A 56,631-nucleotide genomic window follows, 5' to 3' on the forward strand; every position below is an offset into this window, starting at 1 on the left:
TGATCGTGGAGTTGCAGCCGCTGGCCGACCAGATCACCTTGCTGGCGTAGCGAGTGGTCAATCTCATAGGCTTGCCGTTCAATGGCTATCGTCTCAAACCCTTTCTCGCGCAGACCCTGCAACAGGGTGTCAATTTTCAGCTTCTGCGCCGATAACGTCCTCCCCTGGGATTGCCACATCTCTACGCTATCCGTGTTGTTCAGATTTTGGGCGGTAAAGAGCTCCCACGCACTGGCCTCACTCAACTGACGGGCCATATTCATGGTTGGGATCAGGGCCAGAGTGTTGGTCTGAGCGCTTTGGGTTAAAACGCGCAGGTTATACCAACCTACAAAGATACTCACCAGCGTCAGCAATGCCATCAGGGCAAACGCCATCCACAATCTTTTGGCCAGAGTGAAAATCATCCTTGGTGCACCACATTACCTGAATCGGTGGATTAATAGACATCAGCGGCTAAGAAATACCCTTCGCCATGCTGCGTAACTAACAGGTTGGCGCTGAGTTTATGACGCAAACGGCGGATCAATACGTCCACGGTGCGCAAATCGGGGTTTTCTACCCGCCGGGCGGAGAGCATACGCAACAGTCGTTCACGGCTGAGGATCTCGCCAGGATTAGTGACAAAGGCCACCAGCATTTCGTATTCCGCGCGGGTGAGTTTGATAGGTCGGTCGTCTTGATCCAACGTGTGGCGTGAGATATTCAGACAATATCCGGCAAAACGATAGCAGTTATCCTGAGAGAGAGCGTTGGCCTGACGGGCCAGATCGATACGCCAGAGCAGATTTTTTACCCGAACCACGAGTTCACGCAGCTCCAGCGGTTTGATGACATAATCATCGGCGCCCATCTCCAGCCCGACAATTCGATCAATAGGATCGCTGCGCCCGGTTACCAGAATAATCCCCACCGTTGAGCGTTCGCGCAGGGCTCGGGTAAGCATTAAGCCGTTTTCATCGGGCAGGTTAATATCCAGCAAAATGAGATCAACAGGCTGGTTTTCCATAATTTCCCGTAGTCCGTCGCCGCTTGCCGTGACCGACACGAGATACCCTTCCTGGATGAAGTAGCTTTGCAAACGTGCCTGCGTTACAGGCTCATCTTCAACAATGACAATATGGTGTGACATCCCTGCCTTCCCGATCTTCCTGTTCATATCCATTCATATGCTGTCATAAGCCATTCATCCTGACGAGTGCCGTTATTCATATTTGCTTATTAAGATCACAGTTGCCAAATTATATTTTTACAGGAGTTATTATGAGACGACTATGGAGTGCGCTGCGTCGGCCAAGTGCGCGTTGGTCGGTGTTAGCGCTGGTGCTGATGGGGATTGTGATCGGTATTGCCTTGATTGTGTTACCTCACTTCGGGATCAAGGCCACCAGCAGCACTGAGTTTTGCGTCAGTTGCCACAGTATGACGCCGGTGTATGAAGAATATAAAAAGTCGGCGCATTTCCAGAATGCTTCTGGCGTACGTGCCGAGTGTCATGACTGCCATGTCCCGTCAGATTTACCGGGAATGTTGAAGCGGAAACTGGAAGCGAGTAATGAGGTGTATCAGACCGTTATTGGTCACTCCATCGATACCCCTGAGAAATTCAACGCTAAACGCGCAGAACTTGCCGAGCGCGAATGGGCGCGGATGAAAGAGAACAATTCAGCTACCTGCCGTTCCTGCCATAACTACGACGCGATGGATCATGCGAAGCAGCATCCGGAAGCCGCACGTCAAATGGCCGCCGCAGCGAAAGATAATCAGACCTGTATCGACTGCCATAAAGGCATTGCCCACCAGCTGCCGGATATGAGCAGCGGCTCGCGTAAACAGTTCGAAGAACTACGCGCCAGCGCCAGAGATGATAAAGACATCCTTTATTCTATAGATATAAAGCCGCTTTATGCAGCAAAGGATGATAAAGAAGCGACGGGTTCACTGCTGCCAGCCTCTGAAGTGAAAGTGCTTAAACGTGACGGCGACTGGTTGCAGGTGGCTATCATCGGTTGGACGGAAAGCGCTGGAACTCAACGGGTTCTGACCGAGTTGCCCGGCAAACGGATTTTTGTCGCTTCCATTCGTGGCGATATCCAGCAGCAGGCGAAAATGCTGGAGAAAACCACCGTTGCTGACACCAAAACCGAGTGGAGTAAGATGCAGGCCACCGCATGGTTGAAGAAGGGCGATATGGTCGACGACATCAAACCAATCTGGGCCTATGGCGATACGCTGTACAGCAGCGCCTGTAAACAGTGCCACGGCGCGTCGGCAACCACCCATTACGACGCCAACGGTTGGATCGGCCAAATCAACGGCATGATTGGTTTTACCAGCCTGGATAAACGGGAAGAACGCACCATGCTGAAATATCTGCAAATGCATGCGTCGGATACCGCAGGGAAGTCTCACAGCGATAAGGAAGGAAAATAATGAAAAATAAAGACATTTTTCAGGCATCACGTCGACGTTTTCTTACCCAGCTTGGTGGCTTAACGCTGGCCGGAATGCTGGGGCCATCGCTGTTAACTCCACGCCGTGTTAACGCAGCGCAGGCTGTTACGTCGAAAGAAGGTATCCTGACCGGTTCGCGGTTTGGCGCCATTCGCGCGACGGTGAAAGACGGGCGCTTTGTGGCGGTGAAACCGTTCGAACTGGATAAGTACCCGACGAAAATTATCGCCGGGCTGCCGGATCACGTCCACAATCCGGCGCGTATTCGCTACCCAATGGTACGAGTCGACTGGCTGCGTAAGCGCCATCTGAGTGACACCACTCAGCGCGGCGATAACCGTTTTGTCCGCGTCACTTGGGATGAAGCCCTGGACATGTTCTATGAAGAACTGGAACGGGTGCAAAAAACCTATGGCCCCAGTGCGTTACTGACCGCCAGCGGCGGGCAATCATCCGGTAAATTTCATAGCGCCGGGGGAATGCTGTCGAAAGCCATCGCACTACATGGCAATAAAGTGAGTACTGGCGGTGACTATTCCACCGGGGCAGCGCAGGTGATCCTGCCGCGGGTGGTGGGATCAATGGAAGTTTACGAACAGCAAACATCCTGGCCGTTAGTGTTGCAAAACAGTAAAATCATCGTCATGTGGGGCACCGATTTGGTGAAGAATCAGCAGGTTAATTTCCGCTGCCCGTCTCACGATGTTTATGAATATTACGAGCAACTGAAAGAAAAGGTGGCGGCGGGCGAAATCGAAGTTATCAGCATCGACCCGGTGGTCAGTTCAACGCATGAATATCTGGGGCGTGAGCACGTTAAACATATTATTGTTAACCCGCAAACCGATGTCCCGCTACAACTGGCGATGGCCCATACCCTGTACAGCGAAAATCTGTACGACAAACAATTCATTGCTGATTATTGCGTCGGTTTCGAGCAATTTTTGCCGTATTTGCTGGGTGAGAAAGATGGCCAGCCGAAGGATGCCGTCTGGGCAGAAAAGCTGTGTGGCATTGACGCCGAAACGATCCGCATGCTGGCGCGGAAAATGGCGGGCACAAGAACGCAAATTATGGCTGGCTGGTGCGCCCAACGTATGCAGCACGGCGAGCAGTGGTCATGGATGATTGTGGTGCTGGCGGCAATGCTCGGGCAGATTGGCCTGCCTGGTGGCGGTTTTGGTTTTAGTTGGCACAGCAGCGGCTCAGGCGTGCCAGGCCGTAAAGGGATTATCCTGAGCGGTTTTCCCGGTGCCACGAAAATTCCGCCAGTTCATAACAACAACGATTACAAAGGTTACAGCAGCACCATCCCAACGGCTCGTTATATCGACGCCATTCTGGAACCGGGGAAAGAGATCAACTGGGACGGCAAAACAGTTAAGTTGCCGCCGCTGAAAATGTGTGTTTTCGCCGGGACCAATCCGTTCCACCGCCATCAGCAGATCAACCGCATTATCGAAGGCTGGCGCAAGCTGGAGACAGTGATTTCCATTGATAACCAGTGGACCTCCAGTTGCCGCTTTTCCGACATTGTATTACCCGCAACCACACAGTTTGAGCGTAACGATCTCGACCAGTTTGGTGACTATGCCAGCCATGGGCTTATCACCACTAAACAGGTGGTGCAGCCGCAATTTGAGGCGCGCAACGACTTTGATATTTTCCGCGAGTTATGCCGCCGCTTTGACCGTGAGGAAGCCTTTACTGAGGGGCTGGATGAGATGGGCTGGCTCAAGCGCATCTGGCAGGACGCGCTCCAGCAGGCCAAAGGACTCGGCATCCATTTACCGACCTTTGATGAGTTGTGGAACAGTAAAGAATACGTGGTCTATGACCATCCGCAGATGTTCGTGCGTCATCAGGCGTTCCGAGAAGATCCTGACCTCGAACCGCTGGGGACGCCGAGCGGGTTGATTGAGATCTACTCGCAAACCATCGCCGACATGCACTATGACGATTGTCAGGGGCATCCAATGTGGTTTGAGAAAATTGAACGTTCCCACGGTGGACCAGGTTCGCAGAAGTATCCACTGCATCTGCAATCGGTGCATCCCGATTATCGCGTCCACTCGCAACTGTGTGAATCTGAAACACTGCGTCAGCATTACAGCGTAGCGGGTAAAGAGCCGGTATATATCAGCCCGCAGGATGCCCGTGCGCGCGGGATTGCTAACGGTGATGTGGTGCGTGTCTTTAACGATCGGGGGCAGGTTCTGGTGGGCGCGGTGGTTTCTGATCTCTATGCGCCTGGCGTGGTGCGGATCCATGAAGGTGCCTGGTATGATCCGGATAAAGGCGGTGAGCTCAATGCGCTGTGTAAATACGGTAACCCCAATGTGCTAACGCCCGACATCGGGACTTCGCAACTGGCGCAGGCGACCAGCTCACACACGACCATCGTGGAAATTGAAAAATTCACCGGTCCAATAGAGAAGGTAACGGCGTTTAGCGGTCCGATTGAGATGGTGGCGCAGTGCGAATATATTCCGGCGTCGCAGGTGAAATCATGACTTCACTAACGGTGGAACAGAATGCTTGTGTCTATGCCTGGCTGGCGCAGTTGTTCTCCCGTGAACTGGACGATGAACAACTGACGCAAATCGCCAGTGCACAGATGGCTGAATGGTTTTCTTTGCTGAAACGCGAGCCGCCGCTGACTGCGGCGGTGAATGAGCTGGAGAAAAGTATTGCTGCATTGACAGTACGTGACGACGCCCGTCTGGAACTGGCCGCCGACTTTTGCGGCCTGTTTTTGATGACTGACAGGCAGGCGGCACTGCCGTATGCATCGGCGTATCAGCAGGACCCACAGGTGATCAAAGGCTTACTGGCTGAGGCTGGGATGGACACCAGTGGCAATTTCAACGAACCGGCAGATCATCTGGCGATTTTTCTTGAGTTGTTAAGTCATCTGCATTTTGCCCGGGGAGAGGGGATTGTACCTGCACAGGAAGTTGACAATCTGCGGCAAAAAACACTGACGTCGCTGCGGCAATGGTTACCAGAGTTTGCTGCGCGTTGCCATCAGTATGACAGTTTTGGTTTTTACGCGGCACTAAGCCAGTTATTGCTTGCGATAACCAATAGAGATAATGCCGATTGGTAGGTCTGATAAGACGCGTTAAGCGCCGCATCAGGCATTATGGCACAGCCGCCGGATGCGGCGTGAACGCCTTATCCGGCCTACGGGAACGGTGATCTTTGTAGGCCTGATAAGACGCGTCAAGCGTCGCATCAGGCATTATGGAACAGCCGCCGGATGCAGCGTGAACGTCTTCTCCGGCCTACGGGAACGGTGATTTTTGTAGGCCTGATAAGACGCGTCAAGCGTCCCATCAGGCATTATGGCACAGCCGCCGGATGCGGCGTAAACGCCTTATCCGGCCTACGGGAACGGTGATCTTTGTAGGCCTGATAAGACGCGTCAAGCGTCGCATCAGGCATTATGGCAGAGCCGCCGGATTCAGCGTGAACGCCTTATCCGGCCTACGGAAAGGGTGATTTTTGTAGGCCTGATAAGACGCGTTAAGCGTCGCATCAGGCATTATGGCAGCGCCGCCGAATGCGGCGTGAATGTCTTCTCCGGCCTACGGAAAGGGTGATTTTTGTAGGCCTGATAAGACGCGTTAAGCGTCGCATCAGGCATTATGGCAGCGCCGCCGGATGCGGCGTGAATGTCTTCTCCGGCCTACGGAAAGGGTGATTTTTGTAGGCCTGATAAGACGCGTTAAGCGTCGCATCAGGCATTATGGCAGCGCCGCCGAATACGGCGTGAACGCCTTCTCCGGCCTACGGAAAGGGTGATTTTTGTAGGCCTGATAAGACGCGTCAAGCGTCGCATCAGGCATTATGGCAGCGCTGCCGGATGCGGCGTGAACGCCTTATCCGGCCTACGGGAACGGTGATCTTTGTAGACCGGCTAAGATGCGTCATCGCATCCGGCAGCCACACTCACGGGTGAGCCACAAACCGGGAAAGCCGCTGGCGTAACAGACGGTTTTCCTGTTTCAGATGTGCAATATCATCCATTAACGTCAGCGCCACCGCGATCCCAGGCCAGTCCAGCGCCAGTTCTTGACGCAGACGTACCGCGCGTTGCACCACAATGGCGGCATGGTCATCAAATACCCAGGTTGTTTCCTGGATCTCTCTCGGTTCAACCACCCCCAAACCGACAATTTCATTCAACTCCTCTTCAGAAATGCCGGTATGCAGGCAAAATTCGGTAATGGTAAAAGTCACCGTAACATGAGCCATTATGCTTTCCCCCAATCTTTACGTGGATCAAAAGACGACTGGGCGTCTGCCAGTTGTTGCCACAGCGCGGCAGTATTTTCATCCGGTTTCGGCGGCATGACGATTTTCAGTACCGCATACAAGTCACCAGTCTGTTTTTTGCTTACCAGACCTTTGCCTTTAATGCGCAATCGTTGCCCGGCCTGACTGCCTGGCGGAATGGTCAACAAAATGCTTTCTTTCAGGGTTGGTACAGTGACTTTGCTACCCAGAGCCGCTTCCCACGGGCTAACCGGCACCACAATTTCCAGATCCTGACCGACAATATCAAACAACGGATGCGGGGCTATATGAATCACCAGCCACAGGTCGCCATTTGGACCACCGTTTTCGCCTGGCGTCCCCTGGCCTTTCAGGCGGATACGTTGGCCATTGCCGACGCCCGCCGGGATCTTCACATTCAGCGTTTTCGGGATTTCCTGTTCGATCATGCCAAAGGCGTTATAAACCGGCAGGTTATAGCTGATGGTACGTTTGTGCTCAGTAAGCGTTTCTTCCAGGAATACCGCAACTTCAATTTCAATATCGTGGCCACGTGTGGCGGGGCGTTGACGGCTCTGGCGGGCATGTTGACCGAAAATTGACGAGAAGATATCGTCAAAATCTTCGGCATTGAAACTCTGACCGTCGCCATGCTGGAACTGGCGGTTGAATTGCGGATCGTTGCGATGCTGCCACATCTGATCATATTCAGCGCGACGCTGTTCATCACTTAGCACTTCCCAGGCTTCAGCAACCTCTTTGAAGCGGGCTTCGGCATCGGGCTCTTTGCTGACATCAGGATGGTATTTGCGGGCCAGTCGACGATAGGCGGTCTTGATTGTCTTGAGATCGTCCGTCGGTTTCACGCCCATGATGGCGTAATAATCCTTTAATTCCATAGCGTTATCTCGCGTAAATCAATACAGACAAAGGGAAACCCCTGACAAGGTATCAGAGTTAAGTGTAGGGGAAATCAGAAAAAATCGTAGGCCAGTGATAAAAACATAACTAAAAATGATATTTTCAGCCTGAATTTTGGCAGGTAAAAGAGGGGACGTTTAACCTTCATAGATGCCCCATGACGACGTTGTCAGGGGGCTGAAAATGGTGAATTATCCGGCTTTTACCGCAGTGACCATCACTTCAACCAGAATCTCCGGGCGGGCCATCTCAGCCTGCACGGCAGCACGTGCCGGGCTATATCCTTCTGGCAGCCAGTTAACCCATACGTCGTTGAAATCGGCAAAATCGCGGCTGATATCTTTCAGCCATACCTGAGCGGACAAGAGATGAAATTTATCACTACCAGCTTCAGCAAGTAATGTGTCGATTTTCTCCAGTACTTCGCGCGTTTGTTGCGCGATGTCAGGCGTATTGCTCTTCGGTGTCTGGCCGGAGAGAAATACAAGATTGCCATATTCCACACTGGCGGCAAGACGAGGTTGTGGGTCATTACGTTTGATATTCAAGCTGATTGGCTCCATGTCAGTCCATCAAGGGAAATTGTAGGATCTTCGCCCGACAGCAGCGCGCCTAACACCACGGCACTACCCGCCGCCAGCGTAAAGCCCAGACTGCCCTGACCAAGATTCATCCACAGATTTTGATACTTCGCCCGTCCTAATAGTGGCGGACCCGCAGGGGTGGATGGACGCATACCTGTCCATAATTCAGCATCATCGATACCTTGCAGTTGCGGAAAACTGTTAGCTACGATCTGCTTTAAGGCATTGATTCGTTCAGGGCGCAATTCATTTCCGTCATAGCCAATATCGACCATGGCGGCGATACGCAACCGCTCACCGAGGCGGGCATAGACAATTTTATGACCATAGTCGGTGACACTGATTTGCGGTGCGATCCCCATTTCTTGTGGGAAGGGGAGCGTCAGACTGTAACCTTTCAGACCGCAGAGCGGTACGTGAGTCCCGGTTTCGGCAAGTAAATGCTTACTGCCATTACCCGCGGCAACGACATAATCATCAGCAACCAGTGTTCCTGTGCTGGTGGTGATGGAATCAATGCGCTCGCCTTTTTTATTCAACTGCAAAACTTCACAATCGGTTTGTAGCGAAAAATTTGCGCTGGCATTAAGTTTGGCAAGTAATGCCTGGCAGAACTTATAGCAGTCCGCCGTTTCATCGCCGGGGGAGTAAATACCGCCACACAATGAATGACCAATATGTTTTAGTGCTGGTTCAAGATGAACGCACTCTTCGCGTGATAAAGCCTGTTGAAATTGCGGATTAATACCTTTTGCTGCTTTGGCTAAATCTTGCGGGCGGCGATGAATAATCAGTTTGCCAGAACGGCGCCAGTGAAAATCATCAAGATTATCTTCCAGCAGCCACTCTTCCATGACCTGACGGCTTAACAGTGATAAGCGTAAAATATGGTCGCCATTGAGTTTATTTGTCCGGCTATTGCAGGCCAGTAAAAATTCCAGCAACCAGCGCCACTGGCTAAATGACATGCGCAAACGCATATTGAGGGGGGAGTCGCTTTTCCCCATCCATTTAATTCCCTGCATCGGTACGCCTTTATCCGCCAGAGGAGCAACGTAGCGATAACTGAGTTGCCCACCATTAGCGAAACTGGTGGCGACGCCTGCCTGGCTGTTGCGTTCTAACAATTGCACCTGATGGCACTGTTTTACCAGCACCCATGCTGTTGCCAGACCAATTACCCCGCCGCCAATAATTACAATGCGTTTTTTCATCACCTGAGATATCCACCGCTAATAAATGCGTTGGGGTTATGTCAAAGCATTTAGACCTGAGGGGCAATTGACTTTTTATTTTCAGGGTATAACTCAAGGTTAATGGCTCGCAGCTGGAGACGTAATTGCTGACAGAGGAAATCGACAAATTTTTGTGTAATGGGGCTAAGTGAAACGTCGGCGCGGCGTAGCAAGCAAAGGTCAATTTTCATTGGCGGGGCGATGGGGTGAATCGTCTCTGCCGGGAGGTTATGACGGGCAGAGAAAATATCGGTAATACTGCATCCCATTCCGCGTTTTACAAATTCCGTGGCCATGTAATAGGTCTGGACATTCAGGCGCGTCGTCAAAAAATCACGTCGTTTAGCTATTGCATCGGAAAGGGAATGAGGGCCGGGAGAAATCCAGCGTTGTTGGTCAATCTTGTCTATTTCTACTGCGCCCTGGCGATAGTCCCGGTCGATATAAACCAGCGGAACTTCGGCGATCAGCGTCGTCATAATTTCCCCCTGTTGAATCGGCTGTAGCGTCAGGGCCAGATCAATCTCACGCAGATCAAGTTTTTTAACCAGCGTTTCAGTGTGCTCTGTCGTCAGTGTCATGACCAGATTCGCATTCTGCTGGTAAAACGCCGTGACTATTTCCGGCACCAGACTTAATCCCAGGCTTGGCAGGCATCCCAGGGCTATTCTGGCTCGCGGATCTCGCGTCAGGTTATCGGCCAGCAGTCGCAGGTTGTCGAGTTCGTGATAAATCGACTGCGCTTTTTCAAAAAGTGTGATCGCTTCGCTGGTTGGAAGAAGCTTGCCACGAACTCGCTGAAAGAGCTGAAAACCGAGTTTTTGCTCAGCGTTTTTTAACGCTTTACTGGCGGCCGGCTGGGAAATATTCAGCGATTCCGCTGCCCGTGAAAGTGTCCCGCATGTCATCACAGCATAGAAGATTTCCAGGTGGCGCAGTTTCATTAAGAGTTAACCCAAAGTTATAGACGATAGATAAAAAGTCATTTCATGGTAACACTAAGTTAACATAAATTTAATGCGTAACGCCTGTTCTGGTAACAATGCGTTATTTGCCCACCTAAAGGGGTTAATTACGAACTCAGAATAATACCTGTAGTACCCGGACAAACCCTCAGTGCATTTTGCTAACAATAATAACGAGGGGGGATATTTTCTGAGCTGTCCAAATATATCGGCTGATATTGAAAGTCGATTCGATGGGGTTAAGGAGTTATATGAGTGACTCAATGCTCGCTGGTGGTTCACTAACCAGACAAAATATCACCAAAAAGAATGTCATTATTGGCTTGTTATTGATTGCATTTTTACTGATAGCGTTCTGGTGCCAGGGGCGTCCAGGTAATGAACTCGGACTGCTTGGTTTTACACCACTGGTGGCGTTAGCGGTGCTCTCGTTGATAGGCGTCGATATTGTTCTGGCGGTTATTTCATCGATTATTATTGCGATGATAATGACTTCCACCGGCTTACCTGAAATGGGTGCCATGCTGGCAAAATCGACGGGATCGTTTATCGCCACTGTTGGTTTGATCATTATGCTTGGCGCAGGCGTAGGTGAAGTGGCAACACGTACCGGAGCCGCCGTTGAACTGGTCAAATTTGTGGTGCATCGTATCGGGCTTTCCAGCCAGACACGGGTCAAATTTGGTATCGTCGTCTCATCCATTCTCATCTGTGGCGCGCTGGGTACTATGGCAGGCGGCAACGCCATTATTGTTGCGGTGATTATTCCCGTGGCGGCGGCAGTACGGCTGACACCGCCTACAGTGGCTGCACTGATGATGACGGCGGGGTCAGTGGGATTGTTTACCGGGCCATTTACTCCCAGTACCGTGACGATTTTACAACTCGGCGGCCTGACTTATCCGCAATACCTGATGTACGTCGGGCTGCCAATGAGCGCCGTGACGTTATTTGCTGGCTGGATAATGGCCGGGCGAATTCAGAAGATGACGGAAGGAAAATTACACTACGAAGTGGATCTCTCAGAGAAAACTCAGGAAGACGAGGATCCTGCCCGCGATCGTCGTCGCAAACTCAGCGCCCTGGCATTTGCTGCAACCATTATTGTGATGGCGGTTATTGGCGTAGTGATAAAAGCAGGTTTTAGTTTTGCCATTATCGTTATGCTGTTGGTGGCGTTGATCACCGGGCTGGTGGGCGGATTAAGCCCAACCGGGATCCTGCAAGCGCTGTATAAAGGCTGTGGCAGACTGGTGTGGATGTTTCTGCTCTACTGGCTGTATAACCCGATTCTGGAACTTATGGATAGCCTGCAGGCGTATCAGGGGTTGCTCGAATACACACAACCACTGTTAACCGGGATATCTCCGGCATGGCTTTGCTTCTGTATTTTTGCCTTTAACATTATCGGTCATGTGCCAGGTGCTGCTGTTGCTCAGATGACCTTCACGCATAAAATATTTGGTCCGATGTTGATGGCTGCGGGAGTGCCGCCACAGGGTACAACGGCAGTATTATTAGCCTCATCGCAAGTGGACTGGTTTGGGCCTTTCCCGTCATCGGATATGTTCGGTCAAATGGGGCTGGCACAATCAACTCACCTGAAATATATGCTTTATAACGGTTGGGCTATTGTCATTGCCAATATCATTCTTTTTGCCTTGCTGTTTCAGATATTAGTTTAACGATACAAACCAGGCGATAGCGCGACTACTGTCCGTTATCGCCTGACGGTTTCCCGCCTCGTCATCTGCTAAATTGCGAACCTGTTCCCGGAAAAATGCCATATTTCTGTCACACTCTTAATTGATTGATAACTAAAGAGGTGATGGGAATGAAAAAAACGCTAATCGCTGCGGCCGTGGCTGGGATGGTTTTACTCTCTTCGAATGCTCAGGCACAGACCGTGCCGGAAGGCTATCAGCTACAGCAAGTGCTACTCATGAGCCGTCATAACTTACGTGCGCCTCTGGCAAATAATGGCAGTGTGCTTGAGCAGTCGACGCCGAATAAATGGCCGGAGTGGGATGTTCCCGGTGGACAACTCACGACCAAAGGCGGCGTGCTGGAAGTGTATATGGGCCATTACATGCGTGAGTGGCTGGCAGAGCAGGGAATAGTGAAAACGGGTGAATGCCCGCCGCCGGACACCGTTTATGCCTATGCCAATAGTCTGCAACGAACCGTTGCGACCGCACAGTTCTTTATTACCGGCGCATTCCCGGGGTGTGATATTCCTGTGCATCACCAGGAAAAAATGGGCACTATGGACCCAACCTTTAACCCGGTGATCACCGATGATTCCGCCGCATTCAGTGAGCAGGCGGTAGCGGCAATGGAAAAAGAGCTCGGCAAACTTCAGCTTACCGACAGCTACCAGTTACTGGAAAAAATCGTTAACTATAAAGATTCACCAGCCTGCAAAGAGAAACAGCAGTGTTCGCTGGTGGACGGTAAAAATACCTTTAGCGCGAAGTATCAGGAAGAACCAGGCGTTTCCGGGCCGCTAAAAGTGGGCAACTCGCTGGTGGACGCGTTCACCCTGCAATACTACGAAGGTTTCCCGATGGATCAGGTGGCCTGGGGGGAAATCAAATCAGATCAACAATGGAAAGTGTTGTCGAAACTGAAAAACGGTTACCAGGATAGCCTGTTTACTTCACCGGAAGTGGCGCGTAATGTCGCGAAACCGCTGGTCAGTTATATCGACAAAGCCCTGGTTACCGATCGTGCCAGTGCGCCGAAAATCACAGTGCTGGTTGGGCACGACTCAAACATTGCCTCTCTGTTAACGGCGCTGGATTTCAAACCGTATCAGTTGCATGACCAGAACGAACGCACGCCGATTGGCGGCAAAATCGTTTTCCAGCGTTGGCATGACAGCAAAGCTAATCGCGATTTGATGAAAATTGAATATGTGTACCAGAGTTCGGAACAGTTGCGTAATGCCGATGCGTTAACGTTGCAGGCACCTGCGCAGCGTGTGACGCTGGAATTAACCGGCTGCCCGATAGATGCCAACGGTTTTTGCCCGATGGATAAGTTTGATAACGTGTTGAATGAAGCGGTGAAATAACAGAAAGCTCCCCCCGCGAGAAGCGGGGGAATATGAGACTGATGACAAACGTGAGATTGCCTGATGCGCTACGCTTATCAGGCCTACCCGAGAATTGCACTATATCGAATTTGCACGATCATGTAGGCCGGATAAGGCGTTCACGCCGCATCCGGCATGAACAAAGCGCACTTTGTCAACAATTTGAAAGCTCCCCCGCGAGAAGCGGGGGAATATGAGATTGATGACAAACGTGAGATTGCCTGATGCGCTACGCTTATCAGGCCTACCCGAGAATTGCACTATATCGAATTTGCACGATCATGTAGGCTGGATAAGGCGTTCACGCCGCATCCGGCATGAACAAAGCGCACGTTGTCAACAATTTGAAAGCTCCCCCGCGAGAAGCGGGGGAGTCGCTGATTAAACGTTTTTACGTTCGATGGTCTGTTCGCCCCAAAAAAGCGAATCTTTATCGGTTTTAGCAAAGGCTTTGACTAACACTTCATCGCTACCTTCTTCCCAAATTTTTTCCGCCATTTTTTCGTCATACCCGGCGACTTCGAAAATGGCCTCGGCTATTTCCGGCGACGTATTGCGCAGAGATGCCCATTCACCCACGTGATGAGCTTTCGCTTCTTGAGTTGGCATGCGTATCCTCCTGTTGAAGATTAGCCGTTGAGTTTAACTGCCAGACCAGCGACGTATTCCCCCTGATAACGTGCGATAGACAACTCTTCCTGGCTGGGTTGGCGTGAACCGTCACCGCCTGCAATGGTGGTTGCGCCGTACGGCGTTCCGCCGCGAACCTGCGAGACGTCAAAAAGTTCCTGCGCTGCGTAGCCAATAGGGACAATCACCATGCCGTGGTGCGCAAGTGTCGTCCAGGTGGATGTGATGGTTTGTTCCTGACCGCCGCCGGTGCCAGTAGAGCTAAAGACGCTCGCCAGTTTTCCGTACAATGCGCCAGAAGCCCACAGGCCGCCCGTCTGGTCGAGGAAGGTACGCATTTGCCCGGACATATTGCCGAAGCGGGTTGGCGTACCAAAAATAATGGCGTCGTAATCGGCCAGTTCTTGCGGAGTTGCAACGGGTGCAGTTTGCGTTTTACCGCCTGCTTTTTCGAATAATTGCGGCTGCATGGTTTCCGGTACACGCTTAACAACAACTTCTGCGCCATCGACTTTGCTTGCGCCTTCAGCGACTGCGCGCGCCATCGTTTCGATATGTCCGTACATGGAATAATAAAGCACCAGAACTTTAGCCATTTCTAACCACTCCTCGTGTTATCTCTATTCCGTAGCGATTCGCTACCACTCTTTTAAAGATAAGACGTCCTTTTCAGAGTGCAAATTTCACAACCACTTATTTGATTTATAACAACTTTCACAAGCGCGTAAATTTGTCGCAAAATGATACATTTTTATCCCATAGCGTTTTTTTAATCATAAGAGAGGCTTATGGATAATTATTGGAAATGATATCTATTCTCGCTCAGAACCTGTTGCAGGATATTACCAAACGCGGGTCCACCCGCGTCAGTTCACTAAGCTTAGTCCCACGTAGCGAAAATATGGCACCGCCATACGCCGCGTTAATTCTATGCAATGCAATATGATGTCTACATCAAGACGGAGGTCAGTAATGGCAAACCATCGAGGCGGTTCAGGTAATTTTGCAGAAGACCGCGAAAGAGCATCAGAAGCAGGTAAAAAAGGTGGACAGCACAGCGGGGGTAATTTCAAGAATGACCCGCAGCGCGCATCTGAAGCAGGTAAAAAAGGTGGCAAGAGCAGTCACGGCAAAAGCGACAACTAGCCGGGCTAATCAATGACGAATGCATTTTTGTCTCTAGCTCGTCAAAAAGCCATCACCGCCGGTTACCCGGCGGTTGATACTGATGACAAACGTAAGCTTGCCTGATGCGCGATGCTTATCAGGCCTACCAGAAGATTGCAATATATTGAATTTGCACTGTTTTGTAGGCCGGATAAGGCGTTTACGCCGCATCCGGCATGAACAATGCGTACGTTGTCAACAATCTGCACCGCCGGGTAATCCCGGCGGTTTTCTGTTCATGGCTCCTGATGAACAACTTCTGGCGGAGGAACGTCAACCAACTTTCTGCTTAACAACGCATTGAGTAAAATCGCGCCAAAAGTTGCTGTACCGATCCCTCCCAACGTAAAACCGCCCAGCGTGAGAGCAAAATCACCCGCGCCCAGCACTAACGTTACCGCGACCATTATCAAATTGCCGTTCTGGCTTAAATCCACACGGTTTTGTACCCAGATCCGCGCGCCTGCGACGGCAATCAGCCCGAACACAACAATTGATGCACCACCAATCACCGCTGCAGGAATGGTATGAATCAGCGCGCCAAATTTCGGCGAAAAGCCCAACAGCATGGCGATGACGGCAGCAGCAACAAACACCAGCGTTGAGTAGACTTTCGTCACGGCCATCACACCGATATTTTCAGCATAGGTGGTCACGCCGCTACCGCCGACAGAGCCGGAAAGCATCGTTGCCAGCCCATCACCGACGAATGCCCGCCCCATATACGGGTCCATATTGCGTCCGGTCATCCCGGCGACTGCCTTGAGATGACCTAAGTTTTCCGCCACCAGAATCACCGCCACGGGCGCAATCAGCATCATTGCCTGACCATTAAAAGCAGGAGTGGAAAAATGTGGCAAACCGAACCAGGCAGCATGGCTGACGAGAGTAAAATCGACGGCTTTTCCCAGCCCTAAAACGTTGGTCATCACGCCATACAGCAGACAAGCGACAATTAATCCTACGAGAATCAGCAACCGCTGGACCATGCCTCGGGTAAATACGGCCACCAGCCCAATACACAGCACCGTCATTACCGCCATCCAGCTATCAAAGCCCGAAGCCGATACACTTTTTACCGCGATAGGCGCTAAGTTCAGGCCAATCGCCATCACCACCGCACCCGTCACTACGGGCGGCATCAGGCGTTCAATCCAGCGCGTACCGATCTTCATCACCACCAGGCCAATGACGGTATAAACCAGCCCACAGGCGATAATCCCGCCCAGCGCAATGCTGATATTCGGGTTAATGCCCTGGCCGTTAAAGCCCGTTGCAGCAATCACCACACCAACAAAAGCCGCGCTGGAACCGAGATAACTGGGAACGCGTCCTCCGGTAATAAAGAAAAACAGTAACGTGCCGATCCCCGACATTAAAATGGAAAGATTGGGATCCAGCCCCATCAGGATAGGCATTAACACCGTCGCGCCAAACATCGCCACCGCGTGTTGAACGCCCATTACTGCCGTCTGAGCAAACGGCAATCGTTCATCCGGCGCGACCACGCCGCTCTCTGTAGAGGTCGATTTTAACTGCCAGTGAGGAAAACCGAACATTGCCATCAGCTGTCTCCTTAAGGAGGTTAACAAGCAGGGCGCATCAGCGCGTGATAACTGCGATCGAACCACACCAGCCCGTAGGGGGTGGCGTGACGATGAATCGCCTCGATGGCGCAAAACAGAATGTCGTGGGTGCCGACGCTCACCACCTGGCTGATACGGCAGTCAAACGAAACCAGCGCCTCTTCCAGTTGCGGGCATCCGGTCACACCCGTCTGCCAGCGGGCGGCGGCAAAGCGGTGTTCCATGGGCGTTTTGCCGCCAAAAAGGTTGGAAAGCGGCTCCTGCCCGGCGCTCAGTGTATTTACACACAGCGTTCGATTTTCATTGAATACCGGCCAGACGGACGCCCCACGATTCAGGCACACCAGTAATGTGGGCGGCGTATCGGTCACGCTGCAGACCGCGCTGGCGGTGAACCCGGCGCGCCCGGCTGGACCGTCCGTGGTGATGATATTGACTGCCGCGCCCATACAGGACATCGCATCGCGAAAAGTTTGTTGATCGACAATGTTCATAGTTTGCTCCTTACAACAGCCCGCAGGCTTCTTCAAAGGACAGACGTGGCAGGCGCGCAAAAAGTTTGCTGCTATCGCCATAGCCGATATTAATCAGCAGATTGCTCTTCAGCGTGCTGCCTGCAAAAAAGGCGTCGTCCACGTGTTGACGGTCGAAACCCGACATCGGGCCGGTATCCAGCCCCAGCGCACGGCAGGCAACGATCAGATAGGCCGCCTGCATGGAGCTGTTGCGAAACGCTGTTTCTTCGGCAAGTTGCGGGCTGGAAGTAAACCAACTGCGGGCATCGCCGTGAGGAAACAGTTGCGGTAACCGTTCATAAAATTCACTGTCCCAGGCGACGATAGCGGTGACGGGCGCGGTCAGGGTTTTTTGCAGATTGCCGCTGGAAAGCGCCGGGCGCAGACGTTCTTTTCCTTCTGCCGTGCGGATAAACACGATCCGTGCCGCAGAACAGTTAGCTGATGTCGGCCCCCATTTCATCAGCGCATAAATCTCCCGTAGCGTCTCATCGCTGACGGGTGTCTCCCGCCAGCCGTTGTGAGTGCGGGCATCGGTGAACAGGGTGCTAAGCGCACCTGGGCTAACGGCTTCGTTCATAGCAATTCCTTACAGGGCGGCTTCACGGTGATGTAACAGGCTAGCAAGCCCGTTGAGTAACAGAGCATTAAACGTTTCGGGATCGGTCACGTTGCAGGCGTGTCCGCCATAGCGTATCACTATTTTCTGGCTATCGGGCAGGGCGGCATGAAGTTCACTGGAACATGCTGATGGCACCAGCAGATCATCACTGGCACAGATGATTTGCACCGGGCAGCGGATGCGATCCGCATGGTGACTAAAGTCAGTGCGTTTGAGGGCGTTAAGTCGACGCAGTAAATTATTTTTGCCCTGAAAATGCGCCAGTGCCAGCGCGTCTTCTGCCTCCAGGCGAGGTGCGCGGGCCGCCATCCAGTCGGCGGGATAGAGGAACAACGGCTGCGCTTCCACCCATGCCTGTGCGCCGCCGCTATACAGTAATCGTTCGCGAACCTGAAAACAGCGGCGCGTATGGGCGTTTATTCGTAGCCAGCCGTTAACGCTGACCAGCACAGTTACCGACGTGGGATAATCCAGCGCCAGCTGCATTCCCACCAGCGCACCGAGCGCATGGCCGACCACCGCGTAACGCTCAATCCCTGCGGCTACCAGTGCCTGATGCAATTCTGCTGCCATCTGGGCGATACTGTAATCTTCTGCCAGCGTGTCGGGATTATTGCCGGTACCGCGCTGGTCGTAACAGATTACCTGATACTCCTGCTCCAGCACCGCCAGTTGCGGTAACCAGTAACTGCCGCTACCGCCAAGACCCGAAATCAACAACACTACGGGCGCATCAGCATAAGGGGGAGGTGAGAGTGAAAGTTTCATCGCGGCCTCACTTGGCGATATGCGCAATTGTGGCGATTTCCACCAGCGCGTCAGGTTTTACCAGTCCGCACTGAATGCAGAATCGCGCCGGTTTATCACCCGGAAAAAACTCGGCGTAGATTTCGTTAATCGCGGCGTAATTTTTCCAGTCGGTAATAAATATGCTGTTGAAGGTCACGTCCGCCATCGTGCCACCCGCCGTCTCGATCACCTTGCGGATGGTTTCCAGAACGTGGCGGGTTTGCGCCTTTGGGTCATCGGCAAACAGCACATTATTATGTTGATCAAAAGCCAGCGTACCGGAGACGTACACCACGCCATCAGCCAGCGTGCCGGGAACGAAGGGGGCCAGCGGTGCGCTGCTGCCAGCGGGAATAATTACGGATTTTGGCATCGTTAAACTCCTTAAGCGATACGAGCAAAGGACGTGGGAGAAAGCGCGTCGCAGAACGTTTCGACGTCGCTGACCCAGCCAAAAAAGGTTTCGATATTGAACAATGCGGCTTTCTGCGCAAATTCTGGCCCCGCCTGGTGTGTTGCGTCTTCCAGCACCACGCCGAAATACTCCAGAAAAAAGCCGTCGCGTAGCGTCGATTCGACGCAGACGTTGGTAGCGATGCCGGTGAAAACCAGATGGCGTATTCCGCGGCTGCGCAAAATGCTGTCCAGCGGCGTATTGAAGAATCCGCTGTAGCGCGGCTTCGGCAGCACGATATCGCCAGGCTGCGGCACCAGTTCATCCACCAGTTGATAATCCCAGGAGCCTTTCGCCAGCAATTTCCCTTGCAGCTGCGGCTGCTTACGCATGGTTTTCAGGGCGTTCGATTTATGAAAATTCGGTGAGCCGGGGCCGCCAGCCTCGACATACTGTTCATCCCAGCCATTTTGAAACCAGATGATCAACATCCCTGCCGCTCGCGCTGCGGTCACGGCGGTTTGAATGTTGGCAATGACCGGGCGAGTGGTTGAGACATCAAACCCGGCGAGATCTAAATAGCCGCCTGGCGTGGCATAGGCGTTTTGCATATCCACCACGATCAGCGCACTTTGCTGCGGATCGAAGGTAATGGCTTCCGGTCGAGCGGTTAAGGTTGTCATCATGCCACCTCCTGTGTAAGCGCAGGGAGATGGGCGCGGCACTGCATCAGTGGTTGAATGCGCTCGCCGAAGGTTTCGATTCCCGACAGAAAATCATCGAAGGTCAACAGCACGCCTTCGGTACCAGGCACGCTTGCGACTTCATCTAACATGCGCGCGACACTGGCGTAAGAACCGACTAACGTCCCCATATTGATGTTTACCGCCGAAGTGGGATCGGCCATCTGACGGACGTTGGTGTCAGTACCGGAGCGGGTATCTTTCTGACTTTGTTCGGTTAGCCAGCTTAACGCCTCTTCATCTGCGCCCGCTTTGTAGTGTTCCCATTTGGCGCGAGCGGCATCGTCGGTTTCATCGGCAATCACCATAAACAACACATAAGAGCCAACGTCGCGCCCGGTTTGCTCTGCGGCCTGTTTCATCCGCGCAGCGGTCGGGGCGAAAGCCGTGGGGGTATTTACGCCTTTGCCGAAACAGAAGTTGAAATCGGCATACTGAGCGGAGAACGCCATGCCAGCGTCGCTTTGCCCGGCGCAGATCACTTTCATGGGGACACTCGGTTGCGGACTGACGCGACAATCATTCATGGTGAAAAAATCGCCTTTAAAATCGCTTTTCCCCGTGCCCCACAGGTCGCGCAGCACCTGAACATATTCGGTGAGATAGTCGTAACGACGGGAGAAATAGTCATCGCCAGGCCAGATACCCATCTGCTCATACTCGGGCTTTTGCCAGCCAGTCACGAGGTTGACGCCAAAACGCCCGCCAGAGATGGAGTCGATGGTTGCGGCCATACGGGCGACGATTGCCGGAGGTAACGTTAAGGTGGCAGCAGTGGCGTAAATCTGAATGCGCGAGGTCACGGCCGCCAACCCCGCCATCAAGGTGAACGACTCAAGGTTGTGATCCCAGAACTCAGTTTTGCCGCCAAAACCACGCAGTTTGATCATCGACAGGGCGAAATCGAAATGGTAGTGCTCCGCTTTTTGCACAATGGCTTTATTCAGTTCAAAGGTCGGCATGTACTGCGGCGCGTGGGTCGAAATGAGCCAGCCGTTGTTGCCAATAGGTACAAATACGCCAATTTTCATCATCAACCTCTCTTCGTCTCGTAAAGTGAAAGTCAGACGGGGCGCTGCATCCTGCATATCCTTTTCAGCCGCGTAATGGCTTGTTTGCAAAGCGGATGCCAGTTTTTAAAAAGTTAATGTTATTAATGTGTTAACATTGCGTTATCTAAAATATCTGGTAAAAAGTGGACTAAACGGTCAAAACAGTTGCACATAAAACATGCATCTGTGCGCGATGAGAGTGCAGAAGGTCGAGGCCGGGCGGGGGTTTTGCTATCCTGTTGCCAATCTACAAGAGGGGAGAGCGCATGACGCAAGGCGCAGTGAAAACAACGGGTAAACGTTCGCGCGCAGTAAGCGCGAAGAAAAAAGCGATTCTTAGCGCGGCACTGGACACTTTTTCGCAATTCGGTTTTCACGGCACACGGCTGGAGCAGATCGCAGAGTTGGCGGGTGTTTCAAAAACCAATCTGCTGTATTACTTTCCGTCAAAAGAGGCGCTGTATATTGCCGTGCTGCGGCAGATTCTCGATATCTGGCTGGCACCGTTAAAAGCGTTTCGTGAAGATTTCGCCCCGCTGGCGGCGATCAAAGAGTACATCCGTCTGAAGCTGGAAGTTTCCCGCGATTATCCGCAGGCTTCGCGCCTGTTCTGTATGGAAATGTTGGCAGGTGCACCGCTGTTAATGGATGAACTGACGGGCGATTTGAAGGCATTAATTGATGAGAAATCGGCGCTGATTGCCGGTTGGGTCAAAAGCGGCAAACTCGCGCCGATTGACCCGCAGCATTTGATTTTTATGATTTGGGCCTCCACTCAACATTACGCCGATTTCGCCCCTCAGGTGGAGGCGGTGACAGGTGCGACGTTGCGCGATGAGGTATTTTTCAATCAAACGGTTGAAAACGTGCAGCGGATTATTATTGAGGGGATTCGACCACGTTAAAGATGCCGGAGGAGGTTGTAACATCCTCCGGCTACCTGTTTAACCGATCGTCATTAAACTGGCGTTACCGCCAGCGGCAGCGGTATTCACACTCAGCGAACGTTCGATATACAGCCGCTCCAGCAGGATATTGCTTTCGCCACGGGCAAAACCCTGCACCGAAACAATTGCGCCATCCCGCGCGGCAACCGCTTCACACAATGCGCGAAGCTGATCCGAATCACCGTGGAAGATCACCGCATCAAACGGTTGAGCGGCTATATTTTCCGCTTTCGCCAGTTGAATACGTTCGCTGACTGCCGATGGCAATGCCTTCACTAACTGACGATGCAGCGCGTCATCCGGCCACAGTACCTGGCTGCCCACCGCCAGCACGGCGGCGAGCTGAGTCAGCGCATCCTGCTCATCATCCGCAATACACAACACGCGCTCACGCGGCAGCAGCGTCCAGGTGTTACGTTCACCCGTCGGCCCTGGCAGCAATCGTTGTGTTCCTGCCTGCGCCAGCTCGCCATATTGCATACATAACGCCTGCAATTCTGGACGATTTGCTGCCCATTCCCGCAGTGCATTTAGCGGCTGAGTCAATGCGGCTTTCAACTGCGCATCGACCGGATACTCTGCATCCTGACGCGCGAGCGTTACTGCCAGCGCACTTTCCGGGCGATTCGCCAGCAGACGGTAGAGATAGAGCGGACCGCCAGCTTTCGGCCCGGTACCGGACAACCCTTCGCCGCCGAACGGCTGCACACCAACCACTGCACCCACCATATTACGGTTAACGTACAGGTTACCGACATGCGCCGAGCCAGTGACCTGGGCGATGGTTTCATCAATGCGCGTATGAACGCCAAGCGTCAGGCCATAACCGGAAGCGTTAATCTGCTCGATCAGCTCCGGCAGCTGGTTACGGTTGTAACGCACCACATGCAGCACCGGACCAAAGACCTCTTTTTGCAATTCGGCAAAGTCATCCAGTTCGATAAGCGTCGGCGCGACAAAGGTGCCGCTTTGCCATTCGCGGGCATCTTCGCTGTTTTCCCGCACCGCCTGGAACACCGGACGGCCTTTGCTACGCATGGTCTGAATATGGCGCTCAATATTGGCTTTCGCTTCGCTATCAATCACCGGACCGATATCGGTGGTCAGGCGACCCGGATTACCCATCCGGCATTCGGCCATTGCGCCGCGCAGCATTTTCAACGTGTGGTCGGCAATCTCATCTTGCAGGCACAGCACACGCAGTGCCGAACAACGCTGACCTGCACTGTCGAACGCCGAGGCCAGTACGTCTATTACTACTTGTTCGGTCAGGGCGGAGGAATCGACAATCATCGCGTTCATGCCGCCGGTTTCAGCGATGAGCGGAATAGGGCGACCCTGAGCGTCCAGGCGGCTGGCGATATTGCGTTGCAGTAACGTAGCGACTTCGGTTGAACCGGTAAACATCACCCCGCGCACGCGATCATCACCCGTCAGTTGCGCGCCCACGGTTTCACCCCGACCTGGCAGCAATTGCACCACGCCTGGCGGTACACCCGCTTCCAGCAAAATGGCGATCCCTTGCGCGGCAATCAGCGGCGTTTGTTCTGCCGGTTTTGCCAGCACGCTGTTACCTGCCGCCAGTGCGGCGGCGATCTGCCCGGTGAAAATAGCCAACGGGAAGTTCCACGGACTGATACACACCACAGTCCCTAATGGACGGTGGGTTTCGTTAGCGAAATCATCCCGCACCTGTCCTGCGTAGTAGTGGAGAAAATCGACCGCTTCGCGCACTTCGGCGATGGCGTTACTGAAGGTTTTTCCGGCTTCACGCACCAGAATACCAATCAGTTGCTGCATCTGGCTTTCCATTAGCACGGCAGCGCGATGCAAAATTGCCGCGCGTTCAGCCGGAGGAGTGGCAAACCAGATTGGCGCGTTATTAACCGCACTTTCCAGCGCCAGTTCTACTTCACGCGGCGTGGCTTCACGCACATAGCCCACAATATCTTTCGGTTCCGCAGGGTTAATAACGGGCGACATCTCACCAGCCGTGACCGGTTGTTCCAGCATTGGCAAGGCCTGCCATTTTTGCAGTGCACTATTGAGCAGGGCAGAAGAGAGCGAGGCCAGACGGTGTTCATTGGCGAGATCCAGCCCTGCCGAGTTGTCGCGCCCCTGACCGTAAAGATCGCGCGGCAGGGGAATTTTCGGATGTGGTAATCCCGTTTGCCCTTCCTGTTGCGCCAGTTTTTCTACAGCAGTGACCGGATCGGCGACCAGTTCATCCAGTGGCAAAGAGGTGTCGGCAATACGGTTAACAAACGAGGTGTTAGCACCGTTTTCCAGCAGGCGGCGCACCAGATACGCCAGCAGCGTTTCATGTGTGCCAACCGGGGCATAAATACGACACGGACGGTTAAGTTTGCCGTCGGCAACTTTCCCGGTGACCTGCTCATACAGTGGCTCGCCCATACCATGCAGGCACTGGAACTCGTACTGACCCGGATAGTAGTTTTGACCTGCCAGTTGATAAATCGCTGCCAGCGTATGGGCGTTGTGCGTCGCGAACTGCGGGTAGATTAGATTCGGTACCGCCAGCAGCTTTTTCGCACAGGCGAGATATGAAACGTCGGTATACACCTTGCGGGTATAAACCGGATAGCCTTCAAGGCCGTCCATCTGCGCACGCTTGATTTCACTATCCCAGTACGCGCCTTTCACCAGGCGAATCATCAGACGGCGACGGCTGCGGGTGGCGAGATCAACCAGGTAATCAATCACCAGTGGGCAGCGTTTTTGATAAGCCTGAATAACAAAACCGATGCCGTTCCAGCCTGCCAGTTCCGGCTCGAAACAGAGTTTTTCCAGCAGATCGAGGGAAATCTCCAGACGATCGGCCTCTTCGGCATCAATGTTAATACCAATATCGTATTGACGCGCCAGCAGGGTGAGTGATTTCAGACGTGGGTACAGCTCTTCCATTACCCGGTCATACTGGGCGCGGCTGTAGCGCGGATGCAGCGCCGACAGCTTGATTGAAATGCCCGGACCTTCATAGATGCCACGACCATTGGATGCTTTACCAATGGCGTGAATCGCCTGCTGATAGGAAACCATATACGCCTGTGCGTCTGCGGCAGTCAGCGCGGCTTCGCCCAGCATATCGTAGGAGTAACGGAAACCTTTTTCTTCCAGCTTGCGGGCATTGGCTAACGCTTCCGCGATGGTCTCACCCGTGACGAACTGCTCGCCCATCAGGCGCATCGCCATATCCACACCTTTGCGGATCAGCGGTTCACCGCTTTTACCGATAATGCGATTCAGCGAGCGGGAGAGGCTGGCTTCGTTATGGGTAGAAACCAGTTTGCCGGTAAACAGCAGCCCCCAGGTGGCGGCATTAACAAACAAAGACGGGCTACGACCAATGTGTGACTGCCAGTTACCGTTGCTGATTTTGTCGCGAATTAACGCATCCCGGGTGGCTTTGTCGGGAATACGCAACAACGCTTCTGCCAGACACATCAGCGCCACGCCTTCCTGCGATGACAGCGAAAACTCCTGCAATAATCCCTGAACCATACCTGCGCGACCACTGGCGTTTTTTTGATTACGCAGTTTATCGGCCAGTTGATACGCCAGTTTGTGCGCCTGTTCGGCAATCGGCTGCGGCAGGCGAGCTTGTTCCAGCAGCATAGAAACCGCTTCAGTTTCCGGGCGGCGATACGCGGCGGTGATAGCGGCGCGGGAAACCGACTGGGGCAAAATTTGCTCGGCAAAGTCGAGGAATGGCTGGTGTGGTTCCTCTGCCGGAGTCGGTGCTTCATCGCTCTCATTGGCCGCGCCAGAAAGCAGCGCAGGTAGCTCCGGCAAGGTATCGCTATTTTCCAGTTGTTCAAGATAAGAAAAAATCGCCTGCTTAATTAACCAGTGCGGTGTGCGATCGATACGTGTCGCGGCTGACTTAATACGCTCACGCGTCGCGTCGTCCAGCTTAACCCCCATGGTGGTGGTTCCCATGCCATTACTCCTGTTGTTCTGAAAAGTGCAACTTAACGTTATCGTGAAATATCTATCATGTTGCAACTTTGTGCAACCGCGTTAAATGTGACTTACGTAGCAAGCTTAAAAATGAATGAAATGTTAATAAAAGAAATCGATATGACAGGGATTAAAAAAGTAACGCAGACTTTTTCTCTGCGGCAGTTAACATTTTTGAAAGGTGCAACCGTAAAAAATGTGAGGAAGTGCAACCTGATGAAAAATAGTATCGCTGGGCAATAAAATTTGATGTAAATGATGTGTTAAATCGATTGTGAATAACCAGCACTTCCGGCAGGATACGGTCGCCCTGGTAAAACATAAACTCTGTTACCCCGTTCCGGTGGCAGATATAACGGCAAGTTTCGACATTGCCGATAATAATTTTTGGAGACTTTAGATGGCTATTAGCACACCGATGTTGGTGACATTTTGTGTCTATATCTTTGGCATGATATTGATTGGGTTTATCGCCTGGCGATCAACGAAAAACTTTGACGATTATATTCTGGGCGGTCGTAGCCTTGGGCCATTCGTGACGGCATTATCGGCGGGTGCGTCGGATATGAGCGGCTGGCTGTTAATGGGGTTGCCGGGCGCGGTTTTTCTTTCCGGGATTTCCGAAAGCTGGATCGCCATTGGTCTGACATTAGGCGCGTGGATTAACTGGAAGCTGGTGGCCGGGCGGTTGCGTGTTCATACCGAATACAATAATAACGCCTTAACTCTGCCGGATTATTTCACCGGGCGCTTTGAAGATAAAAGCCGCATTTTGCGCATTATCTCCGCGCTGGTTATTTTGCTGTTCTTCACCATTTATTGCGCTTCGGGCATTGTGGCAGGCGCGCGTCTGTTTGAAAGTACCTTTGGCATGAGCTACGAAACGGCTCTGTGGGCAGGAGCTGCGGCGACGATCCTTTACACCTTTATTGGCGGTTTCCTCGCGGTGAGCTGGACTGACACTGTACAGGCCAGCCTGATGATTTTTGCCCTGATCCTGACGCCGGTTATCGTCATTATCAGTGTCGGTGGCTTTGGCGACTCGCTGGAAGTGATCAAACAAAAGAGCATCGAAAACGTGGATATGCTCAAAGGGCTGAACTTTGTTGCCATTATCTCGCTGATGGGCTGGGGGCTAGGTTACTTCGGTCAGCCGCACATTCTGGCGCGTTTTATGGCGGCGGATTCTCACCATAGTATTGTCCATGCGCGTCGTATCAGTATGACCTGGATGATCCTCTGCCTGGCAGGGGCGGTGGCTGTTGGCTTCTTTGGGATTGCTTACTTTAACGATCATCCGGCGTTGGCTGGTGCGGTAAATCAGAACGCCGAGCGTGTGTTTATCGAACTGGCGCAAATTCTGTTTAACCCGTGGATTGCCGGGATTCTGCTGTCGGCGATTCTGGCGGCGGTGATGTCAACCTTAAGCTGCCAGTTGCTGGTATGTTCCAGTGCGATTACTGAAGATTTGTACAAAGCGTTTCTGCGTAAACATGCCAGCCAGAAAGAACTGGTGTGGGTAGGGCGTGTGATGGTGCTGGTAGTGGCGCTGGTGGCGATTGCGCTGGCGGCAAACCCGGAAAACCGCGTGCTGGGCTTAGTGAGCTACGCGTGGGCAGGCTTTGGCGCGGCGTTTGGTCCGGTGGTGCTGTTCTCGGTGATGTGGTCACGCATGACGCGCAACGGTGCGCTGGCGGGGATGATCATCGGTGCGCTGACGGTTATCGTCTGGAAGCAGTTCGGCTGGCTGGGTCTGTACGAAATTATTCCGGGCTTTATCTTCGGCAGTATCGGGATTGTGGTGTTCAGTTTGCTGGGTAAAGCGCCGTCAGCGGCGATGCAAAAACGCTTTGCTGAAGCAGATGCGCACTATCATTCAGCGCCGCCGTCACGGTTGCAGGAAAGCTAAGGGAAGGCGTTTTAACGAAAATCCCACGTTATAATGGGAAGCAAGCAGAGGGCAATCGGTGATTGCCCTCTGTGTTTTCTCTCAAAAAAATTTTACATTTTCTCATCACTATTACTACATTCTGCTTGTGTTTTTCCTCGCCGTAATGATAATCGCTATCACTGCGATTTACTTTTCTTTGCATAGATTGACTCAGAAAAACGTTTAAGGGTGGTGGCATGTTTGTTCCGTTTCTCATTATGTTGCGCGAAGGACTTGAAGCCGCGCTGATTGTCAGTTTGATTGCCAGCTATCTTAAGCGTACCCAGCGAGGCCGGTGGATTGGTGTGATGTGGATTGGCGTGTTGCTTGCCGCTGCGTTGTGCCTGGGCTTGGGTATTTTCATTAATGAAACTACCGGCGAATTTCCGCAAAAAGAACAGGAACTGTTTGAAGGTATCGTGGCGGTGATCGCCGTGGTGATCCTTACCTGGATGGTTTTCTGGATGCGTAAAGTGTCGCGCAACGTCAAAGTGCAACTGGAACAGGCAGTCGATAGCGCATTGCAGCGTGGAAATCATCATGGCTGGGCGCTGGTGATGATGGTCTTTTTTGCCGTTGCAAGGGAAGGGCTGGAGTCGGTCTTTTTCCTGCTGGCGGCATTTCAACAAGATGTCGGGATCTGGCCGCCGCTGGGTGCAATGCTCGGTCTTGCTACAGCTGTGGTGCTCGGATTCCTGCTCTACTGGGGCGGTATTCGTCTGAATCTCGGCGCATTTTTCAAATGGACCAGCCTGTTTATTCTCTTCGTCGCCGCAGGGCTGGCAGCTGGTGCCATTCGCGCATTTCATGAAGCTGGCCTGTGGAACCACTTTCAGGAAATCGCCTTCGATATGAGCGCGGTGCTCTCAACTCACTCGCTGTTTGGCACGCTGATGGAAGGGATTTTTGGCTATCAGGAAGCGCCGAGCGTCAGCGAAGTCGCCGTCTGGTTTATTTATCTCATCCCGGCGCTGGTGGCATTTGCTCTGCCGCCACGTGCAGGGGCGACAGCGTCTCGCTCTGCGTAACAAATACGACGCAAACTCTTGCTTAGTTACAACATACTTTAAAGGGATAGTCTCGTCATGACCATTAACTTCCGCCGTAACGCATTGCAGTTGAGCGTGGCTGCGCTGTTTTCTTCTGCTTTTATGGCTAACGCCGCTGATGTACCGCAAGTCAAAGTGACCGTGACAGACAAGCAGTGCGAACCGATGTCCATTACGGTTAACGCCGGGAAAACGCAATTTATCATTCAGAACCACAGCCAGAAGGCGCTGGAGTGGGAGATCCTTAAAGGCGTGATGGTGGTGGAAGAGCGGGAAAATATCGCCCCTGGCTTTAGCCAGAAAATGACGGCGAATTTACAGCCTGGCGAATACGATATGACCTGCGGCCTGCTGACTAACCCGAAAGGGAAGTTAATCGTCAAAGGTGAGGCAACGGCGGATGCGGCGCAAAGTGATGCGCTGTTAAGTCTTGGTGGTGCAATTACTGCATATAAAGCGTATGTCATGACGGAAACCACGCAGCTGGTGACTGACACCAAAGCATTTACCGACGCCATCAAAGCAGGCGATATCGAAAAAGCGAAAGCACTGTATGCGCCAACGCGCCAGCACTATGAGCGCATTGAACCGATTGCTGAACTGTTCTCCGATCTGGATGGCAGCATTGACGCCCGTGAAGATGATTACGAGCAAAAAGCCGCCGATCCGAAATTCACTGGTTTCCACCGTCTGGAAAAAGCATTGTTTGGCGACAACACCACCAAAGGAATGGATCAGTACGCTGACCAGCTTTATACCGATGTGGTCGATTTGCAAAAACGCATCAGTGAACTGGCTTTCCCACCTTCAAAAGTGGTCGGCGGCGCAGCCGGACTGATTGAGGAAGTGGCAGCCAGCAAAATCAGCGGTGAAGAAGATCGCTATAGCCACACCGATCTGTGGGATTTCCAGGCTAACGTTGAAGGCTCGCAGAAAATTGTCGATCTGCTGCGTCCACAACTACAAAAAGCCAACCCGGAGCTGCTGGCAAAAGTCGATGCTAACTTCAAAAAGGTCGATACCATTCTGGCGAAATACCGTACCAAAGACGGTTTTGAAACCTACGACAAACTGACCGATGCCGACCGGAATGCACTGAAAGGGCCGATTACTGCGCTGGCGGAAGATCTGGCGCAACTTCGCGGTGTGCTGGGGCTGGACTAAGCGTTATGCAGTATGAAGATGAAAACGGTGTGAATGAACCGTCACGCCGACGTTTACTGAAAGGGATTGGTGCACTGGCGCTGGCGGGAAGTTGTCCGGTCGCTCATGCACAAAAAACGCAAAGTGCGCCGGGTACGCTTTCACCGGATGCACGCAATGAGAAACAGCCGTTTTATGGTGAGCATCAGGCAGGGATCCTGACGCCACAACAGGCCGCAATGATGCTGGTGGCATTTGATGTGCTTGCCAGTGATAAAGCCGATCTTGAACGGCTGTTTCGCTTGTTGACTCAGCGTTTTGCTTTTCTGACTCAGGGCGGAGTGGCACCAGAAACGTCAAATCCGCGCCTGCCGCCACTCGATTCTGGCATTCTTGGCGGCTACATTGCGCCCGATAATCTCACCATCACGTTATCGGTGGGCCACTCATTGTTTGATGAGCGCTTTGGCCTTGCGCCACAGATGCCGAAAAAGTTGCAGAAGATGACGCGTTTCCCTAACGATTCGCTGGATGCGGCGTTATGTCATGGTGATGTGTTGCTACAAATTTGCGCCAACACCCAGGACACGGTGATCCATGCGCTGCGCGATATCATCAAACACACGCCGGATTTGCTCAGTGTGCGCTGGAAGCGGGAAGGGTTTATTTCCGATCACGCGGCGCGTAGTAAAGGCAAAGAGACGCCGATAAATTTGCTGGGCTTTAAAGACGGCACTGCCAATCCCGACAGCCAGAATGATAAGTTGATGCAAAAAGTGGTGTGGGTCACGGCAGATCAGCAGGAACCTGCGTGGGCTATCGGCGGCAGCTACCAGGCGGTGCGCTTGATTCAGTTTCGGGTGGAATTTTGGGACAGAACGCCGCTGAAAGAACAGCAGACGATTTTTGGTCGTGATAAGCAAACCGGTGCGCCGCTGGGGATGAAGCATGAGCACGATGTGCCGGATTACGCCAGCGATCCGGAAGGGAAGGTGATTGCGCTGGACAGCCATATTCGTCTGGCGAATCCCCGCACGGCGGAGAGTGAGTCCAGTCTGATGCTGCGTCGTGGCTACAGTTATTCGTTGGGCGTCACCAACTCCGGGCAACTGGATATGGGGTTATTGTTTGTCTGCTACCAACACGATCTGGAAAAGGGCTTCCTGACAGTACAAAAAAGGCTCAATGGCGAAGCGCTGGAGGAATACGTCAAACCTATCGGCGGCGGTTATTTTTTTGCGCTACCGGGAGTGAAGAACGCGAATGATTACCTGGGAAGGGCGCTATTGCAGGTTTAATGTTTTTAGGCGGATAAGGCGTTTACGCCGCATCCGGCGTTCGTGCACTGATGCCTGATGCGACGCTTGCGCATCTTATCAGGCCTACAATCGGTGCTGGCTCGGTAGGTCGGATAAGGCGTTCGCCGCATCCGGCGTTCGTGCGCAGATGCCTGAAGCGAATCCTGCTGAAAGCACACAGCTTTTTTCATCACTGTCATCACTCTGTCATCTTTCCAGTAGAAACTAATGTCACTGAAATGGTGCTTTATGGTTAAATATAAGTAAATATATTGTTGCAATGAATGCGAAAACTGTTGTACTTATTAAGTAACAGCGGTAGTTCCCGGCAGTGATAGTCAGTCACTATGGAGATCGCGGATGGTAACGTCCTGTACTGGACATGTTTTTGACAATCAACGCTCGACCAAACGCGGAGATTTCTCCTCCGGTAGCAACTTCGTCACTCTGTATTTTTACTCACTTCCTCCCTTTTCTCGTGTTACCGACGCCGTGAACGGTGCGCGTAGCCGTTTTCGGTGTTATTTCCAAAAGCAAACTATGGCTTACAAGGAAGCCAACCCTCTGATGTTCGTGCGCATAATCGCGCTGCCAACGGCGCGTGTGATGAATACAAACAACTCAAGGTGCTCTCCATGGGAAGACAAAAAGCAGTGATCAAAGCTCGTCGCGAAGCGAAACGTGTGCTGAGACGGGATTCACGCAGCCATAAACAGCGTGAAGAAGAATCGGTCACCTCGCTTGTGCAGATGAGCGGCGTAGAAGCCATTGGTATGGCCCGCGACAGTCGCGATACTTCGCCAATCGTGGCGCGAAATGAAGCGCAATTGCACTATCTGAAGGCTATTGAGAGTAAGCAGCTGATATTCGCTACGGGCGAAGCCGGGTGCGGTAAAACCTGGATCAGTGCGGCAAAAGCGGCAGAGGCCCTGATACATAAGGATGTCGACAGGATCATCGTCACCCGTCCAGTTTTGCAAGCCGATGAAGATCTTGGCTTCTTACCTGGGGATATCGCAGAAAAGTTTGCTCCCTATTTTCGTCCGGTCTATGACGTGCTGGTCCGGCGCCTGGGGGCTTCCTTTATGCAGTATTGCCTGCGACCGGAAATAGGGAAGGTGGAAATCGCGCCGTTCGCCTATATGCGTGGACGTACCTTTGAAAATGCAGTTGTCATTCTTGACGAGGCGCAGAATGTGACTGCCGCGCAAATGAAAATGTTTTTAACCCGCCTCGGGGAAAACGTAACGGTTATCGTCAATGGTGATATCACGCAATGCGATCTGCCTCGCGGCGTGCGCTCTGGATTAAGTGACGCGCTGGAACGTTTCGAAGAAGATGAAATGGTCGGGATCGTCCGGTTCGGCAAAAATGATTGCGTACGTTCGGCTCTTTGCCAACGTACGCTACATGCCTATAGTTAAGCGTATTACAAGCGCAGAGCCCGGGCTAACCGGGCTTTGTTTTTGATGTGTATGGCCCAGAGTGCAAATTTATCTAAAACTACTTACAGCCGGTTTAGTTGCAATGCAGGATAGCTATTTTAAATTATAAAGTCTGTTCTCAATATATTCATTCAGTTTTGTCAGCTCTTCTGCGATTTTTTCCTTGTTTAATTCATTGTTGTCGGTCATGGTTAATAAAATCAATTCCTTTGTTTTTTTTGATAAAATTCCCGGGTGGAAATTTCTGCTGTTATACATTTCATGAATAATGCTGAGTAATTCGTTATTGAAAAAATCAATATTATCCATGTTGTCGATTTGAGGGTTGCTGTCTTGAAAATTTTTAATAATTTTATTTATTTTGATAAGGAAATAAAACTCAATATTTCTCTGGGTTTGTTCTTCTGGTGTGAAAATTGGAAAGTCATAATGTTCACATATTGTATCATAATCAGCAAACTTTTCGTTTTCAATTGACCATAACTTTTTCTTTTCTATTTTATCCTTCGTTGATTTTATCTCTGAAAACATTCTTTTTATTATCAATAAAATGATGGCGGTGACAAATAAAATAATTACGCCAATATGTGTGGAGTAATAAAAGAGTAACATGATAAATGAAATTACTGGTAGTGCTAATGAGGTAATAATCAATAAGTTACCGACTTTACTATATGAGTGTAGTTCAAAAATGAATTCCCTTTCGCCACTTGCGAATATGTAAAATAATGAGAAGCCTGTGTTCAGTAATGTTGATATTGCGAAACCTAACGTAGCCCACCACAGCGGAAAACTATTGGAGATATTAACAGGGGGGACACTAAAAAGCCCAATAAAAAAGGTAAAGCAGGCTCCAGTAAGAATTGAGTGAAAATATGAAAACCATTTTATACTCTCCCCTGTATGATACCCTTTTTTATATGCACGCCAGGCAATCCGCTTTGTATTATACATGGTTCTATCCTTAAATTGATTTACTATGAAAACTATACTAATTGATATTAATGCATGAGATTATTATTAATATCGTATATAATTTACTACATCATCGCCCGAATCAATTCCATATCAGTTTGTGCGATAGATTAGTGGATAAATAAATGATTATGAACAAATGCATTTATCTGGTAATAGATTTAGCCTACTACCAGATAAACAATCAGTTATTGTGGCGAATAATTTGGTAAAACTCGGCAGGTATGTTGGGGCCAAAACTCAGCGCATATTGATAACAAACATCTGTCCACTGATGGTTTTTGTAAAAAGCAAGAATAACTTGTTTTACCATTTGGTATTCAATATCGAGTTCATCTTTTAAGTCGTTTTCAAATTCATACCATTTTAATTTTTCATTGTTGCTTAATTTTTCATCGTATTTTTCAAATATATCATGTGTACGATTAATGTTTCTTTCATTCCAATCCATTGAAATAGTTAATGACTCCACGGGATGATTATGATAATCGATTATGTCACCAAGGATACTTATATGGTATTTTAATTTTTCAATTTCTTTTGAAATTTCAGTTAAGTTCATGCTTTATCCTCCATTTTAGAATATGTAGAATTCATCGCAGATATGACATCTTGAGTCTTTGTTTGTAGATCATGAACATATGCGAGTCTGGAGTGCCTGAATGCCAACCTGTTTCGTAAGAGTTAAGATTTATTTTGCTTCAACAAGAAGCAGGTGAGTATCAGCATCAGGATCTTTTGTATCAAGAGTTCCTAAAGCAATATCGGAAACTCTTTTGTCTTGTGCTCGCTTCAGAAGAGCATAGTCATGCTGTCTGTTATTAAAGGATACTCCCATCCATTTACCCACAATAGTTAGAATTGAATCACTTTGTACATTTATATTCAGCTTTTGCCTTGGTAAATAATAAATATTATTTCGGTATTATCTAATGCAAAAATGATTTTACAAAACAAGGTATCACTTACCTCATCCTTTCTGAACGCAACAGGAGACTATTTTGGGAAATTCCTCGTCGCCCTGCGGGCAGCCCGTTCACTGCGTTCGCGGTCTGTCCAACTGGCTGGCGCCAGTTGTCGAACCCGGGTCCGGGCTTCTCATCCCCGCCGGGCTGTGCAACATGCGAAAAAAAAGCCCGTACTTTCGTACGAGCTCTTCTTAAAATATGGCGGTGAGGCGGGGATTGACTCGCTTCGCTCGCCCTGCGGGCAGCCCGTTCACTGTGTTCACGGTCTGTCCAACTGGCTGTCGCCAGTTGTCGAACCCGGGGCCGGGCTTCTCATCCCCGCCGGGCTGTGCAATATGCGAAAAAAAAGCCCGTACTTTCGTACGAGCTCTTCTTAAAATATGGCGGTGAGGCGGGGATTGACTCGCTTCGCTCGCCCTGCGGGCAGCCCGTTCACTGCGTTCACGGTCTGTCCAACTGGCTGTCGCCAGTTGTCGAACCCGGGTCCGGGCTTCTCATCCCCGCCGGGCTGTGCAACATGCGAAAAAAAGCCCGTACTTTCGTACGAGCTCTTCTTAAAATATGGCGGTGAGGCGGGGATTCGAACCCCGGATACGTTGCCGTATACACACTTTCCAGGCGTGCTCCTTCAGCCACTCGGACACCTCACCAAATTGTTGTTCCTGTCTTGCTGGAACGGGCGCTAATTTAGGGAAATAGTCGCCTCGGGTCAACAAACTTTTAAAAAAAAAAAGTGCGTTTATTCAAACTTCAATCAATTTGCGGCTTAAATAAGCAAGTTTCGCTTTTTTTGCCACCGACAGCAGATTTGCTATTCTGATGTTCCTTGCAGATCATAACAATAAGCGCGAATAAATTCCGCTCAACTCTTTTCGGGAGCCAATATGGATATCATCTTTTATCACCCAACCTTTGACTCAAAATGGTGGATTGAGGCGCTGAGTAAAGCGATACCTCATGCCAGGGTCAGAGCCTGGAAAAACGGAGATAACCAGGGCGCGGATTATGCGTTAGTCTGGCATCCTCCAGTTGAAATGCTGGCAGGACGCGATCTTAAAGCTGTGTTTGCACTAGGCGCCGGTGTGGATTCTATATTGAGTAAACTACAGGCACACCCTGAAATGCTTAAACCCTCCATTCCGCTTTTCCGCCTGGAAGATACCGGTATGGGCGAGCAAATGCAGGAATATGCTGTCAGCCAGGTGCTACATTGGTTCCGACGTTTTGACGATTATCGAATCCAGCAAAATGCTTCACACTGGCAACCGCTGCCTGAATATCATCGGGAAGATTTTACAATTGGCATCCTGGGCGCTGGCGTGTTGGGCAGTAAAGTCGCACAGAGTCTACAAACATGGCGCTTTCCGCTGCGTTGCTGGAGTCGCAGTCGTAAATCCTGGCCAGATGTACAAAGCTTTGCTGGAGGCGAAGAGCTGAAGGCATTTCTGAGTCAATGCCGGGTACTGATTAATCTGTTACCGAATACGCCCGAAACGATCGGCATTATTAATCAACAATTATTCAATCAATTACCGGATGGCGCGTATCTTCTTAATCTGGCGCGTGGCGTCCATGTGGTGGAAGATGACCTGCTCGCGGCGCTGGAAAGTGGCAAGATTAAAGGAGCCATGCTGGATGTTTTTAATCGTGAACCTTTACCGCCGGAAAGCCCGCTCTGGCAACATCCACGCGTCACGATAACGCCACATGTGGCAGCTATTACTCGCCCCGTCGAAGCAGTGGAGTATATTTCGCGCACCATTTCCCAGCTAGAAAGAGGTGAGGCCGTCAGCGGGCAAGTCGACCGAGTTCGAGGCTACTAATAAAGCGCCAGGATTCCTGCTATCCTTGGCAAGAATTGAATACAGGAGAGAGTTATGTATCCCGTCGACCTACATATGCATACCGTTGCCAGCACGCATGCATACAGCACATTAAGTGACTACATTGCCCAGGCTAAACAGAAGGGAATCAAGCTTTTTGCAATTACCGATCACGGCCCGGATATGGAAGATGCGCCGCATCACTGGCATTTCATTAATATGCGTATTTGGCCACGAGTGGTTGATGGGGTAGGGATCCTGCGCGGCATTGAAGCCAACATTAAAAATGTTGACGGTGAAATTGACTGTAGCGGCAAAATGTTTGAGTCGCTGGATTTAATCATTGCTGGTTTTCATGAACCGGTTTTTGCACCACATGATGAAGCGACCAATACGCAAGCGATGATCGCGACTATCGCCAGCGGCAATGTGCACATAATAAGCCATCCGGGCAATCCGAAATATTCCATTGATTTCAAAGCAGTTGCGGAAGCAGCCGCGAAACACCAGGTCGCGCTGGAAATCAATAATTCGTCCTTCCTACACTCGCGCAAAGGCAGTGAAGATAACTGCCGTGCAGTTGCCGCTGCGGTGCGCGATGCTGGCGGTTGGGTGGCATTAGGCTCGGATTCTCATACCGCGTTTACTATGGGTGATTTTGAAGAGTGTCGTAAAATTCTTGACGCGGTTGATTTTCCAGAAGAACGCATTTTGAATGTTTCACCGCGCCGTTTACTCAACTTCCTGGAATCCCGCGGTATGGCGCCGATTGCGGAATTTGCTGAACTTTAATTGCTTTTATGGAAATAAATAAATGAACGAGTTTTCTATCCTGTGTCGTGTACTGGGGTCACTTTATTACCGCCAACCGCAGGACCCTTTACTGGTTCCGCTGTTTACCCTGATTCGTGAGGGAAAATTGGCAGCGAGCTGGCCTCTGGAGCAGGATGAGTTGCTGGCACGCTTGCAGAAAAGTTGTGATATGGCGCAAGTATCTGCCGATTACAATGCGCTGTTTATCGGCGATGAATGTGCAGTACCGCCTTACCGCAGTGCCTGGGTTGAGGGCGCGACGGAAGCGGAAGTGCGTGCTTTTCTTTCAGAACGCGGGATGCCGTTAGCTGATACGCCAGCCGATCACATCGGCACGTTACTGCTTGCGGCTTCCTGGCTGGAAGATCAGTCAACGGAAGATGAAAGCGAAGCACTGGAAACGTTGTTCAGCGAGTATCTGTTGCCGTGGTGTGGCGCATTTCTCGGTAAAATTGAGGCCCATGCAACCACGCCGTTCTGGCGCACTATGGCACCACTGACCCGCGATGCTATCGGCGCAATGTGGGATGAACTTGAGGAAGAAAAAGAAGAATAAGTGTGATCGTGATCACTAGTGAATGCAACATCAAACGCTACGTTGCATAAAATGTGTGCTCGATCTCATTCATGGCCGCGTTTTCTGCTATCATTCGCGGCATGAACATACTTCTCTCTATTGCAATCACAACGGGCATTCTCTCCGGTATCTGGGGATGGGTGGCCGTTTCCCTTGGTTTACTCAGCTGGGCTGGTTTCCTTGGCTGCACGGCCTACTTTGCCTGTCCGCAAGGCGGCCTGAAAGGGTTGGCGATCTCCGCTGCAACGCTGCTTAGCGGTGTGGTGTGGGCAATGGTCATTATTTACGGTAGTGCGCTGGCACCCCATCTGGAAATAGTTGGCTATGTCATGACTGGCATTGTCGCTTTCCTGATGTGTATTCAGGCCAAACAGCTATTGCTGTCATTTGTTCCGGGTACATTTATCGGTGCGTGTGCGACGTTTGCCGCGCAGGGAAACTGGAAACTGGTATTGCCATCTCTGGCGCTTGGGCTGGTGTTTGGTTACGCGATGAAAAACAGTGGGCTTTGGTTGGCGGCGCGCAGTGCTAAGACCGCTAACCATGAGCAACAAGTAAAAAATAAAGCGTGAGAGAATCACGCTTTACATTGAATATGTAAAAGCCGGATTAATACTCCGGCATTTTTATGGATCAGGATTCCGGCGGTACTGACAGATGGCGGTATTTCACCAGAATGTCATTCTGCAGATCTGCTTTATTCTGCAAATCCCACAGACCGCGGTCGATACCATCATTAATCAGGAAGATAACACCGGTTTCAATCGCCGACATCAGGCATAGCATAACGGGTTCGTTCGAGGTATATCCTACTTCCCCTTCCAGTAACCGCTGGTAGTCGATAAAGCGGAAGACGCCGGCCTGGACTTCATAGGAAAGAATGGTCTTACTGGTGTTCACTGATGACAGGATTTCACCGGTGCTGACATTAACGACACGCAAGTTCACCGCGATTTGGTCAAGTTGGTACTGCGTATCGGCGCCAATACCGAAGTATCTCGCCCCGGCACCGCCCGATTTCACATTACTTTCATAACCAATAATCGACCCTTCAACCATGATATTGGCTGCCGTCAGCGACTGTAGCGGGATCCGGTTATTGAGCGCAACAGTGCCGTTTTCTTGTGCCGCACGAATAATCTTACGTTCGTTCAGTAAGTTTTGTAGGCCCTGACGCTCCAGTGGTACAAACCAACGCGAATCTTTCAATGCGGTGACCAACATGGCGGTCGCGCTTTGCGGAACTGCGGTGGAGAAGTTACTCGCCGGATAGGGTTTAAATTGTCCAGTTTCATCCTGGATGTTGTATACCGAGACAAAGATTTTGCCCGTTGGCGAAGGCAAATGGGTTAAATCTTTGTAGCTTTGAGCTCGAGGCATTAATGTCGGCTTGGCGGCTTCTTTTGGTGGTGCTGTTAAGCATCCACTCAGCAACATGACTGCAACCAAAACAAATAAGCGCTGCATATTATTTTCCTTACAAAGCTGGGGCTTAAAAATCGGTTGAGTTATTTTGTAATCCCGAAACCTGAATCGTGGACGTTTGACCCGTTTTACGATCGGTTACGTTCAGTTGCAGCTGACCATCCCGGTTGGCAATATCGACGATATATTCGTTAGTCACCATTCGTCCTGGCTGACCCGTATTAATATTTGTCAGCAGCCCACCTAATATTTGTGACTGAATGGCCTGGGTGAAGTTATCTAACGCCGAGGGCGTTTCAATACCAAAGTCATCATCATAGCTTGGATCTTTATACGAGTTCTGTGCCTGGGCGCTGTTTAGTAAAAAAGCGCCATTATTGGGGTTGCCACCAAAATTAGGATTGCGGAACTGGAAGGTCATATTCCCGGCCCAACTTATTGGCGAAATTAGCATGAGTAGAATTACTGCATGTTTGACACGCATTGCAGCCTCCGGACAATTTAATTTAAAATTCATCAGGCGCTAAATCGCCCGTACTCAGTAAAGCCTGACTAATCTGTCGACGGTTCAGTGCTTCTTCAGTTTGTGCCAGTGCAAAGACAACAGTTTTCTCGAAGTCTCTTTTCAATGGGAATAAAAAAGTCTGGAAAATAACGTCCTGATTTACCGTTATGGTGATCCAGCTTCCCCATCGTGCACTGGGCCTTTCATTAATCGTCAAGTTCCCGGTATAGCTACTTTCCCATTTATCACTAAAGGCACGATAAAAATCATGTCCAATGGATGAAACAGTATGGTCAGTTAACAATCCCGGTACTTCTACCTCTACGGCGTGAACATTCCCCGCAGCGAAGAAAATATTCGCTGCTACAATCCAGCATAAATAACGTTTCATGGCTTTATCGCCTGAGGTTATCGTTTGCCCATGAGACTGCTTGAGTCCGGTTTTTGACTGCTATCTTCTTGAAAAGATTATAAAGATGCGTTTTAACCGTATTTTCGCTGATGAACAGCGAACGAGCAATCTCGTTATTGGAGGCGCCGATACGCAGTTTATTAAGGATCTCTTTTTCCCTATGAGTTAGGAGGGCAGATTCCGTGCTGTTATAACGATAGTTACCTGAATGTGTAATCAGATAGCTGGCAAGTTTTTGCGTAAAGTAGCATTCCCCGCGTAAGACGCCTTGCAACCCATTGATGACGCGTTCTTGATCCTCCAGGGCGTAAAAAACACCGTTGATATGAGGCCAGTTTTCAATGTCGCGGTACGGGTAATCGTCTGGAGTATTTAACAACAGTGTTTTGATGTTGTTGTGTTTTCTGCTTAATGTATCCTGCCAGTAATGGATGAGTTTTTTATCTGCTTCCATCATATCCAACAGAATAATGCAGCCAGAAGATATATCGTCCAGAGAACGTTGAATGTTATGTAGTTTTCCTGTGATTGCCAGCGATTGTTTTAAATGCTGCAATAACGCAGTCGCTTGCAAGGAAGGTTTAGTGATTAACAGTAATGTATGACCATGAATACTATGGACTTCATTAAACATGATGAAACCCCGCTCTTTTTATTAATCGCACACCTGACAGCTGCCTTTATTCAATAAAGGCACCAGAAGTACTGACAGATGTTGCACTGCTGTGTGTAGTAATAAATCAACCCTAAATGGGTAAAAAATAAAACTAATGGATTACATCTGATTTCAATCTAGCCATTACAAATCTTAAATCAAGTGTTAAACATGTAACAAAATGTAATTTGGTAATTAAATTTGTTAACATTAAGGGATTGTTAAGTTTGCTAATGATAGAAAAGTTGTACATATGGCTTTTATTGCACAATTTTGAAAAGTCATACAAATACGCGTAACTACATGATTGTTTTTATAAAATTTATTTATCTCTGGTCCTTTTGTTGCGCTAAAATTGTCTGCATTTTCAGATTCTCTTCATGGACAATTTTTGGCTGCAAAAAAACGATGTTTGTGACGGCTTGTCAGGTAAACATATCGACAGAATCTTCGTGAATCATGAGGAGAGATAGTTTGTCGAATTTTCGCGGCCAAAAAACGACGGTTTAAAAGTAAACAAAATAATTTTTGCGTAAATAACAGCGTATTTACGCGAGTTTTAATACTTTGGCATGAGTAAAAAAAGAAAAATACAACGCGCGGGTGAGTTATTAAAAATATTTCCGCAGACATACTTTCCATCGTAACGCAGCGTTAACAAAAAACGGTTTGCGTTAACAACCAAGTTGAAATGATTTAAATTTCTTAAATGTACGACCAGGTCCAGGGTGACAACATGAAAAACAGATTGTTATTTATGATGTTAACAGTACTGGGTGCGCCTGGGATTGCAGCCGCGGCAGGTTATGATTTAGCTAATTCAGAGTATAACTTTGCGGTAAATGAATTGAGTAAGTCTTCATTTAATCAGGCAGCCATAATTGGTCAAGCTGGTGCTAATAATAGTGCACAGTTACGGCAGGGAGGCTCTAAACTTTTGTCGGTTGTTTCGCAAGATGGTAATAACAACCGGGCAAAGATTGACCAGACAGGAGATTATAACCTTGCGTATATTGATCAGGCGGGCAATGCCAACGATGCCAGTATTTCGCAGGGCGCATATGGTAATACTGCAATGATTATCCAGAAAGGTTCTGGTAATAAAGCAAATATTACGCAGCATGGTACTCAAAAAACGGCAATTGTAGTGCAGAGACAGTCGCAAATGGCTATTCGCGTAACACAGCGTTAATTTCCATTCGACTTTTAAATCAATCCGATGGGGGTTTTACATGAAACTTTTAAAAGTAGCAGCAATTGCAGCAATCGTATTCTCCGGTAGCGCTCTGGCAGGTTCTATTCCTCAGTACGGCGGTGGCGGCGGCAACCACGGTGGTGGCGGTAATAACAGCGGCCCGAATTCAGAACTGAATATTTACCAATACGGTGGCGGTAACTCTGCTGTTGCATTGCAGGCTGATGCCCGCAACTCTGATCTGACAATTACCCAGCACGGCGGCGGTAACGGCGCAGATGTGGGACAAGGTTCTGATGACAGCTCAATTGAACTGACCCAACGTGGCTTTGGTAACAGCGCGACACTGGATCAGTGGAACGGTAAAAACTCTGAAATGACTGTTAAACAGTTCGGTGGCGGCAACGGTGCAGCAGTTGACCAGACTGCATCTAACTCCAGTGTCAACGTAACTCAGGTTGGCTTTGGTAACAACGCGACCGCTCATCAGTACTAATACAGAATTTGTATTACAGAAACAGGGCGCAAGCCCTGTTTTTTTTCGGGAGAATAGTATGAACGCGTTATTACTTCTCGCGGCGCTTTCCAGCCAGATAACCTTTAATACAACCCAACAAGGTGACATGTACACCATTATTCCTGAGGTTACTCTGACGCAATCATGCTTGTGCCGGGTGCAAATATTATCTCTGCGTGAAGGCAGTTCGGGACAAAGTCAGACGAAGCAAGAAAAGACCCTTTCATTACCCGCTAATCAACCCATTGCCTTGACGAAGTTGAGTTTAAATATTTCCCCGGACGATCGGGTGAAAATAGTTGTTACTGTTTCTGATGGACAGTCACTTCATTTATCACAACAATGGCCGCCCTCTTCAGGAAAGTCTTAATGTATTGATAGTTGAGCATAAAATGAGCCGGAAGAGAATGGTCTGATACGAATCGACCACCTGAAAGCATGGATAACACACCCTCAAGGATGATTAATCATTGAGGAAATAGAAGAGATGTTCAGACCGTTATTAAACTCCCTTATGCTTGGCAGCCTGGTTTTTCCTTTTTTTGCAACAGCGGAAAGCAATGCGCAAGGTGGCGTGATTCATTTTTATGGTCAAATTGTGGAACCGGCGTGTGACGTGAGCTCCCTACAAGCGCCAGTTGAAATGACCTGTATGCAAAATGGTCCTGTACAGAGCAAAACGTATTCCAGCAAAGAGCTAATGAGCGGCAAAGTTAAAAATGCGCAAATTGCCTCAGTAAAAGTGCAGTATCTTGATGAGCAGAAAAAGCTGGCTGTGATGAATATCGAATATAACTAAGTTTCTGAACCACTCACGTCGCCGACAAGAAAAATGCGATTTCTCTAAAAACCCTGCTGTACACTTAAGAAACAAGATGGTGTAAGGAGGCGTTATGAAATCGCGTATTCATGTTGTACAGGGCGATATTACCAAACTGGCCGTTGATGTGATTGTTAATGCGGCAAATCCATCGTTGATGGGGGGAGGCGGCGTCGATGGCGCTATACATCGCGCTGCCGGTCCGGCGCTGCTGGATGCTTGTTTAAAAGTCAGACAACAACAGGGCGACTGCCCTACGGGACACGCAGTAATTACCCTCGCAGGCGATCTCCCCGCCAAAGCTGTTGTACATACTGTTGGACCAGTGTGGCGCGGCGGAGAACAAAATGAAGATCAGCTATTACAGGATGCCTATCTCAATAGTCTGCGACTGGTGGCGGCGAACAGTTATACATCGGTAGCTTTCCCTGCCATTAGTACTGGTGTTTATGGATACCCACGCGCTGCAGCGGCCGAAATAGCAGTAAAAACCGTTTCGGAATTTATTACCCGTCACGCTTTACCCGAGCAGGTATACTTTGTCTGTTATGATGAAGAAAACGCCCATCTCTACGAAAGACTCCTTACCCAACAAGGAGATGAATGATTTGCCCCGGCTGGCGAGCGCGGTGTTGCCCTTGTGTTCGCAACATCCAGGACTGTGCGGCATTTTCCCCCTTGATAAAGGTCTGGACGCGTTTGCCGCACGTTATCGCCTGGCAGAAATGGCGGAACATACGCTGGATGTTCAGTATTACATCTGGCAGGACGATATGTCGGGGCGGTTACTGTTTTCCGCTCTGTTAGCCGCCGCGAAGCGTGGCGTTCGCGTTCGTTTGTTGCTTGATGACAACAATACACCCGGACTTGATGACATTTTACGCTTGCTCGATAGTCATCCGCGGATTGAAGTTCGACTTTTCAATCCTTTCTCATTTCGCTTATTGCGTCCGCTTGGCTATATCACCGATTTTTCCCGTCTCAATCGACGTATGCACAATAAGAGTTTTACCGTCGATGGCGTGGTGACTCTGGTGGGGGGGAGAAACATCGGCGATGCATATTTTGGAGCAGGAGAAGAACCGCTTTTTTCAGATTTAGATGTGATGGCAATGGGGCCGGTTGTTGAGGACGTCGCTGATGATTTCGCCCGCTACTGGTATTGCAAATCAGTTTCACCCTTGCAGCATGTTCTGGATGTGCCAGAAGGTGAAATGGCTGATCGTATTGAGCTACCCGCATCCTGGCATAATGACAGCATCACGCATCGCTATTTGCATAAACTGGAATCAAGCCCTTTTATGAATCAACTCGTTGAGGGGTCGTTACCGCTTATTTGGGCAAAAACGCGTTTATTAAGTGATGATCCTGCGAAAGGGGAGGGCAAAGCAAAACGCCATTCCCTTCTGCCGCAGCATCTGTTCGATATCATGGGGTCACCCGGCGAGCGGATTGATATTATCTCTTCCTATTTTGTGCCGACGCGTGCAGGTGTAGCGCAACTGTTACGAATGGTAAGAAAAGGGGTAAAGATAGCAATCTTAACCAACTCACTTGCCGCCAATGATGTCGCTGTGGTGCATGCTGGCTACGCACGCTGGCGCAAAAAATTGCTCCGTTATGGCGTGGAACTCTATGAGCTGAAGCCGACGCAGGAACAACCCGGTACACTGCACGACCGCGGAATAACCGGGAATTCCGGTGCCAGTCTGCATGCCAAGACCTTCAGTGTCGATGGCAAAACCGTATTTATTGGTTCATTCAATTTCGACCCGCGTTCTACATTACTCAACACTGAAATGGGCCTGGTAATAGAGAATAAAACGCTGGCGCAACTGATCGATAAACGCTTTATTCAGAGTCAGTATGATGCGGCCTGGCAGTTGCGTTTGGATCGGTGGGGGCGGATTAACTGGGTCGATCGCCACGGGAAGGAAGAAATTATTCTCAAAAAAGAACCCGCAACCAGTTTCTGGAAGCGGGTTTTGGTCAGACTGGCGTCAATATTACCCGTTGAATGGTTATTGTAAGCGTGGCTCAGCGGGCTGGTGCTTTATCATTCTCGCGCTTAATGGCCGGTTTTCCGGAGAACAAAAACTTCAACAACGGAATGCGTAAATGAATTTCATACAGAATTATCGCAATCCCTATCACAAATATCAGACCGCAGAGAAAACCAAGCCAATTTGAGGTGATATGCGGGGTGATGTATGCGCCGAAAAACAGCGTTAACGGGTGGTGAACCAGGTAGATAAACAGCGATGCGTTTACAAAATAGGTCACCCGCGCCGACTGAAAATTGAGCAAACGGTGACCAAAGGAGAAAACCACATTCACCATCCACAAGCCGAGTACCATCGTGATCACCGACTCGGTTTCATACATCCAGGCATCGCCGCTACCGTAACGTTGATTGAGCAAATATGCGACAAATGCCATTGCTGCAGCAAGTGTGCAACCACGAGAAGGTGTGGTAAACAAGGCTTTAAGATTAGGGAAAATAAAAGCTAATGCACCAAGGATAAAAAACGGCATATAAAACAGCGCCTGCATGAAAATAAAATTGAACATGCCATCGCTTAAAATAGGCGGATAAACGATAAAGAGCGTTCTTCTTATTGCCGCATAGCCGATGCCGAGGCATAAGAAGATCACCGATAGTTTAGCCATTGAGAATTTTTTATTTTTGTTTTCGGAATTATCTAAATTATCTTTGATGCGCTTAAATATCCATATGCAAAGTGTCGTCATGACCACCAATACCAGTAAAAACCACAGGTGCGAAATTAATTCCCAGGCCAGTGTATTATATTTGTCATATAATGACAGGCCAGGCCAGCTTTCTGCTTTGCCTTTGACATACTGCAGCATAATGAATTGCGGCAAGGTCAGCAGAGGAATGGCCGTTAACATCGGGATCCCCACACGTTCGACGCGAACTTTCCACCATTTTTTCAATGGGTAGCGCAAAAAAAGCATGTAGGAAAAATAACCAGAAATAACGAAAAATACCTGCATGCGGAACGAGTGGATGAAATCGTTAAAAAGTGTCAGCCACCAGGATGGTTCTGCGCTATTCACATGCCAGGTGTGGCTTGAATAGATTAAAGAAATATGAAAAGGGATCCCTAACAACATCAACCAGGCGCGGATGGAGTCGAGGAAATATTCACGCTGCGCGGGTACTGGATTCATATATGATTAACTAATCTCGGATTTTTCGTCTTATCCCTGCCGGGTAATGCCTTTAGGCTTTTGCCATAACAACATCGACCTGACCGCATCTGGCACAGGCTTCACGGGTGTTTTTGCGCGGCATAGTCACTACCACTAACCAAAATGGAAGCGTCTGTAAGACTGTTGATAAATAAATTTGCTGGCAAACCCTACACGAACTCGCTGCTTCTGTCTTTAGGAGAAGCACGGAAAGTGAAAACGGCCGCAATCAAGTGCTTAATCCATGAGCCAGCATGCTGAATAACACCGGGATTCTGTTGTCGTAATGGCTGGTTATCCATTAAAATAGATCGGATCGATATAAGCACACAAAGGGGGAAGTGCTTACTTATTATGAAACATAAACTACAAATGATGAAAATGCGTTGGTTGAGTGCTGCAGTAATGTTAACCCTGTATACCTCTTCAAGCTGGGCGTTCAGCATTGACGATGTTGCAAAGCAAGCTCAATCCTTAGCCGGAAAAGGCTATGAGACGCCTAAAAGCAACTTGCCCTCCGTTTTCCGCGACATGAAATACGCGGATTATCAGCAGATCCAGTTTAATCATGACAAAGCCTACTGGAACAATCTGAAGACCCCATTCAAGCTCGAGTTCTACCATCAGGGTATGTACTTCGACACGCCGGTCAAAATCAATGAAGTTACTGCAACGGCAGTAAAAAGAATCAAATACAGTCCGGATTATTTTACATTCGGCGATGTTCAGCATGACAAAGACACGGTAAAAGACCTTGGTTTTGCCGGTTTTAAAGTGCTTTACCCGATCAACAGCAAAGATAAAAACGATGAAATCGTCAGCATGCTCGGGGCCAGCTATTTCCGCGTGATTGGTGCAGGTCAGGTTTATGGCCTTTCTGCACGCGGCCTGGCAATTGATACCGCGTTGCCATCCGGTGAAGAATTTCCGCGCTTTAAAGAGTTTTGGATCGAGCGTCCAAAACCGACTGATAAACGTTTAACCATTTATGCATTGCTTGACTCACCGCGAGCGACAGGCGCTTACAAGTTTGTGGTTATGCCAGGGCGTGACACGGTTGTTGATGTGCAGTCTAAAATTTATCTGCGCGACAAAGTCGGCAAACTGGGTGTTGCGCCGCTAACCAGTATGTTCCTGTTCGGACCGAACCAGCCGTCTCCGGCGAATAACTATCGTCCGGAATTGCACGACTCAAACGGCTTGTCTATCCATGCCGGTAACGGCGAGTGGATCTGGCGTCCGCTGAATAACCCGAAACATCTGGCAGTTAGCAGCTTCTCTATGGAGAATCCGCAAGGGTTTGGTCTGTTACAGCGTGGCCGCAACTTCTCTCGTTTTGAAGATCTCGACGACCGTTACGATCTGCGTCCAAGCGCCTGGGTAACACCGAAAGGGGAGTGGGGTAAAGGTAGCGTTGAGTTGGTAGAAATCCCGACCAACGATGAAACTAACGATAACATCGTCGCTTACTGGACGCCGGACCAGCTGCCGGAACCGGGTAAAGAGATGAACTTTAAATACACCATCACCTTCAGCCGGGATGAAGACAAATTGCATGCGCCAGATAACGCCTGGGTACAGCAGACGCGTCGTTCAACGGGGGATGTGAAACAATCAAACCTGATTCGTCAACCTGACGGTACTATCGCCTTTGTGGTCGATTTTACTGGTGCAGAAATGAAAAAACTGCCAGCGGATACGCCAGTCACCGCACAAACCAGTATTGGCGATAATGGTGAGATTGCAGAGAGTACAGTGCGTTATAACCCGGTCACCAAAGGCTGGCGTCTGGTAATGCGCGTGAAAGTGAAAGATGCCAAGAAAACCACTGAAATGCGTGCTGCGCTGGTGAATGCCGATCAGACGTTGAGTGAAACCTGGAGCTACCAGTTACCTGCCAATGAATAAAACAACTGAGTACATTGACGCAATGCCCATCTCCGCCAGTGAGAAAGCGGCATTGCCGAAGACCGATATCCGCGCCGTTCATCAGGCGCTGGATGCCGAACACCGCACCTGGGCGCGGGAGGATGACTCCCCGCAAGGGTCGGTGAAGGCGCGTCTTGAACAAGCCTGGCCGGATTCGCTGGCTGATGGGCAGTTAATTAAAGACGACGAAGGACGCGATCAGCTGCAGGCCATGCCGAAAGCAAAACGTTCCTCTATGTTTCCCGACCCGTGGCGAACTAACCCGGTAGGGCGATTCTGGGATCGTCTGCGCGGGCGCGATGTGACACCGCGCTATCTGGCTCGGTTGACCAAAGAAGAACAGGAAAGCGAGCAAAAATGGCGTACCGTCGGGACAATCCGTCGTTATATCCTGCTTATCCTGACACTGGCGCAAACCGTTGTCGCCACCTGGTACATGAAGACGATTCTTCCGTACCAGGGGTGGGCGTTTATTAATCCGGTTGATATGGTCGATCAGGATCTGTGGGTTTCCTTTATGCAGCTCCTGCCTTATATGCTGCAAACCGGCATTCTGATCCTCTTTGCTGTTCTTTTCTGCTGGGTGTCTGCCGGTTTCTGGACCGCGTTGATGGGGTTCCTGCAACTGCTCATTGGTCGCGATAAATACAGTATTTCTGCGTCGACCGTTGGCGATGAGCCGCTAAACCCGGAGCATCGTACGGCATTGATCATGCCCATCTGTAATGAAGACGTGAATCGCGTCTTTGCAGGCTTGCGCGCAACGTGGGAATCGGTAAAAGCCACCGGCAATGCTAAACACTTTGATGTCTACATTCTGAGTGATAGTTACAACCCGGATATCTGCGTCGCAGAGCAAAAAGCCTGGATGGAGCTTATCGCTGAAGTCGGCGGAGAAGGGCAGATTTTCTATCGCCGCCGCCGCCGTCGTGTAAAGCGTAAAAGCGGTAATATCGATGACTTCTGCCGTCGCTGGGGCAGTCAGTACAGCTACATGGTAGTGCTGGATGCCGATTCAGTGATGACCGGTGATTGCTTGTGCGGCCTGGTGCGCCTGATGGAAGCCAACCCGAACGCCGGGATTATCCAGTCTTCGCCGAAAGCATCTGGTATGGATACGCTGTACGCGCGCTGCCAGCAGTTTGCGACCCGTGTTTATGGGCCATTGTTCACTGCCGGTCTGCACTTCTGGCAACTTGGCGAGTCGCACTACTGGGGGCATAACGCGATTATCCGCGTGAAACCCTTTATCGAACACTGCGCGCTGGCGCCGTTGCCGGGTGAAGGCTCTTTTGCTGGTTCAATCCTGTCGCACGACTTTGTAGAAGCGGCACTGATGCGCCGTGCAGGTTGGGGAGTATGGATTGCGTACGATCTCCCGGGCTCTTATGAAGAGTTGCCACCAAACTTGCTGGACGAGCTAAAGCGTGACCGTCGCTGGTGTCACGGCAACCTGATGAACTTCCGCCTGTTCCTGGTCAAAGGGATGCACCCGGTACACCGTGCGGTGTTCCTGACGGGGGTAATGTCTTATCTCTCTGCGCCGCTGTGGTTTATGTTCCTCGCGCTCTCGACCGCATTACAGGTAGTGCATGCGTTGACCGAACCGCAATACTTCCTGCAACCACGGCAGTTGTTTCCGGTGTGGCCGCAATGGCGTCCTGAACTGGCGATTGCACTGTTTGCCTCAACAATGGTGCTGCTGTTCCTGCCAAAATTGTTGAGTATTTTGCTCATCTGGTGCAAAGGGACTAAAGAGTATGGTGGCTTCTGGCGCGTCACCTTGTCGCTGCTGCTGGAAGTGCTGTTCTCCGTACTGCTGGCGCCGGTGCGCATGCTGTTTCATACGGTATTCGTGGTCAGTGCATTCCTCGGCTGGGAGGTGGTGTGGAATTCACCGCAACGTGATGATGACTCCACTTCCTGGGGAGAAGCGTTTAAACGTCACGGTTCGCAACTGTTACTGGGCCTGGTGTGGGCGGTTGGCATGGCATGGCTGGATCTGAGATTCCTGTTCTGGCTGGCGCCGATTGTCTTCTCACTGATCCTGTCACCGTTTGTTTCGGTGATCTCCAGTCGTGCGACCGTGGGGCTGCGTGCTAAACGCTGGAAACTGTTCCTGATCCCGGAAGAGTATTCACCGCCGCAGGTGCTGGTAGATACCGATCGTTTCCTTGAGATGAACCGTCAACGTTCTCTCGACGATGGCTTTATGCACGCGGTATTTAACCCGTCGTTTAACGCCCTGGCAACGGCAATGGCGACCGCGCGTCACCGCGCCAGTAAGGTGCTGGAAATCGCCCGTGACCGCCACGTTGAACAGGCGCTGAACGAGACGCCAGAGAAGCTGAACCGCGATCGTCGTCTGGTGCTTTTGAGCGATCCGGTAACGATGGCACGTTTGCATTTCCGCGTATGGAACTCTCCGGAGAAATATTCTTCATGGGTGAGTTACTATGAAGGGATAAAGCTGAATCCACAGGCATTGCGTAACCCGGATGCGGCTTCGAAATAAAAACGTAGTTGCCTGATGTGCTACGCTTATCAGGCCTACATCGTTCCTGCAATATATTGAGTTTGCAAGATTTTGTAGGTCGGATAAGGCATTCACGCCGCATCCGGCAAAAACAACGAGCCAATAAAAATACCGGCGTAATGCCGGTATTTTTTTAGGAAAGAGGTATCAAATGCGTTTCATTGTGGTAGGCATCATGGTTACCTTACTGAGTGGCTGTGGCAGCATCATTAGCCGCACTTTACCGGGGCAGGGGCATGGCAACCAATATTATCCCGGAGTGCAATGGGATGTTCGTGACTCCGCATGGCGCTATGTTACGATCCTCGATCTGCCGTTCTCCCTCGTCTTTGATACCTTACTGCTGCCTATTGATATTCAACATGGGCCATATGAGTAATTAACGCTCATCCCATTCATCGGCAGCAGCGCGTCCTTCTTCAGTATCCAGAGGCGGCTCAAGCTGAAATTCGCCTTCGTCCCATTCATGCAGCGTATTTTCATCTTGCCATTCCTGGCGGATTTCAATTTCATCATAATCGCCGTCAAAGACGCTTTGTGCAGCTTCACCGCTGAACATTGGCAGACATTCACCTTCTTCGCCTTCATCAGCAAAAAACTCAACCTGCCACATAATGTCGCCATCTTGCAGAATATATTTCTGGACATTGAACTGTTGCACATTTGCTTCATCTGCATCAATTCCGGGGTTGTCAGCAAGAAATTCTTCCCGTGCGGCATCAATGGCTTCTTCAAGTGTTGCGTACATAGTCATCACGATTCTCCCTTTGATTTGATGATGTATTCAGGGAAAGAATAGCTGATTATGCGCTTTTGCAAGTATGAAAGGCGAAAAATCAGCCTGTCACTTGGGGCAATCGGCGGCGACGCAAACTGTTCCAGGAATAAACCGCGTTAAACAACACAACTCCTGCGGTGACCAGAAACACTGCGCGGAAACCATAGTTTGCCGAGATGGCCGCGCCCATCAATGGTCCCGTAACGTTGCCAATATCACGAAATGACTGGTTGTAGCTGAAAATTCGTCCGGCGATTTGGTTTGTTGAGTTATAGACCAGTAGCGTTTGTACTGCGGGGAGTAACGCACCATCGGCGGCCCCGAGTAAAAAGCGTAAAACCCCCAGTTGGAATGGTGTCTGGACGTAAGACATAGGGATTAACAGCAGCACAGAAAAGAGCAGCGCCGTTATCAGGATCTTCTCTGGCCCGATACGATCCCCCAGTTTGCCAAGTCGTGGCGCGCTAAGTAGCGCAGCCACACCGGGGACCGAGGCAATCATGCCACTGATAAAAGCAACATTACTGACATTCCCCGCCAGTTCGCGGACATAGAGTGTCAGGATTGGCGCGATTGAACCGGTGGCGACCTGGATGATTAATGTTGTGACAAACAGGCTAAGTACCAGCTTCGGGTTTTTAAGCGATGTCACGACATCCCGCATGTGCAGCATCTCTTTTTTGCTGACTGGCTGGAATTTCTCTTTGATACAAAATAGGGTGACGAAAAAGCAGAGTATTAGCACACTGGCGGTAATAAAAAATACCGGACGTAAGCCGTAGTTATCGGCGAGCAGGCCGCCAGCCATGGGGCCGAGCAGCGCGCCGCTAACGCCACCGGTAGAGAGCGTACCCAGCGCCCAGCCGCTTTTATTGCGTGGGACCTGAGTGGCGATTAGTGCGTTGGCATTAGGGACAAATCCACCGAGCAGACCCAGCAATGCTCGCAGGATCAGAAATTGCCAGATATTTTGCACTACCCCCATCAGCACCATCACGATACCCATCCCGAGGGCAGAGCGCAGGAGCATAATTTTTCGACCTTTGCGGTCAGCTAATCCTCCCCAGAACGGAGAAGCAATGGCGGAAAATAGAAAGGTAATACTGAAGACAATCCCTGACCACATATTTAGCGCCGAGTGGCCCGTAACGCCAAGTTGCTCTACGTAGAGGGGTAAGAACGGCATTACCAGACTGAAGGCGGCGCCGGTAAGAAAACAGCCAAGCCAGGCAACGAGCAGGTTTCGTTTCCAGTTTATGGGAGTGTCATTTTCACAGGGTGACATAGCAATCCGCTGTTGGTGCGCCAGGGCGCGGTGAACAAGAGAATAAAAGATAAGCACACTAATTATGCGCCTGACTTATAAGTGACGCAATGCAGAGAGCTTTTATCGCTAAATCAGGGGATTTGATGCTGATGTGCCGGATGCGATGCTGCGCATCCGGCATAAAGAAGGTTAGTAACGTGAAGGAACGCCTTCCGGGCGCGTTTTGAAGCGGCGATGCAACCACATGTATTGTTCTGGCGCCATCATGATGCATTTTTCGACCACTTTGTTCATCCACGCGGCGGTGGTTTCAGCGTTATCCAGAGGCGGTGAACACTCTGGCGGCAGCATGATCAATTGATAACCTTTGCCGTCCGGCTTACGACGAGGGACAAATGGCACCAGACATGCGCCGGACATTCGTGCCAACATCCAGGTGCCGCTAGTGGTTGCCGCCTGCTCAACAGCGAACAATGGCACAAAAACGCTCGAGCGCGGACCGTAATCGTGATCCGGCGCATACCAGACGACTTCACCTTTTTTAAGTGCTTTAATCATCCCTTTTAAATCTTTGCGATCGAGCATCGATTTATTCGAACGCAGGCGGCCCCAGGTTTGCAGCCAGTCGATCAATGGATTGTCATTCGGGCGATAAACCCCGATCCCCGGCTCCTGCATTCCAAATTGTCGTGCACCGAGTTCCAGCGTCAGAAAATGGATGCCAACTAACAGGATGCCACGCTTTTGCGCCTGCACGTCACGGACATGCTCCATGCCGATAACTTCCGTCCAGCGGGCAACCCGACTTTCTGGCCAGAACCATGCCATGCCGGTTTCCATCAGTCCCATGCCAACGGATTCAAAATTCTTAATCACCATCTGCTGGCGCTCTTGTTCGCTCATTTCCGGGAAGCACAGTTCCAGGTTGCGATGCACAATTTTGGCGCGTCGTTTCATTAAACGTAACGCCAGTCGCCCCGTCGCAATGCCAAGGCGGTAGATGATTGGGTAGGGTAACTGAACGACTAACCAAAGTACGCCAATACCCAACCAGGTTAACCAATAACGCGGATGAAGCAGTGCGGTGGAGAACTTGGGTAGATTCGTCATATCAATCCTGTCTTTCAACCTATACGGGCAATTGTATGTATTGTCGCATTTTTTCGCCCTCAACCAAAATTTGAGGCTGAAGACTGGGCGAAAATGCCGCGCATGTAAACTATTAATAATTTTTAATGCGCAAATGTAGCGTAAAATGTGTGGATGTTAATTTGCGATTATTGCTATATCATGCGCCGGATTTTACTTTCCCACCTCGCAGGAACCGTACACCATGCCAGTGTTACACAACCGAATTTCCAACGACGCACTGAAAGCCAAAATGCTGGCCGAGAGTGAACCGCGCACCACCATTTCGTTTTATAAATATTTCCATATTGCCGATCCTAAAGTGACCCGCGATGCTTTATATCAGCTATTTGCTTCGTTGAATGTTTTTGGCCGGGTCTATCTGGCACATGAGGGGATCAACGCGCAAATTAGTGTACCAGCGAGCAACGTCGAGACATTTCGCGCACAGCTTTATGCTTTTGATCCTGCGTTAGATGGTTTACGCCTGAATATCGCGTTGGATGATGATGGGAAATCCTTCTGGGTGCTGCGCATGAAGGTCCGCGAGCGGATTGTCGCCGACGGGATTGACGATCCTCAATTTGATGCCACCAATGTCGGGGAATATCTGCAAGCGGCGGAAGTGAATGCCATGCTTGATGATCCCGATACGCTGTTTATCGACATGCGCAACCACTATGAATATGAAGTCGGTCATTTCGAAAATGCGTTGGAAATTCCGGCTGATACCTTTCGTGAACAACTGCCGAAAGCGGTTGAGATGATGCAGACGCATAAAGATAAAAAAATCGTCATGTACTGCACTGGTGGCATTCGTTGCGAAAAGGCCAGTGCCTGGATGAAGCATAACGGCTTTAATAAAGTCTGGCATATTGAAGGCGGCATTATTGAATACGCCCGTAAGGCGCGTGAACAAGGCTTACCAGTGCGTTTTGTTGGCAAAAATTTCGTTTTTGACGAACGGATGGGCGAGCGCATCTCTGATGAAATTATTGCACATTGCCATCAGTGCGGCACGCCATGCGACAGCCATACCAACTGTAAAAATGATGGCTGTCACTTGCTGTTTATCCAGTGTCCGACGTGTGCTGAGAAATTCAAGGGGTGTTGTAGTGAGATTTGCTGCGAAGAGAGCGCATTACCGCCAGAAGAACAACGACGCCGTCGAGCCGGGCGAGAAAATGGCAATAAAATCTTCAATAAGTCGCGGGGACGCCTGAATACGGCACTGGGCATACCTGATCCTGCGGAATAAACATCATTGCCGGATGCGCGTCATCCGGCAACGTTTCAGCACTATTTCTGCTGTACACCTTCCACTGAAATAATCAGATCAACTTCCTGAGAGGCCGGGCCTAAATCTGACTTGATATTGAAGTCTTTCAGCTTAATTTTACCTTCAGCTTCGAAGCCTGCACGTTTACCGCCCCATGGGTCGTCGCCCTGACCAATCAACTTCGCTTCCAGCGTTACTGGTTTAGTTACGCCATTCAGTGTCAGATCACCAGTGATATCCAGCTCGTCACCGTCTTTCTTTACGCTAGTGGACGTAAAGGTTGCCTGCGGATATTTTGCTGTGTTGAGGAAATCCGCGCTGCGCAGATGTTTATCGCGCTCGGCATGGTTGGTATCCACGCTGGTGGTATTAATGGTGACATTGACTTTATCGGCCGCCGGATTCTTTTCATCAAACGTAAAAGTACCGTCGAAATCTTTAAAAGTGCCGTAAACCCAGCTGTAGCCCAAATGTTGAATGCGGAAATTGACAAAGGCGTGCTGGCCTTCTTTGTCAATTTTGTAATCGGCAGCGATAGCTGAACCGGCAGAGAACAACAGGGAAGCGAAGGTTAAACCAAGCAGGCTTTTTTTCATTTTTTATACTCCATAGTCAGATGACGACTTTCCCAGCATGCGCTTCAGGGTGTCGTCTTTATCGATGAAATGATGTTTCAGCGCCATAAATCCGTGCATAACTGACAGGACGACGACACTCCAGGCAAACCAGAAATGTAGAGCTCCTGCTAAGTCAGCTTGCGTGCCTGCGTCGGCAAGCGTTGCGGGTATTTCAAACCAACCAAAGATGCTGATGGGTTTGCCATCGGCGGTCGAAATAAGGTAGCCGCTCAAGCCAATAGCAAAGAGCAAAAGATAAAGTGTCAGATGGCCTGCTTTCGCTCCGTAACGTATACCGGGGGAATAGCTTTTCAATGGGCCAGGCGGAGGAGAAATCAAACGCCAGAGAACGCGAATAACCAGCCCCA

The 56,631-nt window shown here is 50.3% G+C and carries 56 protein-coding genes and 1 tRNA gene (2 of these 57 cut by a window edge); 27 read left to right on the plus strand and 30 right to left on the minus strand.

Going from position 1 to position 56,631, the window contains the following annotated elements; all coding sequences use genetic code 11:
* Together torS and torR are read right to left on the minus strand one after the other, a co-directional pair.
* On the minus strand, positions 1–407 hold the start of the coding sequence (gene torS, locus D9741_RS11965) for a TMAO reductase system sensor histidine kinase/response regulator TorS (RefSeq protein WP_130215815.1). The gene continues 2,338 nt to the left of window position 1, outside the view; the window shows 407 of its 2,745 coding nt (coding positions 1–407); it begins with the start codon at positions 405–407; its stop codon lies off the left edge, out of view.
* Between the two features lie 32 nt (positions 408–439).
* The gene (gene torR / locus D9741_RS11970) at positions 440–1,132 is read right to left on the minus strand and encodes a two-component system response regulator TorR (RefSeq protein ID WP_130205416.1); all 693 of its coding nucleotides are present in this window, start codon (positions 1,130–1,132) and stop codon (positions 440–442) included.
* A 131-nt stretch (positions 1,133–1,263) separates the two neighbouring features.
* Here torR and torC point away from each other — a divergent pair, with 131 nt between their 5' ends.
* Genes torC through torD form a run of 3 tightly spaced genes read left to right on the plus strand, consistent with a single transcriptional unit; the run spans position 1,264 to position 5,563 of the window.
* Positions 1,264–2,433 carry a pentaheme c-type cytochrome TorC gene (torC, locus tag D9741_RS11975; protein WP_130215817.1) on the plus strand — a complete coding sequence of 390 codons (1,170 nt, stop codon included), beginning with the start codon at positions 1,264–1,266 and terminating at the stop codon, positions 2,431–2,433.
* Positions 2,433–4,967: a trimethylamine-N-oxide reductase TorA gene (gene torA / locus D9741_RS11980; protein ID WP_130215819.1), complete on the plus strand. Its 2,535-nt coding sequence runs from the start codon at positions 2,433–2,435 to the stop codon at positions 4,965–4,967. The genes torC and torA overlap by 1 nt, the downstream gene beginning before the upstream one ends.
* Complete coding sequence (torD, locus tag D9741_RS11985) at positions 4,964–5,563, plus strand: molecular chaperone TorD (RefSeq protein ID WP_130215821.1); 600 nt, start codon at positions 4,964–4,966, stop codon at positions 5,561–5,563. Before torA ends, torD begins: the two co-directional genes overlap by 4 nt.
* Before the next feature lie 845 nt (positions 5,564–6,408).
* On the opposite strand, the gene cbpM is transcribed toward torD, so the two are convergent.
* From cbpM to D9741_RS12010, 5 genes are all read right to left on the minus strand, one after another.
* Positions 6,409–6,714, minus strand: a complete 306-nt coding sequence (cbpM, locus tag D9741_RS11990) for a chaperone modulator CbpM (protein WP_130205424.1) — start codon at positions 6,712–6,714, stop codon at positions 6,409–6,411.
* Positions 6,714–7,634: a curved DNA-binding protein gene (cbpA, locus tag D9741_RS11995; RefSeq protein WP_130205426.1), complete on the minus strand. Its 921-nt coding sequence runs from the start codon at positions 7,632–7,634 to the stop codon at positions 6,714–6,716. The genes cbpM and cbpA overlap by 1 nt, the downstream gene beginning before the upstream one ends.
* Positions 7,635–7,847: 213 nt before the next feature.
* A complete protein-coding gene (locus D9741_RS12000) occupies positions 7,848–8,204 on the minus strand; it encodes a RidA family protein (RefSeq protein WP_130215823.1) in 357 nt (118 codons plus the stop codon).
* Entirely contained in the window at positions 8,201–9,454 is a 1,254-nt protein-coding gene (locus D9741_RS12005; protein ID WP_130215825.1) for a D-amino acid dehydrogenase, read from the minus strand. Before D9741_RS12005 ends, D9741_RS12000 begins: the two co-directional genes overlap by 4 nt.
* A 50-nt stretch (positions 9,455–9,504) precedes the next feature.
* Positions 9,505–10,419 (minus strand): LysR family transcriptional regulator, encoded by a 915-nt coding sequence (locus D9741_RS12010; RefSeq protein WP_130215827.1) that lies wholly within the window; start codon positions 10,417–10,419, stop codon positions 9,505–9,507.
* Positions 10,420–10,691: 272 nt separating this feature from the next.
* On the opposite strand from D9741_RS12010, the gene D9741_RS12015 reads away from it, so the two are divergent.
* Both D9741_RS12015 and agp read left to right on the plus strand, forming a co-directional pair.
* Positions 10,692–12,125: a gluconate:proton symporter gene (locus D9741_RS12015; protein ID WP_130215829.1), complete on the plus strand. Its 1,434-nt coding sequence runs from the start codon at positions 10,692–10,694 to the stop codon at positions 12,123–12,125.
* 149 nt (positions 12,126–12,274) lie between these two features.
* Positions 12,275–13,516, plus strand: coding sequence for a bifunctional glucose-1-phosphatase/inositol phosphatase (gene agp, locus D9741_RS12020; protein WP_130215831.1), 1,242 nt, complete (start codon positions 12,275–12,277; stop codon positions 13,514–13,516).
* 402 nt (positions 13,517–13,918) lie between these two features.
* Here agp and D9741_RS12025 read toward each other — a convergent pair whose 3' ends face one another.
* A complete protein-coding gene (locus D9741_RS12025) occupies positions 13,919–14,146 on the minus strand; it encodes a YccJ family protein (protein ID WP_001143120.1) in 228 nt (75 codons plus the stop codon).
* Between the two features lie 20 nt (positions 14,147–14,166).
* A complete protein-coding gene (gene wrbA, locus D9741_RS12030) occupies positions 14,167–14,763 on the minus strand; it encodes an NAD(P)H:quinone oxidoreductase (protein ID WP_001151442.1) in 597 nt (198 codons plus the stop codon).
* Positions 14,764–15,139: 376 nt separating this feature from the next.
* On the opposite strand from wrbA, the gene D9741_RS12035 reads away from it, so the two are divergent.
* Positions 15,140–15,313 (plus strand): general stress protein, encoded by a 174-nt coding sequence (locus D9741_RS12035; RefSeq protein ID WP_001273658.1) that lies wholly within the window; start codon positions 15,140–15,142, stop codon positions 15,311–15,313.
* Between the two features lie 257 nt (positions 15,314–15,570).
* On the opposite strand, the gene rutG is transcribed toward D9741_RS12035, so the two are convergent.
* From rutG to rutA, 7 genes are read right to left on the minus strand one after another with little or no spacing between them, the layout of a single operon-like run.
* The gene (gene rutG, locus D9741_RS12040; protein WP_130215833.1) at positions 15,571–16,899 is read right to left on the minus strand and encodes a pyrimidine utilization transport protein G; all 1,329 of its coding nucleotides are present in this window, start codon (positions 16,897–16,899) and stop codon (positions 15,571–15,573) included.
* A gap of 20 nt (positions 16,900–16,919) precedes the next feature.
* The gene (gene rutF, locus D9741_RS12045; protein ID WP_001028095.1) at positions 16,920–17,414 is read right to left on the minus strand and encodes an NADH-dependent FMN reductase RutF; all 495 of its coding nucleotides are present in this window, start codon (positions 17,412–17,414) and stop codon (positions 16,920–16,922) included.
* A gap of 10 nt (positions 17,415–17,424) precedes the next feature.
* Positions 17,425–18,015, minus strand: coding sequence for a malonic semialdehyde reductase (locus D9741_RS12050; protein ID WP_130215835.1), 591 nt, complete (start codon positions 18,013–18,015; stop codon positions 17,425–17,427).
* A 9-nt stretch (positions 18,016–18,024) separates the two neighbouring features.
* A complete protein-coding gene (rutD, locus tag D9741_RS12055; RefSeq protein ID WP_130215837.1) occupies positions 18,025–18,825 on the minus strand; it encodes a pyrimidine utilization protein D in 801 nt (266 codons plus the stop codon).
* Positions 18,826–18,832: 7 nt separating this feature from the next.
* Positions 18,833–19,219, minus strand: coding sequence for a 3-aminoacrylate deaminase (rutC, locus tag D9741_RS12060; RefSeq protein WP_001126780.1), 387 nt, complete (start codon positions 19,217–19,219; stop codon positions 18,833–18,835).
* Between the two features lie 11 nt (positions 19,220–19,230).
* Positions 19,231–19,923: a peroxyureidoacrylate/ureidoacrylate amidohydrolase RutB gene (rutB, locus tag D9741_RS12065; RefSeq protein ID WP_001307708.1), complete on the minus strand. Its 693-nt coding sequence runs from the start codon at positions 19,921–19,923 to the stop codon at positions 19,231–19,233.
* Positions 19,923–21,014, minus strand: coding sequence for a pyrimidine utilization protein A (rutA, locus tag D9741_RS12070; RefSeq protein WP_001602169.1), 1,092 nt, complete (start codon positions 21,012–21,014; stop codon positions 19,923–19,925). The genes rutB and rutA overlap by 1 nt, the downstream gene beginning before the upstream one ends.
* Before the next feature lie 287 nt (positions 21,015–21,301).
* Here rutA and rutR point away from each other — a divergent pair, with 287 nt between their 5' ends.
* Entirely contained in the window at positions 21,302–21,940 is a 639-nt protein-coding gene (gene rutR, locus D9741_RS12075; RefSeq protein WP_000191701.1) for an HTH-type transcriptional regulator RutR, read from the plus strand.
* Positions 21,941–21,979: 39 nt separating this feature from the next.
* On the opposite strand, the gene putA is transcribed toward rutR, so the two are convergent.
* Complete coding sequence (gene putA / locus D9741_RS12080; RefSeq protein ID WP_130215839.1) at positions 21,980–25,942, minus strand: trifunctional transcriptional regulator/proline dehydrogenase/L-glutamate gamma-semialdehyde dehydrogenase; 3,963 nt, start codon at positions 25,940–25,942, stop codon at positions 21,980–21,982.
* A gap of 57 nt (positions 25,943–25,999) precedes the next feature.
* On the opposite strand from putA, the gene D9741_RS23360 reads away from it, so the two are divergent.
* The 6 genes from D9741_RS23360 to phoH all read left to right on the plus strand — a co-directional run bounded on the left by D9741_RS23360 (position 26,000) and on the right by phoH (position 32,807).
* Positions 26,000–26,206, plus strand: a complete 207-nt coding sequence (locus D9741_RS23360; RefSeq protein ID WP_135381141.1) for a hypothetical protein — start codon at positions 26,000–26,002, stop codon at positions 26,204–26,206.
* 157 nt (positions 26,207–26,363) lie between these two features.
* Positions 26,364–27,872 carry a sodium/proline symporter PutP gene (gene putP / locus D9741_RS12085; RefSeq protein ID WP_001018479.1) on the plus strand — a complete coding sequence of 503 codons (1,509 nt, stop codon included), beginning with the start codon at positions 26,364–26,366 and terminating at the stop codon, positions 27,870–27,872.
* A gap of 218 nt (positions 27,873–28,090) precedes the next feature.
* Positions 28,091–28,921 (plus strand): iron uptake transporter permease EfeU, encoded by an 831-nt coding sequence (gene efeU / locus D9741_RS12090; protein ID WP_000497942.1) that lies wholly within the window; start codon positions 28,091–28,093, stop codon positions 28,919–28,921.
* Between the two features lie 57 nt (positions 28,922–28,978).
* Positions 28,979–30,106 carry an iron uptake system protein EfeO gene (efeO, locus tag D9741_RS12095; protein ID WP_130215841.1) on the plus strand — a complete coding sequence of 376 codons (1,128 nt, stop codon included), beginning with the start codon at positions 28,979–28,981 and terminating at the stop codon, positions 30,104–30,106.
* Positions 30,107–30,111: 5 nt separating this feature from the next.
* Positions 30,112–31,383: an iron uptake transporter deferrochelatase/peroxidase subunit gene (gene efeB / locus D9741_RS12100; protein WP_130215843.1), complete on the plus strand. Its 1,272-nt coding sequence runs from the start codon at positions 30,112–30,114 to the stop codon at positions 31,381–31,383.
* Between the two features lie 635 nt (positions 31,384–32,018).
* Positions 32,019–32,807, plus strand: coding sequence for a phosphate starvation-inducible protein PhoH (gene phoH, locus D9741_RS12105; RefSeq protein WP_167850467.1), 789 nt, complete (start codon positions 32,019–32,021; stop codon positions 32,805–32,807).
* Between the two features lie 114 nt (positions 32,808–32,921).
* On the opposite strand, the gene D9741_RS12110 is transcribed toward phoH, so the two are convergent.
* The 3 genes from D9741_RS12110 to D9741_RS12120 all read right to left on the minus strand — a co-directional run bounded on the left by D9741_RS12110 (position 32,922) and on the right by D9741_RS12120 (position 35,421).
* Positions 32,922–33,782, minus strand: a complete 861-nt coding sequence (locus D9741_RS12110; protein ID WP_130215845.1) for a hypothetical protein — start codon at positions 33,780–33,782, stop codon at positions 32,922–32,924.
* Positions 33,783–33,987: 205 nt separating this feature from the next.
* A complete protein-coding gene (locus tag D9741_RS12115) occupies positions 33,988–34,365 on the minus strand; it encodes a DUF1878 family protein (protein WP_130215847.1) in 378 nt (125 codons plus the stop codon).
* Between the two features lie 968 nt (positions 34,366–35,333).
* Positions 35,334–35,421, minus strand: a tRNA-Ser gene (locus tag D9741_RS12120).
* A gap of 234 nt (positions 35,422–35,655) precedes the next feature.
* On the opposite strand from D9741_RS12120, the gene ghrA reads away from it, so the two are divergent.
* The 4 genes from ghrA to D9741_RS12140 all read left to right on the plus strand — a co-directional run bounded on the left by ghrA (position 35,656) and on the right by D9741_RS12140 (position 38,556).
* Entirely contained in the window at positions 35,656–36,594 is a 939-nt protein-coding gene (gene ghrA, locus D9741_RS12125; protein ID WP_130215849.1) for a glyoxylate/hydroxypyruvate reductase GhrA, read from the plus strand.
* A 54-nt stretch (positions 36,595–36,648) separates the two neighbouring features.
* Entirely contained in the window at positions 36,649–37,386 is a 738-nt protein-coding gene (gene ycdX / locus D9741_RS12130) for a zinc-binding phosphatase (protein WP_130205456.1), read from the plus strand.
* 22 nt (positions 37,387–37,408) lie between these two features.
* Complete coding sequence (ycdY, locus tag D9741_RS12135; RefSeq protein ID WP_130205458.1) at positions 37,409–37,963, plus strand: molecular chaperone YcdY; 555 nt, start codon at positions 37,409–37,411, stop codon at positions 37,961–37,963.
* Between the two features lie 101 nt (positions 37,964–38,064).
* Positions 38,065–38,556, plus strand: a complete 492-nt coding sequence (locus D9741_RS12140) for a DUF1097 domain-containing protein (protein ID WP_130205460.1) — start codon at positions 38,065–38,067, stop codon at positions 38,554–38,556.
* 61 nt (positions 38,557–38,617) lie between these two features.
* On the opposite strand, the gene csgG is transcribed toward D9741_RS12140, so the two are convergent.
* Genes csgG through csgD form a run of 4 tightly spaced genes read right to left on the minus strand, consistent with a single transcriptional unit; the run spans position 38,618 to position 40,960 of the window.
* Positions 38,618–39,451 carry a curli production assembly/transport protein CsgG gene (gene csgG / locus D9741_RS12145; protein ID WP_130205462.1) on the minus strand — a complete coding sequence of 278 codons (834 nt, stop codon included), beginning with the start codon at positions 39,449–39,451 and terminating at the stop codon, positions 38,618–38,620.
* A 25-nt stretch (positions 39,452–39,476) separates the two neighbouring features.
* Positions 39,477–39,893, minus strand: a complete 417-nt coding sequence (csgF, locus tag D9741_RS12150; RefSeq protein WP_064528489.1) for a curli production assembly/transport protein CsgF — start codon at positions 39,891–39,893, stop codon at positions 39,477–39,479.
* Positions 39,894–39,915: 22 nt separating this feature from the next.
* The gene (csgE, locus tag D9741_RS12155; protein WP_130205465.1) at positions 39,916–40,305 is read right to left on the minus strand and encodes a curli production assembly/transport protein CsgE; all 390 of its coding nucleotides are present in this window, start codon (positions 40,303–40,305) and stop codon (positions 39,916–39,918) included.
* A gap of 4 nt (positions 40,306–40,309) precedes the next feature.
* Positions 40,310–40,960 carry a biofilm master transcriptional regulator CsgD gene (gene csgD, locus D9741_RS12160; protein ID WP_064528493.1) on the minus strand — a complete coding sequence of 217 codons (651 nt, stop codon included), beginning with the start codon at positions 40,958–40,960 and terminating at the stop codon, positions 40,310–40,312.
* 757 nt (positions 40,961–41,717) lie between these two features.
* On the opposite strand from csgD, the gene csgB reads away from it, so the two are divergent.
* The 6 genes from csgB (at position 41,718) to clsC (ending at position 45,543) form a co-directional block, all read left to right on the plus strand.
* The gene (csgB, locus tag D9741_RS12165; RefSeq protein WP_130215852.1) at positions 41,718–42,173 is read left to right on the plus strand and encodes a curli minor subunit CsgB; all 456 of its coding nucleotides are present in this window, start codon (positions 41,718–41,720) and stop codon (positions 42,171–42,173) included.
* Between the two features lie 40 nt (positions 42,174–42,213).
* Complete coding sequence (csgA, locus tag D9741_RS12170; protein WP_000771421.1) at positions 42,214–42,672, plus strand: curli major subunit CsgA; 459 nt, start codon at positions 42,214–42,216, stop codon at positions 42,670–42,672.
* A gap of 58 nt (positions 42,673–42,730) precedes the next feature.
* Complete coding sequence (gene csgC / locus D9741_RS12175; RefSeq protein WP_000992819.1) at positions 42,731–43,063, plus strand: curli assembly chaperone CsgC; 333 nt, start codon at positions 42,731–42,733, stop codon at positions 43,061–43,063.
* 117 nt (positions 43,064–43,180) lie between these two features.
* Positions 43,181–43,492, plus strand: a complete 312-nt coding sequence (locus D9741_RS12180) for a type 1 fimbrial protein (RefSeq protein ID WP_130205471.1) — start codon at positions 43,181–43,183, stop codon at positions 43,490–43,492.
* 94 nt (positions 43,493–43,586) lie between these two features.
* The gene (ymdB, locus tag D9741_RS12185) at positions 43,587–44,120 is read left to right on the plus strand and encodes an O-acetyl-ADP-ribose deacetylase (protein ID WP_064528503.1); all 534 of its coding nucleotides are present in this window, start codon (positions 43,587–43,589) and stop codon (positions 44,118–44,120) included.
* Positions 44,062–45,543 (plus strand): cardiolipin synthase ClsC, encoded by a 1,482-nt coding sequence (gene clsC, locus D9741_RS12190; RefSeq protein ID WP_130215854.1) that lies wholly within the window; start codon positions 44,062–44,064, stop codon positions 45,541–45,543. The genes ymdB and clsC overlap by 59 nt, the downstream gene beginning before the upstream one ends.
* Before the next feature lie 7 nt (positions 45,544–45,550).
* Here clsC and mdoC read toward each other — a convergent pair whose 3' ends face one another.
* Positions 45,551–46,708: a glucans biosynthesis protein MdoC gene (gene mdoC / locus D9741_RS12195; protein ID WP_130215856.1), complete on the minus strand. Its 1,158-nt coding sequence runs from the start codon at positions 46,706–46,708 to the stop codon at positions 45,551–45,553.
* 393 nt (positions 46,709–47,101) lie between these two features.
* Between mdoC and mdoG the strand changes: the two genes are divergently transcribed.
* From mdoG to D9741_RS12210, 3 genes are all read left to right on the plus strand, one after another.
* Positions 47,102–48,637, plus strand: a complete 1,536-nt coding sequence (mdoG, locus tag D9741_RS12200) for a glucans biosynthesis protein MdoG (protein ID WP_130216141.1) — start codon at positions 47,102–47,104, stop codon at positions 48,635–48,637.
* The gene (mdoH, locus tag D9741_RS12205) at positions 48,630–51,173 is read left to right on the plus strand and encodes a glucans biosynthesis glucosyltransferase MdoH (RefSeq protein ID WP_130215858.1); all 2,544 of its coding nucleotides are present in this window, start codon (positions 48,630–48,632) and stop codon (positions 51,171–51,173) included. Before mdoG ends, mdoH begins: the two co-directional genes overlap by 8 nt.
* Before the next feature lie 172 nt (positions 51,174–51,345).
* The gene (locus D9741_RS12210; protein ID WP_130205481.1) at positions 51,346–51,573 is read left to right on the plus strand and encodes a YceK/YidQ family lipoprotein; all 228 of its coding nucleotides are present in this window, start codon (positions 51,346–51,348) and stop codon (positions 51,571–51,573) included.
* Here D9741_RS12210 and D9741_RS12215 read toward each other — a convergent pair whose 3' ends face one another.
* The 3 genes from D9741_RS12215 to lpxL all read right to left on the minus strand — a co-directional run bounded on the left by D9741_RS12215 (position 51,574) and on the right by lpxL (position 54,349).
* Positions 51,574–51,948 (minus strand): MysB family protein, encoded by a 375-nt coding sequence (locus D9741_RS12215; RefSeq protein ID WP_130205483.1) that lies wholly within the window; start codon positions 51,946–51,948, stop codon positions 51,574–51,576.
* Between the two features lie 82 nt (positions 51,949–52,030).
* The gene (gene mdtG, locus D9741_RS12220) at positions 52,031–53,257 is read right to left on the minus strand and encodes a multidrug efflux MFS transporter MdtG (RefSeq protein WP_130215860.1); all 1,227 of its coding nucleotides are present in this window, start codon (positions 53,255–53,257) and stop codon (positions 52,031–52,033) included.
* 171 nt (positions 53,258–53,428) lie between these two features.
* Complete coding sequence (gene lpxL / locus D9741_RS12225) at positions 53,429–54,349, minus strand: kdo(2)-lipid IV(A) lauroyltransferase (protein WP_130205487.1); 921 nt, start codon at positions 54,347–54,349, stop codon at positions 53,429–53,431.
* 223 nt (positions 54,350–54,572) lie between these two features.
* On the opposite strand from lpxL, the gene D9741_RS12230 reads away from it, so the two are divergent.
* Entirely contained in the window at positions 54,573–55,625 is a 1,053-nt protein-coding gene (locus D9741_RS12230) for a rhodanese-related sulfurtransferase (protein ID WP_130215862.1), read from the plus strand.
* 41 nt (positions 55,626–55,666) lie between these two features.
* Here the strand turns inward: D9741_RS12230 and D9741_RS12235 are convergent, their stop codons facing one another.
* A complete protein-coding gene (locus D9741_RS12235) occupies positions 55,667–56,242 on the minus strand; it encodes a YceI family protein (RefSeq protein WP_064528519.1) in 576 nt (191 codons plus the stop codon).
* Between the two features lie 3 nt (positions 56,243–56,245).
* Positions 56,246–56,631, minus strand: the 3' portion of a protein-coding gene (locus D9741_RS12240; RefSeq protein WP_130215864.1) for a cytochrome b. The gene runs 181 nt beyond the window's last position; 386 of the gene's 567 nt are visible here — the last part of the coding sequence; the start codon falls outside the window, past its right edge; the stop codon is at positions 56,246–56,248.

Source organism: Escherichia sp. E14V7 (assembly GCF_004212225.1).
Classification (GTDB): Bacteria; Pseudomonadota; Gammaproteobacteria; order Enterobacterales; family Enterobacteriaceae; genus Escherichia.

What these genes read in the sequence shown, in the direction of transcription:
- ymdB (WP_064528503.1), top strand. Translation starts at nt 43,587, where the DNA reads ATGAAATCGCGTATTCATGTTGTACAGGGCGATATTACCAAACTGGCC.
- csgF (WP_064528489.1), bottom strand. Translation starts at nt 39,893, where the DNA reads ATGCGTGTCAAACATGCAGTAATTCTACTCATGCTAATTTCGCCAATA.
- rutF (WP_001028095.1), bottom strand. Translation starts at nt 17,414, where the DNA reads ATGAACATTGTCGATCAACAAACTTTTCGCGATGCGATGTCCTGTATG.
- D9741_RS12005 (WP_130215825.1), bottom strand. Translation starts at nt 9,454, where the DNA reads ATGAAAAAACGCATTGTAATTATTGGCGGCGGGGTAATTGGTCTGGCA.
- lpxL (WP_130205487.1), bottom strand. Translation starts at nt 54,349, where the DNA reads ATGACGAATCTACCCAAGTTCTCCACCGCACTGCTTCATCCGCGTTAT.
- D9741_RS12115 (WP_130215847.1), bottom strand. Translation starts at nt 34,365, where the DNA reads ATGAACTTAACTGAAATTTCAAAAGAAATTGAAAAATTAAAATACCAT.
- D9741_RS12050 (WP_130215835.1), bottom strand. Translation starts at nt 18,015, where the DNA reads ATGAACGAAGCCGTTAGCCCAGGTGCGCTTAGCACCCTGTTCACCGAT.
- torD (WP_130215821.1), top strand. Translation starts at nt 4,964, where the DNA reads ATGACTTCACTAACGGTGGAACAGAATGCTTGTGTCTATGCCTGGCTG.
- D9741_RS12035 (WP_001273658.1), top strand. Translation starts at nt 15,140, where the DNA reads ATGGCAAACCATCGAGGCGGTTCAGGTAATTTTGCAGAAGACCGCGAA.
- clsC (WP_130215854.1), top strand. Translation starts at nt 44,062, where the DNA reads ATGATGAAGAAAACGCCCATCTCTACGAAAGACTCCTTACCCAACAAG.
- csgA (WP_000771421.1), top strand. Translation starts at nt 42,214, where the DNA reads ATGAAACTTTTAAAAGTAGCAGCAATTGCAGCAATCGTATTCTCCGGT.
- wrbA (WP_001151442.1), bottom strand. Translation starts at nt 14,763, where the DNA reads ATGGCTAAAGTTCTGGTGCTTTATTATTCCATGTACGGACATATCGAA.
- torC (WP_130215817.1), top strand. Translation starts at nt 1,264, where the DNA reads ATGAGACGACTATGGAGTGCGCTGCGTCGGCCAAGTGCGCGTTGGTCG.
- torR (WP_130205416.1), bottom strand. Translation starts at nt 1,132, where the DNA reads ATGTCACACCATATTGTCATTGTTGAAGATGAGCCTGTAACGCAGGCA.
- D9741_RS12230 (WP_130215862.1), top strand. Translation starts at nt 54,573, where the DNA reads ATGCCAGTGTTACACAACCGAATTTCCAACGACGCACTGAAAGCCAAA.
- D9741_RS12210 (WP_130205481.1), top strand. Translation starts at nt 51,346, where the DNA reads ATGCGTTTCATTGTGGTAGGCATCATGGTTACCTTACTGAGTGGCTGT.
- phoH (WP_167850467.1), top strand. Translation starts at nt 32,019, where the DNA reads ATGGGAAGACAAAAAGCAGTGATCAAAGCTCGTCGCGAAGCGAAACGT.
- putP (WP_001018479.1), top strand. Translation starts at nt 26,364, where the DNA reads ATGGCTATTAGCACACCGATGTTGGTGACATTTTGTGTCTATATCTTT.
- csgB (WP_130215852.1), top strand. Translation starts at nt 41,718, where the DNA reads ATGAAAAACAGATTGTTATTTATGATGTTAACAGTACTGGGTGCGCCT.
- ycdX (WP_130205456.1), top strand. Translation starts at nt 36,649, where the DNA reads ATGTATCCCGTCGACCTACATATGCATACCGTTGCCAGCACGCATGCA.
- mdtG (WP_130215860.1), bottom strand. Translation starts at nt 53,257, where the DNA reads ATGTCACCCTGTGAAAATGACACTCCCATAAACTGGAAACGAAACCTG.
- D9741_RS12025 (WP_001143120.1), bottom strand. Translation starts at nt 14,146, where the DNA reads ATGCCAACTCAAGAAGCGAAAGCTCATCACGTGGGTGAATGGGCATCT.
- torA (WP_130215819.1), top strand. Translation starts at nt 2,433, where the DNA reads ATGAAAAATAAAGACATTTTTCAGGCATCACGTCGACGTTTTCTTACC.
- mdoC (WP_130215856.1), bottom strand. Translation starts at nt 46,708, where the DNA reads ATGAATCCAGTACCCGCGCAGCGTGAATATTTCCTCGACTCCATCCGC.
- csgG (WP_130205462.1), bottom strand. Translation starts at nt 39,451, where the DNA reads ATGCAGCGCTTATTTGTTTTGGTTGCAGTCATGTTGCTGAGTGGATGC.
- rutA (WP_001602169.1), bottom strand. Translation starts at nt 21,014, where the DNA reads ATGAAAATTGGCGTATTTGTACCTATTGGCAACAACGGCTGGCTCATT.
- D9741_RS12015 (WP_130215829.1), top strand. Translation starts at nt 10,692, where the DNA reads ATGAGTGACTCAATGCTCGCTGGTGGTTCACTAACCAGACAAAATATC.
- D9741_RS12215 (WP_130205483.1), bottom strand. Translation starts at nt 51,948, where the DNA reads ATGACTATGTACGCAACACTTGAAGAAGCCATTGATGCCGCACGGGAA.
- D9741_RS23360 (WP_135381141.1), top strand. Translation starts at nt 26,000, where the DNA reads ATGTTGCAACTTTGTGCAACCGCGTTAAATGTGACTTACGTAGCAAGC.
- csgC (WP_000992819.1), top strand. Translation starts at nt 42,731, where the DNA reads ATGAACGCGTTATTACTTCTCGCGGCGCTTTCCAGCCAGATAACCTTT.
- rutR (WP_000191701.1), top strand. Translation starts at nt 21,302, where the DNA reads ATGACGCAAGGCGCAGTGAAAACAACGGGTAAACGTTCGCGCGCAGTA.
- ghrA (WP_130215849.1), top strand. Translation starts at nt 35,656, where the DNA reads ATGGATATCATCTTTTATCACCCAACCTTTGACTCAAAATGGTGGATT.
- mdoG (WP_130216141.1), top strand. Translation starts at nt 47,102, where the DNA reads ATGATGAAAATGCGTTGGTTGAGTGCTGCAGTAATGTTAACCCTGTAT.
- rutC (WP_001126780.1), bottom strand. Translation starts at nt 19,219, where the DNA reads ATGCCAAAATCCGTAATTATTCCCGCTGGCAGCAGCGCACCGCTGGCC.
- cbpA (WP_130205426.1), bottom strand. Translation starts at nt 7,634, where the DNA reads ATGGAATTAAAGGATTATTACGCCATCATGGGCGTGAAACCGACGGAC.
- efeO (WP_130215841.1), top strand. Translation starts at nt 28,979, where the DNA reads ATGACCATTAACTTCCGCCGTAACGCATTGCAGTTGAGCGTGGCTGCG.
- D9741_RS12110 (WP_130215845.1), bottom strand. Translation starts at nt 33,782, where the DNA reads ATGTATAATACAAAGCGGATTGCCTGGCGTGCATATAAAAAAGGGTAT.
- agp (WP_130215831.1), top strand. Translation starts at nt 12,275, where the DNA reads ATGAAAAAAACGCTAATCGCTGCGGCCGTGGCTGGGATGGTTTTACTC.
- D9741_RS12010 (WP_130215827.1), bottom strand. Translation starts at nt 10,419, where the DNA reads ATGAAACTGCGCCACCTGGAAATCTTCTATGCTGTGATGACATGCGGG.
- putA (WP_130215839.1), bottom strand. Translation starts at nt 25,942, where the DNA reads ATGGGAACCACCACCATGGGGGTTAAGCTGGACGACGCGACGCGTGAG.
- efeB (WP_130215843.1), top strand. Translation starts at nt 30,112, where the DNA reads ATGCAGTATGAAGATGAAAACGGTGTGAATGAACCGTCACGCCGACGT.
- rutD (WP_130215837.1), bottom strand. Translation starts at nt 18,825, where the DNA reads ATGAAACTTTCACTCTCACCTCCCCCTTATGCTGATGCGCCCGTAGTG.
- D9741_RS12235 (WP_064528519.1), bottom strand. Translation starts at nt 56,242, where the DNA reads ATGAAAAAAAGCCTGCTTGGTTTAACCTTCGCTTCCCTGTTGTTCTCT.
- rutB (WP_001307708.1), bottom strand. Translation starts at nt 19,923, where the DNA reads ATGACAACCTTAACCGCTCGACCGGAAGCCATTACCTTCGATCCGCAG.
- mdoH (WP_130215858.1), top strand. Translation starts at nt 48,630, where the DNA reads ATGAATAAAACAACTGAGTACATTGACGCAATGCCCATCTCCGCCAGT.
- D9741_RS12180 (WP_130205471.1), top strand. Translation starts at nt 43,181, where the DNA reads ATGTTCAGACCGTTATTAAACTCCCTTATGCTTGGCAGCCTGGTTTTT.
- efeU (WP_000497942.1), top strand. Translation starts at nt 28,091, where the DNA reads ATGTTTGTTCCGTTTCTCATTATGTTGCGCGAAGGACTTGAAGCCGCG.
- D9741_RS12140 (WP_130205460.1), top strand. Translation starts at nt 38,065, where the DNA reads ATGAACATACTTCTCTCTATTGCAATCACAACGGGCATTCTCTCCGGT.
- csgD (WP_064528493.1), bottom strand. Translation starts at nt 40,960, where the DNA reads ATGTTTAATGAAGTCCATAGTATTCATGGTCATACATTACTGTTAATC.
- csgE (WP_130205465.1), bottom strand. Translation starts at nt 40,305, where the DNA reads ATGAAACGTTATTTATGCTGGATTGTAGCAGCGAATATTTTCTTCGCT.
- cbpM (WP_130205424.1), bottom strand. Translation starts at nt 6,714, where the DNA reads ATGGCTCATGTTACGGTGACTTTTACCATTACCGAATTTTGCCTGCAT.
- ycdY (WP_130205458.1), top strand. Translation starts at nt 37,409, where the DNA reads ATGAACGAGTTTTCTATCCTGTGTCGTGTACTGGGGTCACTTTATTAC.
- rutG (WP_130215833.1), bottom strand. Translation starts at nt 16,899, where the DNA reads ATGGCAATGTTCGGTTTTCCTCACTGGCAGTTAAAATCGACCTCTACA.